The sequence below is a fragment of the Brevibacterium litoralis genome (assembly GCF_040212315.1).
GTDB lineage: Bacteria > Actinomycetota > Actinomycetes > Actinomycetales > Brevibacteriaceae > Brevibacterium > Brevibacterium litoralis.
The window spans coordinates 1-57,671 of record NZ_JBDIUY010000041.1 but is presented as its reverse complement, the minus strand read 5'-3'; the positions used below and the strand labels follow the sequence as shown (position 1 = coordinate 57,671).

Here is a 57,671-nt window from a genome sequence, read left to right as displayed (position 1 = left end):
CGCACGACCGGTACTGCACGGTCTCCCGCACCGTCGAGGCGCCCTCCCCGGTCGCCGTCACCCTCGCCGTCGAGCCGGATCCGGAGCAGTAACTCCCAACCACTCGCGCCAGGCGGGGGCCTCGCGGCGGGCCTGGGAGAGACCGGCGCGGTGGGCGGCGGCGAGTTTGGCCAGGGAGCGTTCGCCGTTGCCGATCGGCATACGGTCGGGGACGAACAGGTAGGCGTCGCCGGAGGCCTCAAGGGCGAAGAGTTCCTCGCGGGTCGCGTTGTACCGCTCCCAGCGGCTCAGCAGCGCCTCGGCGATGGCCGGGTGACGGCGGAAGTAGGCCTGGTAGAACTGCGGGAACCGCTCCGGGGTCTTCACGTAGTCGCGGTCCTGGGTGAGGACGACGAAGAACTTGGTGTACCCGGCCGCACGGGCCACGTCGAGGGCGATCCCACCCGAGGGACCGAGCGCCCCGTCGACATAGGTCCGGCCGTCGATCGTCACCGGGGGCATGAGGACGGGCATGGTCGAGGAGGCACGGACCCGCACCATGAGGTCCTCCATGACCGGGAAGTCCTCCCGCGTGAAGACCCGCTGGTCGCCCGACTCGGCGTCGAAGGCGAGGATGTTCGCCGCGGCCGGATTGCTCCGGAAGGTCTCCCAGTCGAAGGGCAGGGCCTGGTCCGGGAGGGACGTGCCCTGGTAGATGTACTCGGCGTTGAACAGCCCCTTGCCGCGCAGGAAGGTCCGCATGTTCCCGAACTGCGGGTCGGCGGCGAAGTCGACGAAGCTGCGGCGGGCGCGCCTGCGGTCCCGACTCAGGTAGTTGGCGGTGTTCGATGACCCCGCGCTCACACCTGCCACCCACGGGAACCGCAGCTCCTGGTCGAGGAGCGTGACGACGACAGCGGAGGTGAGCGCCGCACGCATTCCCCCGCCCTCGAAGACGAGCGCGACGTCTCCGGTGTTCGGGGTGAGGTCGGGCTTGCTCGATGTTTCCCGGGAACTCAATGCTTCCCTCCGAAGGGGAGGACGTGGACGATCCCGGCGAGCACGGAGCCCCAGACGAGTCCGATGGCCAGCGAGAAGGCGGTGTTGACGAGCCAGGCGAGGAGCCCGCCGATCGCGGCGACGTGGTGGAGGGGTTCCTCCAGCCCGTGGACGAAGCCGTACACGGCGTGGAAGCCGAGCTCGTCGAGTTCGATCATGACGATGTGGCCACCGACCCACAGCATGGCGAGGGTGCCGACGACGGAGATGACCGTGAGGACGTGGGGCATGCCGACGACGAGCGCCCGGCCCACCCGCTGTGCCCCGGCGGAGTCCTTGGTCGTCATGTGCAGGCCGATGTCGTCCATCCGGATGATGAGGGCGACGGCGCCGTAGACGAGAACGGTGATCGCGATGGCGACGACGACGAGGATGAGAGCTCGGGTGAGCAGGGGTTCGTCGAGCACCTCCTTCAGGGAGATCACCATGATCTCGCAGGAGAGGATGAAATCCGTGGTGACGGCACCGCGGATGACGGTCCTCTCCGCCTCGGGTCCCCGGTCGGTGGCCGGGACCTTCTTCTCCTCCGCGACTTCCGAGGGCCGGCCTGCGATCTTCCGGGCCTTCTCGATGACCTTCTCGGCACCCTCGAAGCACAGGTAGGAACCGGCGGCCAGCAACAGAACCGGGATGACCCACCACGGGGTGAACATGCTGATGAGGAGGGCCGCGACGATGATGATGAGCTTGTTGACGATCGAGCCCTTGGCGATCGCCCAGATGATCGGCAGCTCCCGGTTGGGCTTCGCTCCGGTGAGGAACTGCGGGGTCACCGCCGCGTCGTCGATGACGACACCGGCCGCCTTGGAACTCGCCTTCGCGGCACCGGCCGCGATGTCGTCGACGCTCGCGGCCGCCGTGCGGGCGATCGCCGCGACGTCGTCGAGCAGGGCCACCAGTCCTCCGGCCATCGGCAGGACCTCCGTTCATGTATCGACTCGAGTGGAACTCTCCCGGTGCGATGGCCCGGCTGCCGCGCCACCGCCCCCGATCCTACCGACATGCCCGAGCCCACCCGCCACACCTGCGCAGGTGGTCGGGAGTTCACCCGGCTCCACCTCCGGTTCACCTTTTCTGAGAGCCCTCTCACCGAGGGATCATCTCCGTCTCACCCCTCGTCCGTAACTTTCTGTCCGTCGGAACAGGACCTACGACAGCACGGCCGGGTGACCGGTCATCGGCCACGGTGGAACTGCCACCCGCTTCGAACCGCTGGGCCGTGCGGACAGGTTGACGAGGAGATGGACATGTACAGCACGGAATCCCACGAGGACCGGGCCCAGGGACTGCGCGTCGTCCTCTACTCCCACGACTCGGTGGGACTGGGGCACTCGCGGCGCAATCTCGCGATCGCCCGCGCCCTGTCGGAGAAGCTGTCCGCGCGGACGGGTCGTCGGGTCTCCGGCCTCCTCGTCACCGGTGAGCGCACCGCCACCTCCTTCCCGTGCCCGCCCGGTTTCGACTGGGTCGTCGTTCCGGGCATCACGAAATCCCGACAGCGCTACGTGCCCCGCACCCTCGACATCGGGACCCGTCGACTCATGGACATCCGTTCGGCGGTCCTCGAAGGAACACTCACGAGCTTCCGTCCCCACCTCGTCATCGTCGACCGCCATCCCTTCGGTGCGGACGGAGAGCTCGAACGGCCCCTGCAGGCCCTGCGTCGGGTCAAGCCGGACACGACGGTCGTCCTCGGCCTGCGCGAGGTTCTCGACGGTGCCGAGGTGGCCCGCCGCGAGTGGGAGGCGATCGGGGTCGAGAAGGTCCGCGAGCAGATCGACGAGATCTGGGTCTACGGGGACCGGCGGATCCACGACACCGTCGCCTCGGGCGAGGTCCCGGTCGAGCTGGCCGATCGCGTCCGGTTCACCGGTCTGCTCTCCCAGGGCCGCGAGGCCGACGTCCCGGGGCCGGACTTCGACCGGGACTTCGTCCTCACCATGTTCGGTGGAGGATCCGACGGCGAACGCCTGGGCCTGGCCGCCGCGGCCGCCCGGGTCCCGGACGGCCACCACCACTTCGTCGTCACCGGACCCCAGATGCCGCAGGCCGCCCGTGATCGGATCACCGCCGTCGCCGGTCCCGACACCACCGTCCTCGACGAGGTGCCGGACGGCCTGTCCTGCATCCGACGGGCCGCGGCCGTCGTGACGATGGGCGGGTACAACACGATCAACGAGGTCCTCTCGACGGACACTCCGGCCGTCGTCGTCCCGCGGGTCGTCCCCCGCGCCGAGCAGCTCATCCGGGCGACCGGCCTGGCCCAGGTCGGCGCCACCGACATGTTGCACCCGCGCGAGGCCGATTCCGCCGCTCTGGCGGACTGGATGGAGACCACCGTGTCCTCCCCGGTGGCAGCCCGGTCCCAGGTCCGTGCCCGGGCACACCTGGAGACGGACGGTCTCGACACCGTCGTCGGTCTCGCCGCCGCCCTCTCCGGGAGGACCGATCGACGGACCGTTCCGGCAGGGACCCGCAGTGTGCACACCGGCACCTCCCTGCTCGCTCCCGCCGTCTGAACCGGCACCCGTCCGCGTCCGCACCATCGCCCCGAGGAGATCCCATGTCGTTCGTCACCGACAGCACCCCCATGACCGCTCCCGCCGCCGAGGCCCGCTCCGCCGTCGCGACGGCCGGGGCACCGGGGACCACGTCGTCCACCCCGACGACCCGGCGGACGGCCTATGTCGTCAAGGTGTACCCGCGGTTCTCGGAGACCTTCGTCGTCACGGAGATCCTCGCCCGGGAGGCCCGGGGTGAGGACCTGGAGATCTTCGCCCTGCGGCCGACGACGGACACCCGCTTCCATCCCGAGCTCGCCCGGGTGAAGGCACCGGTCACCTTCATCGGTCGCAGCCCCAAGCTGTCCGAGGGGTGGGCCCTCCACCAGCGTGCGGTCGCCGAGATCCCCGGCTTCGCCGCCCGCTACGGGGCGATGGTCGACCAGGTCGTCGCCGACGACTGGTCCGACGTCCACCAGGCCCTCGAACTCGCCCTGGAGTGTCAGGCCCGCGGGATCACCCATCTGCACGCGCACTTCGCTAATGCCGCCGGCCGGGCCACCGAGCTCGCCGCCCGGTTCCTCGGCATCCCCTATTCGGTGACGTCCCACGCCAAGGACCTCTTCCACACCGACGTCGACCCCGAGCGTCTGCGGCGTCTGGTCGCGGGCTCCCACCACCTCGTGACGATCTCCGACTACAACCGGCGGTTCCTCACCGGGTCCTTCCCGGAGGCCGCGCACAAGGTCGTCCTGCAGTACAACGGCCTGGAGCTCTCCCGGTTCCCCTACCGCGAACCGGCCGCCCCGGGCACCGGGACCCTGCGCGTCGTCGCCGTCGGACGCCTGGTCGAGAAGAAGGGGTTCGGTGAACTGCTCACCGCCGCGGGTCGTCTGCGTGCCGCGGGCCCCGACCTGCAGGTCGAGATCGCCGGTGACGGTGACCTGCGGGCGGACCTACAGGCCCGGATCGACGCGGAGGGCCTGGCCGACACGGTCCGTCTGCTGGGTGCGCGCACCCAGGAGGAGATCCGTGCGCTGCTCGCCGCCTCGGACGTCTTCGTCGCCCCCTGCGTGGTCGGCGCCGACGGCAATGCCGACGGCCTGCCCACCGTCCTCCTCGAGGCGATGGCGACCGGCGTGCCCGTGATCGCCTCGGCCGTCACCGGGATCCCGGAGGTCGTCGAGGACGGCGTCACGGGCATCCTCCACGCTCCGGGCGACACCGCGGCACTCGAGGCCGGGCTGCGGTCCTTCGCCGAGGGGACGGTCGACGGGCGCGTGTTCGCCCGGAACGCCCGGGCGCTCATCGAGGAGCGTTTCGACTCCCACCGGCAGGCCGCGGCGCTCGCCGCCCTGGAGGACGGGCCCGCCCTGGAGCCCGGGACCGCACCGGAGCCCGCCGCCACCCACCCCGACACAGTGCCTTCTCCACCCACCCACCCCGACCTGCGGGGACGCTCCGTCGCCTATGTGAGCGTCGACCCCGGCATCCCCGCCTTCGGGACCAAGGGTGCGAGCGTCCACGTCCAGGAGGTCGTCCGGGAACTGCGTGCCCGGGGTGCCCGGGTGACCCTCTACGTCACCCGGACCGACGCCGAGGTGCCCGCCGACCTCGCGGACGTCCCCGTCGTCCACGTGCCGGTCGACAGGAAGGACGCGGACGGCAGGAGACTCGACGACGCGGCGCGGGAGGCCGCGCAGGTCGCCGCGTCCGCCGAGATCGCCGCCCGCATCGTCGCCGCCGGCCACACTCTCGTGTACGAGCGCTACTCCCTGTTCTCGACGGTGCTCGACCGCGTCGCCGCCGCCGGGATCCCCGGGGTGCTGGAGGTCAACGCACCGCTCATCGACGAACAGGCGACCCACCGCGTCCTCGTCGACGAGGCCGGTGCCTGCGCGGCACTGCGCGCGCAGGTCCAGGCGGCCGCACGGACCGTGACGGTCTCGCGGCCGGTGGCCGACTGGGTGACCGGGCAGGTGCCCGGTGCCGACCCGGTCGTGGCACCGAACGGGGTGAACACCGAGCGGATCCGACCCGGGGCGGACACGACGGACCCCACGGCCGCCCCGAGGGTGGTCTTCGTCGGGACGCTCAAGCCCTGGCACGGGGTCGACGTGCTCATCGAGGCCCTCGCACTCGCCCGGGAACCCTGGGACCTGCGGATCGTCGGCGACGGACCGATGTCGGAACAAATCCGCGCACGGGTCGCCGAGCTCGGGGACGCGGTGGCCGCCCGTGTCGAGTTCACCGGGTCCGTGGCGCCGGCCGAGGTGCCCGCTCTGCTCTCCGACTGCACCGTCGCCGTCGCGCCCTACCCGGCGGTGGCCGCGACCGACTCCTACTTCTCCCCGCTCAAGGTCTACGAGTACCTGGCCGCGGGTCTGCCCGTCGTCGCCTCGGCGATCGGACAGATCCCCGCGGTGTTCGAGGGGACCGAGCTCGAAGGGACGGAGCACGGGAGGCCTGCGGTCGAGATGACACAGGCGGGGCGCCTCGTCGGACCCTCCGATGCCGCGGCCCTCGCGGCGGCCCTCGACGACCTGGCGCGGGACCCCGGGACGCGGGTCGCCATGGCCCGGGAGGCCCGGCACCTGGCCGAGACCCGCCATTCCTGGGCGACGACGCTCGACCGGACGCTCGCCGGGGTGGTGCTGTGAAGAAGAACGACTCAGTGAAGCGGAACGGCTCGGGTTCCGGCCTGCGCGCGACCCTCGGGATCCTGCGTCCGCACATCGGGGGCGACTGGAAGGTCATGGCGCTCGGTGTTCTCGTGCTGCTCGCCGAGGTCGCCTTCCGGGTGCTCGAACCCTGGCCGACCAAGTTCGTCGTCGACGCCGTGACCGCCTCGCTCGGCGCGCACGTGCCGGGAGCGTTCGAACCGGGGATCGGGCTCCTGGTCGTCGCGGGTGCGGCCCTCCTCCTCCTCGTCGGGGGTCGGGCGCTGTCCAACTACGGGGCGACCGTGTGCTTCGCTCTCGCCGGGTCCCGGGTCGCCACCCGCCTGCGCTCGCGGGTGTTCCGCCACGTGCAGGACCTGCCGGACGCCCATCACGCCCGCAGCAAGAAGGGCGACACCGTCCAGCGCATGGTCGGGGACGTCAACAAGCTCCAGGAGGTCGCGACGACCGCGGGTCTGCCGCTGCTGGCGAACCTGCTCACGCTCGTCGTCATGGCCGTCGTCATGCTCGTCATCGACCCGTTGCTCGCTTGCGTCGTGTTCCTCGCCGCCGGCGCCTTCGTCCTGTCCTCGCGCGGGTCGACGCAGAAGATCACCGGTGCCTCGCGGAAGACGCGGAAGGGCGAGGGGCAGCTGGCGAACACCGTCCAGGAGGTCCTCGGGGCCATCCACGTCGTCCATTCCTACGGTCTGGAGGACGAGGTCTCGAAGTCCTTCGGGGGCGCGAACACGCGGACCCTCAAGGACGGGGTGCAGGCCAAGAAGCTCGCGGCGGCCCTCGAACGTCGGACCGACGTGATCGTCGGGGTCGCCACGGCCCTCGTCCTCATCGGCGGTGGGTGGCGGGTGCTCCAGGGCGTGATGACGCCCGGTGACCTCGTCCTCTTCCTCACCTATCTCAAGACGACGATGAAGCCCCTGCGCGACCTCGCCAAGTACACCGGGCGGATCGCCCGGGCGCTCGCGAGCGGGGAGCGGGTGGCCGAGCTCCTCGCGGTCCCCGTCTCCGTGGCCGATTCCGAGCGGTCCCGGCGCCTGCCGCGGGCCCGGGGTTCCCTCCGGTTCGAGAACGTGTGGGCCGGGTACACCGATGACGAAGGGACTCCGAGCACCGTGCCTCTGCGCGGTATGGACCTGCACGTCGAGGCCGGTCAGAAGGTCGCGCTCGTCGGACCCTCGGGAGCCGGCAAGTCCACGTGCGGGCTGCTCGTCAACCGCCTCATGGATCCCTTCGCGGGATCGGTCCGGCTCGACGGCCTCGACGTCCGGGACATCACGCTCGCCTCGCTGCGCCGGCACGTCTCCGTCGTCCCGCAGGACACCGTGCTCTTCAGCGGGACGATCCGCGACAACATCCGTTACGGACGCCTCGACGCGACGGACACGGAGATCGAGGACGCCGCGCGGCGGGCCCAGGCCCATGACTTCGTCCTGGCCCTGCCGGACGGCTACGACACCCGCGTGGGGGAGCGGGGCGGCACCCTGTCCGGCGGTCAGCGCCAGCGCATCGCGGTCGCCCGGGCGCTCCTGCGGGACTCCGCCGTCGTCCTCCTCGACGAGGCGACGACCGGGCTCGACCCGGAGTCCGCGGCCGCGGTCCTCGCCGCGATCGACACCCTCACCGCCGGGCGGACCACGCTGGCGATCACCCACGACGCGGCGACCGCGCTCGCCGCCGACCGGGTCGTGTGGATCGAGCACGGGGGAGTGGCCCTCGACGGCGATCCGCGCGCTCTCGCGACCGGGGACAACGTGTTCGCCCACTGGGTCCGCCGCCAGGGCGTCGAACCGCTCGTCACCGGCCCGTCCGCGCACCTGTCCACGCGCCCGTTCGTGCGCCAGGCAGCGACCCCCGGGCCTGACACGGGGGCCGATGCGGAGTACCGTCCTGCCCCACGGGACCACCGGACCACCCGGTCCGGGGACCAGGAGGTCGGGTGATGGAACCACTGCTGCAGAACCTGTTCGTGCCGGGCTGGGTCGAGGCGCACCTGGGCCCCTGCACGACCGTCGACCACCTGCGCTACAAGCCGGGCCAGTCCGTCCTCGGGCGGGTCCACCGGTCGTCGGTGGAGACCGGGGACACGACGTCCACCACGGGTCCTCCTGCTCCCGGGTGGTTCTCGGTCCGCACGGCCGCACACCGCGCGAAGGCGGAGAAGACCTGCGCCCGGGCACGGGCCGCGGGCATCGCGGTGCACCGGGCGGACCTGCCCGACGGCGGCCTGCTCACCACCGGGCCCATCGGCGCGGACCGCCGGCTGGGTGGTGCCCTCCGGCAGGCCGGTCTCGTCGCCGCCGACGGCACCGTCCGGGGCCGGGTGCTCAACTACAACCCCGGCAGACGCCTGGTCGTCGAGGCGGGTTCCCACCCGGACCCCGCGGTCCCTCCCGGCGAGGTGTGGCGGACCTGGGCCACACCTCCGGGCACGGTGGCTGCCGTGTGCGATCTCGCGCTCCGGGTCCCTGTCGTGCTCGCCTCGCGCCCGGTGGCGGCCGCGACGGTCGCCGTGCCCCGGGTCTTCGGTGGCGACCTCGCCGATCATCTGTGCGCCGGCACCGCTCCGACGGACTGGCCCGTTCGGGTGGCCGCGGCGGCGGCCGACCTCCACGCGGCACGCCCCACCGACCTCCTCGCAGCCTCGGTGCCCTCCTCCGACCGTGCGACCGTGCGGGAGGCACTGGTCGCCGTCGGCCGGACGCTCGGGGTCGTGTGCCCCGAGGCCCACCAGGAGTACGGCGACCTCGCCGCGGCCGTCCTCGACGCGCTCGGGCCCGACTTCGACGGTGACACCGTCCTCCTCCACGGGGATCTCTCCGCCGACCAGGTGCTCGGTTGGGGGCCGGGGACGGACCCCGACGCCGTCCGGCTCATCGACCTCGACCGCCTGCGGTGGGGGCCGGCCGGGTACGACCTCGGGTGCTTCCGGGCGGTCGAACTGCTGTCCGGGCGCGGCAACCACGGAGCGGACCGGTTTCTCGAGGCCTACGCCTCCACCACCGGGTCCTCGGTCGCGCGTCCCGGCGCATGGACGGCCTTCCACGTGCTCCTGCGGGTCCTCGACCCCTTCCGGGCCGCCGATCCCGACCACCCCCACGGCATCGCCGAAAGGCTCGCACTGGCCGCCCTGTGCCTCGACGAGGACCGTCACCGGTCGGTCGCCGCCAGGACCCGGGTCGGGGTCTGAGACCCACCACACGGATACGAGGACGGACGGATGGACGACATGGTGGGGCGCCGCGCGGCCTCGGGGATCACGATCACACGGGCCTGGCCGGGGAAGAAACGCGACCGGACGGTCGAGGGGCGGGACACCCGCGGACACCTGCGGGCGGGCGTCCTCGCGGCCCGGGACGGGGAACCGGTCACCGGTGACCTCGACGCACGGGCCGTCGCGTGGTTGCCACACGGGCGGGACCCGAAGCTGCCGACCCTGGCGCTCGGGCCGGGCGACGAGCTGCTCGTCCACCGGGCCGGACGGCGCGCGGTCGTGCGACGGGTGGACGGGGCCTTCGTCAAGCATCTGCGCAGCGGGAGGGCACAGGGGGTGGCGGGCACCTCGGCGGCGCTCGCCGACCTGTGCCGGGCCCACGGGATCGACGCCCCGGAGGTGCTGGAGTGCGGGAACGGTCACGTCGTGTTCTCCCCGCTGATGGGCTCCTCCGCGGGCCTCGAAACCCTGGACGCGGCCCTGGGCGTGTGGGCGGCGCACTGGCCCGGTCTCGTGACGGACTCGTCGTTCGTGGGCGGGAGCCTGCCGGTGCACGGGCCCGCCGAGGAGGCGGCGGTCGTCGACACCTGGATCGACCACCTGCTCACCTTCCGGCCGGCGTCCTGGGTCGACGGGTCGGTCGACCGGCTACGGGTGCTCGCGCTGCGGGCGCGGAAGGCACTCATGGGGCAGGGTCGGGAGACGGGCCAGGACCTCACCCCGACCCCGGGGAGCGACCACGCCGCGGCGCGGGGGCACGACCGCCTCGTCGTCGCCCACCGGGACCTGCACGACGGACAGGTGCTGTGGGATGCGGACACCGGAGCCCTGGGGCTCCTCGACTTCGACACGGCGGCCCTGGCCGAACCCGAACTCGACGTCGCGAACCTGCTCGTGCACCTGTGGTTGCGCGCGGACCAGGGACTGTGGTCGCAGTCCCGGGCGCGCCGGGCCCACAAGATCGTACGCGGGGTGTCCGACCGGCTGGGCCTCGACCCGGTGCGTCTGGACGCCTACCGACTGGCGACCGCGGTGCGCCTGGTGGGTGTCTACGGGTTCCGTCCAGCCTGGCAGGACCCGGCCGGACGGTGGGCCCGGGAGCTCGCCGACGCGACGCCGTGATCCCCGGGGACCAGTTTTTTCAGGCAGTCGGGGCGAGGTTCATGGACATCGCGCGACCGTCGCGGCCGTAGGGCACGGTGACGGCGACGCCGGAGGTGAGGAACACGTCGCGGGGCGGCGGTGCCCCGGGGCGGGGTGGGGCCTCGGGGACCGGACCGGAGGCGAACTCCAGCTCGCAGTGGCGGGAGAAGGTGTGGCGGACGGTCTCCCGGTCGGGGCGTTCCCGCCAGTCCTCGACGAGCCAGGAGGGCACGACCACACCGTTCAGGCGTCCTGCGCGGTCGTAGACGAAGTTGATGTCGATCCGGTCCAGACGGCTGCCGGAGATCCCGAACACGATCCCGGAGTTGAGGAACAGCCAGTCGGTGGGGTGGTCGGCGTCGTCGACGGGCGCTTCGCCGACGGTGAGCATGGCGTCGAGGAGGCGGACGTCGTCGGTGTTGCACCCGACGCACGCCCACAGCCGGGACAGGTGGCCTGCGATGTCGATGTGCGCGTCCATGGCCTCATTGTGCTCCTTCCACGCCGCCGATGTGTGAACTGCATCACGTCCGTGGGCGTGTCGACACCGAATCGATGTGGAACTGTGGATCCATGACGAAACTCACCGGCGAGGGATCGCCCCGCCGCGTGCACGTGGTGAACCCGGCCTCCCCGGGGAACCGCGGGGTGGACCTGCGCCGTGTGCACCCGGATCGTGTCGGTGCCGACGGGGAGCCCGTGCTCGTCACGACGCCCGCGGACCCGGGTGCGGGTCTCGTGGCCCGGGCTCTCGCCCTCGGGGCCGACACGATCCGGGTGCACGGGGGAGACGGGACGCTCGGGGCCGTGTTCGCCGGGCTGATCGCGGTGGAGGCCCAGCTGCGACCGGTCGTCGAGATCGTTCCGTCCGGGACGGCGAACCTCCTGGCCCGGGAGGTACTGAGGTCACGGGAGTCGGCGGGAGACGTCGCACTGCGGCTCGGGCGGGTGCGTCTGGAGACCGCTCGGGGTGACGTGGTCGAGACCGTCCTCCACTCCGTCCTCGGGATCGGCAACGACGCGGCGAGCCTCATGCGGGTACCGCCGGTGCTCAAGAGGATGGTCGGTCCGGCGGCCTACGTCCTGGCCGGACTGCCCCTGCTCGAGAGGCCCGGGGTCCCGCTGCAGGTGCGTGTCGAGGGTGGCCGGGACCGCGGGACGATCGTCTGGAGCCTGCTCGTCGGGAACGTCCCGGTGCGTGGGGTGGTCCCCGGGGTGCGGGTGTTCCGCCGGGCGGATCCGAATGCGCCCGGTCTCGCCGTCCTGTCGGTGCCCGCCCGGGCCTGGGGCCGGGTGTTCGGGTACGGGTCGGGCCGGGATGTGGACCTGGGGGAGTCTACGGCAGGGCGCCTCGTCGTCGGTACGGAGGGTCCGGTCCCCGTCCAGGTGGACGGGGAGGTGTACCCGGACGTCCTCGGTGTGGAGGTCACGGCGGACGCCGCGGTGGTCCGGGTGCGGCTCATCTCCGACCGTCGTAGGAGGGGTCGCCGTCCTCGCCGGCGGCGGCGTCGGCGAGTGTGATGCCGGCACCCTCGTAGAGGTTGAAGACGGCGTGGACGCCGGCCTGTCGGAAGTGGCGTTCCTGGTCGGCGGTGCGGACGACGGCGGCCAGGCGTCCGGTGTAGCGGGAGTCGCGCAGGCGTTCGAGGGCGTAGACGTTCGAGTCGTGCTGGGTCATGGCGAGGACGACGGTGTGCACGGTGTGGGCGGTCGTGATCCGGTGCCAGAACTCCAGTTCGGTCGCGTCGCCCTCGAGGACCCGGTAGCCGTCCTTCGCCAGGCGCCGGGTGACGGCCATGTCGTTGTCGATGCCCATGACCTCCATCCCGTAGGTGTCGCGGAACCGGTCGTAGGCGGCGTGGCCCATGCGGCCCATGCCGAGGACGAGCACCTCGGCGTCGCCGGTGTCCACCGGCCGGTCCTCGGGGGTGATCCGGGCGGGGTCCTGGTCGCGCATCCGCTCGGAGAGCCAGCGCGTGAGGCGCAGACCGCGGCCGTTGACGATCGCGGAGACGACCATCGACATCGCCACCGAGACCGCGACGACGACCAGCCACCGGTCGGCCAACAGCCCGGCGCCGACGCCCACGTCGACGACGATGATGGAGAACTCGGAGAAGTTGCCCAGAGCGAGGCCCGAAAGCACCGCGGTCCGGTTGCGCAGGCCGAAGGCGCGACCGAGCGCGACGAACACGGCGACGTTCACGGGCACGAGCACGACGACGAGGACGAGGGCCGCGAGCACGTCCGCCCCGGAGGGCAGCACCTCGATCCCGATGGAGAGGAAGAAGGCGACGAGGAACAGTTCCTTGAGCCCGAGCAGGGCCTTGCCCATCCGGCCGGACCCCTCCGCCCCGGCGAGCAGGAGACCGAGGACGAGGGCGCCCAGGTCACCCTTGAGACCGACGAGGTCGAACAGCCAGTAGCCCGGGCCGAGCGCGAGGGCGACCCCGAGGAGGACGAGGAGTTCTGCGGCGTCGACGTGGGCCAGGAGCTTGCGGATGAGCCAGGCGGCGGGGACGAGACCGACGAGGGCGAGTGCCCAGGGGCTCGGCGATTCGCCGTTCGAGGCGGAGATGAAGACGACGGCGGCGAGGTCCTGGACGACGAGGATGCCGATCGCCGTCTGCCCGTAGTAGGCACCGTCGTCGGACCGGCCCTCGAGGATCTTGACGACGAGGACCGTCGAGGAGAAGGAGAGTGCGAAGGCGACGAGGGCGAAGGAGGTGAGGCCGTCCCGGGCGGTGACGAGACCGATCCCCGCGAGCAGGGCGACGAACCCCGCACCGACGACGCTGAGGACGACCATGTGGGCCGTCGCCGTGCCCCAGGTCTGGGGGCGGACGAGGGTCCTCACGTTGAACTTCAGCCCGATCGCGAACAGCAGGAGGGTCACGCCGACGTCGGCGATCTCTTCGAGCCCGGGGAACCCCTCGACGCCGGCGAAGCCCAGGCAGAACCCCGCGAGCAGGTACCCCGCGAGCGGGGGCACCCGGACGAGGCGGGAGAGGAGGCCGGCGGCCGTGGCGGTGACGAGGACGAGGACCAGGGACGTCATGCCGCCACTCTATTGGGCGGCGTCCAGCCTTGAGCAGCGGCGGGGTGCCGGGGTTCGGGCGGCGTCCAGCGCAGTTCAGCGCAGTCGTCCGCCGGACTCCTGGAGGTAGCAGGTGGGGCAGAGTGACTCGTAGGTGACGGTGGTGCCGTCGATGGCGACCTGGTCGCCGTCGAAGACGAAGGTGCCGCCGGCCTTCCGGCCGTTGAACATCGCCTTCCGGCCACAGCGGCAGATGGTCTTGAGTTCTTCGAGGGAGTGGGCGATCTCCAGTAGGCGGGCCGAGCCGGGGAAGGCCCGGGTGCGGAAGTCCGTGCGGATGCCGTAGGCCATGACGGGGACGTCCTCGGTCACGGCGATCCGCATGAGCCCGTCGACCTGGTCCGGGGAGAGGAACTGGGCCTCGTCGACGAGCAGGCACGCGACGGGGCGGACCGGCAGGCCGGGGGAGTCGAGGAGGGAGTCGTGGGTGGTGCCGGTGCGGGCGTCGACGAAGAGCGCCTCGACGTCGTCCTGCGGGTCGACGAGCAGGTCGGCGGGCCGGGTGACACCGAGGCGGGAGACGATCCGGCCGTCGCCCTTCGTGTCGATCCGGGGTTTGGCCAGCAGCACCCGTTGCCCGCGCTCCTCGTAGTTGAAGGCCGCCTGGAGCAGTGCGGTCGACTTCCCGGAATTCATCGCTCCGTACCGGAAGTAGAGCTTGGCCACGGGTCGCGTCTCCTCGTCGGTGCGGGTGGTGCGCGGGCACGGGTCACTGACGTGCCCGGGCGGACGGAGGGGAAGTCTACTGTCCACGGGCAGGTGTGCGTGCGCGGTATCTCCTAGACTGTTGCCGGAATACCCCCCGAAACCGATCTGAGGTCGACACTCGCATGGCGAAGATCATCTACACCCGCACCGACGAGGCGCCGCTCCTGGCGACCTACTCGCTCAAGCCCGTCATCGAGGCTTTCGCGACCACCGCCGGTGTCGGGGTCGAGACCCGTGACATCTCCCTGGCAGGCCGCATCATCGCGCAGTTCCCGGAGCGTCTCACCGCCGAACAGCGGCAGGACGACGCCCTGGCCGAGCTCGGTGACCTGGCCAAGACGCCCGAGGCCAACATCATCAAGCTGCCCAACATCTCGGCCTCGGTGGCGCAGCTCAAGGCCGCCGTCGCCGAGCTGCAGGGTCAGGGGTACGACCTCCCCGACTACCCGTCCGACCCGCAGACGGACGAGGAGAAGGACATCGCGGCCCGCTACGACAAGGTCAAGGGTTCGGCCGTGAACCCCGTCCTGCGTGAGGGCAACTCGGACCGCCGTGCGCCCAAGGCCGTGAAGAACTACGCGAAGGCCCACCCGCACCGGATGGGCGAGTGGTCGGCCGACTCGAAGACCGATGTCGCGACGATGGGTGCCGACGACTTCTTCTCCAACGAGAAGTCCCACGTGTTCGCCGCCGCCGACACCGCCACCATCCGCCTGGTGACCGCCGAGGGCACGACCGTCCTCAAGGAGGTGCCCGTCCTCTCCGGTGAGGTCCTCGACGGCACGTTCATGAGCGCGCGGGCCCTCCAGGAGTTCCTCGCCGCCCAGGTGCAGGAGGCCAAGGACCGCGGGGTGCTGTTCTCCGTCCACCTCAAGGCCACGATGATGAAGGTGTCGGACCCGATCCTCTTCGGTCATGTCGTCCGCGCCTACTTCGCCGACGTCTTCGCGCAGTACGGTGACGACCTCGCAGCCGCGGGCCTGTCGCCCAACGACGGTCTCGGTTCGATCCTCAGCGGTCTCGACTCCCTGGACAACGGCGCGGAGATCAAGGCCGCCTTCGAGAAGGCCATGGAGGACGGCCCGGACCTCGCCATGGTGAACTCGGACAAGGGCATCACCAACCTCCACGTGCCCTCCGACGTCATCGTCGACGCCTCGATGCCCGCGATGATCCGCGGCGGCGGCAAGATGTGGGGCGCCGACGACGCCGAGCACGACACGCTCGCCGTCATCCCGGACTCCTCCTACGCCGGTGTCTTCCAGGCCGCGATCGACGACTCGAAGAAGAATGGCAAGCTCGACCCCTCGACCATGGGGACCGTGCCGAACGTCGGCCTCATGGCGCAGAAGGCCGAGGAGTACGGCTCGCACGACAAGACCTTCGAGATCCCGGCCGCCGGCACCGTCGAGGTCGTCGACGCGTCCGGTACGGTGCTGTTCTCCCACGAGGTCGAGGCCGGTGACATCTGGCGCGCCTGCCAGACCAAGGACGCGCCGATCCAGGACTGGGTCAAGCTCGCCGTCACCCGTGCCCGTCTCTCGCAGACCCCGGCCGTGTTCTGGCTCGACGCGCAGCGCGCACACGACGCCAACCTCATCGCCAAGGTCGAGCAGTACCTGCCCGAGCACGACACCGAGGGCCTCGACATCCACGTGATGGCCCCGGCCGAGGCCGCCGCCTTCTCGCTCGAGCGCGCCCGTGCGGGCCTCGACACGATCTCCGTGACAGGCAACGTGCTCCGTGACTACAACACGGACCTGTTCCCGATCCTCGAGCTCGGCACCTCCGCCAAGATGCTCTCCGTCGTGCCGCTCATGGCCGGCGGTGGCCTGTTCGAGACCGGTGCCGGTGGTTCCGCACCCAAGCACGTGCAGCAGCTCGTCGAGGAGAACCACCTGCGCTGGGACTCCCTCGGTGAGTTCTTCGCGATCGCGGAGTCCTTCCGCCACTTCCTCAACAAGGAGGGCAACGCCCGCGCCGGCGTCCTCGCCGACACCCTCGACGCCGCGACGGAGACCTTCCTCAACGAGGACCGGTCGCCCTCGCGCAAGGTGAACGAGCTCGACAACCGTGGTTCGCACTTCTACCTCACCCTGTTCTGGGCCGAGGAGCTGGCCGCGCAGACCGCCGACGCCGAGCTCGCCGCGGCCATCGCCCCCGTGGCGACGGCCCTGCGCGAGAAGGAGGACGTCATCGTCGCCGAGCTGCTGGAGGTCCAGGGCTCGCCCGTCGACCTCGGTGGCTACTACGCGCCGGACGAGGAGAAGGTCACGGCCGTCATGCGTCCCTCGCCGACCTTCAACGACATCATCGCGACCCTCGCGCAGTGATGTCCCCGAGGTGATGACGTCTCCTGCGAGAGCCGTCACCCCTCGGACCGACCCGGGCCCCGTCGAGCACCTGCTCGACGGGGCCCGTTCCGTATGCCGCCCGACCCCCGGCACCCCACCACCGGGCGTATGCCTCTTCCCACCGGCGGCCTCACATGGGAAGATGCTTTCCATGAGCAGTGCAGACGATCCCACGCGTCCCCTCCAGGCCTCCAGCTCGGACACGATCCCGGAGGCCTCGGCCAAGGAGTCCGCCGCCGTGCAGTCCGCCCACGACGCCGACCTGCCGCTTCGCCGGGTCGAATCCGGCCCGGTCCGCGACGGCGGAGGGGTCTCCGCCGGGGCCTGGGTGTCCCTCATCGTGGGTGCCCTCGTGCTCGTCGCACTCCTCGTCTTCATCGTGCAGAACAACACCCCGGCGGACTTCGCCTACTTCGGGTGGGCCTTCGAACTGCCGCTCGGCGTCGCCATGCTGCTGGCCGCGATCGCAGGTGTCCTCATCGCCGGGATCGCCGGCTCGGTGCGGATCTTCGTTCTCTCCCGCCGCCTGAAGAAGGCGAACAAGAGGCTCACGGAGATCGACCGGATGGCCGGCTGACTCAGGATCCCACGTCCCGGGCGATCCGGGTGAGGACCCGGCGGAGGTCGTCCGGTTCGGCGTTCGGGTGGGCGAGGACGAGGCCGTGACGCCGGGCGTCGCCGGACCAACCTGCCGCCAGGTCGCCGACCGCCACCCCGTGGGCGGCGAGGTCGGCGCGCAGACGGCGGGACACCTCGGCGGAGGTCTCGACGACGAGTGAGCGCCCGGCCCGGACGAGGCCCGGCAGGTGCGCGAACTCCGCGGCCACTCGCTCGGCCGCACGCATGCGGCGGCGCCCCCGGCCGATCCGGGTCCGCAGGCCCCCGGTGCCCAGGTACTCGGCGACGGCCCGCTGGGTGAGGAGCGGGACCACCGGACCGGCCGCCTCCCGCAGGCGACGCAGCGTGCTCCCCAGGCGCCCCGTCGCGACCACGTACCCCGTCGACACGACGGGGGTGAGCACCGTCGAGAAGGTCCCGATGTGCGCGACCTGCCGACGGGAGAGTTCGAACAGCGGGGGCGTGAGGCCCCCGGCGTAGCGCGCCTCGCTGTCGTAGTCGTCCTCGAGCACCGTCACACGGTGGTCCTCGGCCCACTGGGCCAGAGCCGCGCGGCGGGCGGCCGGCATCGACGTGGCGTGCGGGAACTGGTGGTTGGGTGTGAGCAGCAGGGCACCCGGTCGGGACCCCGCCCGCCACAGGGCGTCGAGGGCATCCGGGTCCATCCCCTCACCGTCGACGGGCACCGGCACCGTCGGCAGTCCCTCGAGCGTGCGGCGCAGACCGGGGAACCCCGGGTCCTCGACCGCGACGAGTGGGGACGCGCCGGTCTCCCGGAGGGCCCGGAGCACGAGGGCCAGTCCGTCACGGGACCCTGCCGTCACGAGCACGTCGTCCGGGTCGACGGTGGTGCCCCGCATGAGGCGCAGGTGCTCGGAGATCGCCTCCCGCAGGCGGGGCAGACCCCGGGCGTCCCCCTCGGGGTCCTGGGCGTCGAGGGCGTGGCGCCAGGCGGCGCGGAAGCGGGGGTCCCCGGCGATCGGTTCACCGCCGGCGCCCGGGCGCAGGTCGACCCGGACCCGGGGCCCCGTCCTCTCCGGTCGCGGCGTGGGGGAGACGGCTCCCGCCCGCCGCAGGACCGCCGGGAGGTCGGGATCGACGAAGGTGCCGCCGCGCGCGCGGGTGACGAGGTAGCCCTCGGTCCGCAGTTGCTCGTAGGCCGCCTCGACCGTGCCGCGGGACAGGCCCAGGTCACGGGCCCAGGAACGCGACCCGGGCATCCGGTCTCCGGGGGCCAGGAGGCCGGTCCGGACCGAATCGCGCACGGCGTGCGCCACCTGGGCCGGGAGGGGGACCGTGCTCGCGCGGTCGAGGGGCACGGGGAGGTCGTGGAGGTCCATGGTGTCCATCGAAGCACGCCGGTCGTCTCCGGGGCGGGAGCGACACCTGGCCCACGGAAGTCGGTGTCCTCTGGACCACCGCCATGGGCCAGAGTGGTCCTAGTGTCTCCTGCCATGACCACACAGCAGACCGACGCCGCAGTGGCGTCCACGTCCCCCTCCACGGCCACCACCCCTGCCACCGCGGGCTCCGTCGCGGACCGCACGACCCTCAACACCGGCCTGGCGCGGATGCTCAAGGGGGGCGTCATCATGGACGTCGTCACCCCGGAGCAGGCCCGGATCGCGGAGGAGGCGGGCGCGGTGGCCGTCATGGCGCTCGAACGCGTCCCGGCCGACATCCGTGCCCAGGGCGGGGTCGCCCGGATGAGCGACCCGGACATGATCGCGGAGATCATCGAGGCCGTGTCGATCCCGGTGATGGCGAAGGCCCGGATCGGCCACCCGGTGGAGGCCCGGATCCTCCAGACCATCGGCGTCGACTACGTCGACGAGTCCGAGGTGCTCACCCCGGCCGACCACGTGCACCACATCGACAAACACGCCTTCGAGGTGCCCTTCGTCTGCGGTGCGACGAACCTGGGGGAGGCCCTGCGGCGCATCTCCGAGGGTGCGTCCATGATCCGGTCGAAGGGCGAGGCGGGGACCGGCGACGTCTCGGAGGCCGTCCGCCACATCCGCACGATCACCGAGGAGATCCGCGCCCTGTCCGCCCGTCGGGCGGACGAACTCCACGTCGCGGCCAAGGAGCTGCGGGCCCCCTACGACCTCGTCGCCCGCGTCGCCCGGGAGGGGCGACTGCCCGTCGTCACCTTCGTCGCCGGGGGCATCGCGACCCCGGCCGACGCGGCCCTGGCCATGCAGCTGGGTGCCGAGGGTGTGTTCGTGGGGTCCGGGATCTTCCTCAGCGGTGACCCGGCCGCCCGCGCCACCGCGATCGTCGAGGCGACCACCCATCACGACGACCCGGAGGTCGTCGCCCGGGTCTCCCGCGGACTCGGGGAGGCGATGGTCGGGATCTCCGTGAACGACCTGCCGGCCCCGCACCGCCTGGCGGAGCGCGGCTGGTGACCGGGCCTCGGGCAGTCGGCGCTCCCGCAGGGAGAAGCGGTGGGGTGCCGGGGTCCGGGCGCCGTCGGGTCGGCGTCCTCGCGCTCCAGGGGGCGGTGGCCGAGCACCGGAGGGCGCTCGAGGCGCTCGGTGCCCGGACCGTGGCGGTCCGGACCCCGGCCGATCTCGCCGGACTCGACGGTCTCGTCCTGCCCGGCGGTGAGTCGACCGCGCTCGTCCGGCTCGCCGCCTCCACCGGCCTGGCCGGCGCGATCGCGGGCGCCCACGCCGCGGGTCTGGGGCTGTTCGGTACCTGCGCCGGGATCGTCCTGCTCGCCTCGCGGGTGACGGACGGTGACGCACTCGCGTCGTTCCCGCGGATCCCCGTCCTCGACGTCGAGGTCACCCGGAACGCCTACGGGTCCCAGCGGGCCTCCTTCGTGGCGGACCTCGATCCGACGGAGCACCTCGGGGGCGGGGTGCGGGGTGCCGCATTCATCCGCGCCCCGCGGATCACCCACGTGGGGCCCGGGGTGCAGGTGCTCGCCCGGCACGCCGGGGACCCGGTGCTCGTCGCGAGCGGGGCGCCCGGCGTCACGGGCAGGGCCACAGCGGCCGGCCCGGTCCTCCCAGGCCCCGTCCTCGCCGGGACCTTCCACACGGAGCTCGGGGACGACAGGACGCTCCACCGGCTGTTCCTGGACATGCTCGGTGCCGGGGAGGACGCCGGGGCGCAGCACTGGGGGAGTGCCGGGGAGCCGAGAGGACGGACGGGGAGGAATCCCGGAACACTTGCGCATGTGCGCGAATGAGGAATTGTCCCACCTGGGAGAACGTGGAAGAAATGGGGTATGACCCCCGTCGTCCTCGCCTTCCTCCTCACCCTCATCGCCGGTCTGGCGACGGGTCTCGGCGGGCTCATCGCCGTGGCGGTGAAAGGGCCCGCCACCCATCTGCTCGCCGGTGCGCTCGGGCTCTCGGCGGGTGTCATGGTCTACGTGAGCTTCGTCGAGATGTTGCCCGTCGGCGCCGAGATGCTGCAGGAGGGCGGCCGCGGGGAACGCGCGGCCATGGCCCTGGCCGTCACCGGGTTCTTCGGCGGCATGGTCGTCACCGCCCTCATCGACCGTCTCGTCCCCGTGGCGGTCCCACGGACCCCGCAGAACTCGGTGGCCGGGTCCCGTGCACCCTCCGATGCGGCACTCCTGCGCATGGGCATCGTGACGGCCGGTGCCCTGGCGCTCCACAACTTCCCGGAGGGGTTCGCGGTCTTCCTCACGGGCCTCCAGGACGTGGCGATCGCGATCCCGGTCGTCGTCGCCATCGCCGTCCACAACGTCCCCGAGGGCATCGCGGTGGCCGTACCGATCACCCAGGCCACCGGGTCCCGTCGGCGTGGGCTGGCGGTGTCCTTCCTCGCCGGTCTCGCCGAACCCGCCGGTGCGCTCATCGGCTACCTGGTCCTGCGGCCCTTCATCACCCCGGACGTCCTGGGGATCAATCTCGCGGCCGTCGGCGGGATCATGGTGTTCATCAGCTTCCACCAGCTGCTGCCGGCCGCCCACCGCTACGGCCACCACCGGTGGACACTCGGCGGGCTCCTGCTCGGCATGGCACTCATGGCCGGCAGCCTGCTCGTGCTGTGACTGCGATGTTCCCCGACGCAGACGGTCCGTCGATGCCAGGACCGCGGTTACCTCCGTGCTGTGAGGTCTCGACTCCCACGAGCCGTTCACGTCCCGTTCGTCGGGACCGTCCTGTCGGTGGCGCGCGGGTGCCACTAGAGTCGGGCGCATGGCAAAGCTCGCATACACGGTCATCAACGACGCGGATCCGACCGCGCCCCTCCTCGTCCTCGGCAACTCCCTCGGCACGGTCCAGGGTCTGTGGGCCGGTGTCGCCTACCGGCTCGCCGACGACTTCCGGGTCGTCACCTACGACCTGCCCGGCCACGGCGCCTCGCCCCTGCAGACCGACGTGACGATCGAGTCGATCGCCCGGGACGTCCTCGAGATCGTCGACGAGCTCGGCGCGGAGACCTTCCACTACGCCGGTGTCTCGATCTCCGGTGCCACCGCCCTCACGCTCGCCTCGATCGCGCCCGAACGCCTGCGCGGCGTCGTCGCGGTCGCCTGCGGGGACTACTTCGGTGGGGCGGAGCGCTGGAACCAGCGGATCGCCGAGGTCGAGAAGGACGGTACCCGCGGCCTCATCCCGGACACCGTCGACCGGTGGTTCGCCGCCGGATTCATCGACGAGGACAACGCGGCGGGCCCCATCGTCCTCGAGATGCTCGGGGGCGTCGACGACGCCGGGTACATCGAGTGCTGCAAGGGTCTGGCGTCCTACGACCTGCGCCAGGCACTGCCGAACCTCACGACCCCGCTGCTCCTCATGGCCGGTGCCCAGGACCCCGGGAACACCCCGGAGTCCATGCAGGCGATGCACGAGGCGGTCGAGGGTTCCGAGTTCGTCGTCGTGCCCGACGCCGCGCACATCCCGATGGCCGAGCACCCGGAGATCGTCGCCGACCACGTGGCGAACTTCCTCGCCCGGGTCGACGAGGCCGACTGAACAGCACGCCGCCGCCGTTCCCGCAGGTCCACGCCCCATCCGAACGTCCGTTCGGACGGGGCGTGCGTCTTTCGAAACATTTCTGTGACGCATACCCCCTGAGGGCTCTTCCACCGCCGGTGGGAGGGCCCTCGCGGTCGTTTTCGGGGTCCTGCCGGGTACCCGCTCGTGATGAAGCACATCTTCGAGGGCAACTGGCTCTACCTGGCCCACGAGAGCCAGATCCCCAACCCCGGTGACTACCTGACGACCTACATCGGCCGTCAGCCCGTCGTCATCACGCGGGACAAGAACGGTGAGCTCCACTGCCTCATCAACGCCTGCGCCCACCGCGGCGCCATGCTGTGCCGGCGCAAGACCGACAACCGCATGACCCTCACCTGCCCGTTCCACGGCTGGACCTTCCGCAACGACGGCAAGCTGCTCAAGGTCAAGGGCCCGGACGACGCCGGGTACCCGGAGCAGAGCTTCAACAAGGAGGGTTCGCACGACCTCACGAAGGTCGCCCGCTTCGACTCCTACCGCGGCTTCCTGTTCGGCACCCAGGTGCTCGTCTACGGACTCGTCGCCAACTACTACCCGACCCGCGCCCGTGGCGCCGGCGTCGCCTGGTGTGCCGGTTCAGGGCGCCTCGGCGGCATCCTGGCCCCGGTCATCGTCGGTCTCATCATCTCCGCCGGACTCGGTGGTTCCACCGCGTTCTTCATCTTCGCCGGTGTCGCGGTCCTCGCGGCCGGGGTCACCAGCCTCGTGCCGAAGTCGCCGACCCACGAGTTCGACGAGGTCGAGGTCGTGGACGCCGCACCGGAGACCGTCTGACCTGTTCCGCGACCGACGGATATCGTGAGGAGATGACATTCACCATGGAATGCATCGGACGGGAGACGGACCTGGCGGTCCTGACGGACTGCGTGGACTCCGCGCGGTCGCAGGCACTGGCCGTGGCCGTCGTGGGAGAGCCGGGCATCGGCGTCTCCACGCTCGTCCGGTCCTTCCTCGCCGCTCATCCCGGGACCGGGCTGTTGGCCCACGGTCTCGAATGGGAGCGGGACACCGCCGGAGGTGTCCTCTCCCAGGTCGACGCCGGTGACCCCGCGGGGTCACCGGCGGCCGCCGCCCGGCAGGTCGTCGCCGCGCTCACCGCGGGGCAGGAGGAGGGCCCGGGGGTCCTCGTCATCGACGACGCCCACCACATCGACGACCTGTCGCTGCGCACGCTCGTGACGGCCGTGCGCCACCATGCCGAGGCGCCGCTCCTCGTGGTCCTTTGCGCCCCCGAGGTCGACGAACGCCTGCGGGCGGCCGTCGACCGGACCCACCACCTCCGAGGCCTCGACGCCGAGGCCGTCTCCCGCCTGTGTCGCGCCCACGGGCGCGGTATCGACTCCGGGACCGACGACCCCCTGTGCGCCCTCGACGGGGCCGTGCGTGCCGGACTCGTCGACATGGCCCACGGCCACCACCCGCGGCCGGCCGGCGCGATGGTCCGTCCGGCCGTCCTCCAGGCCATGGGGATGCAGGAGGTCGCCGCACGCCACCGGGCCGCGGCCGCCGTCGTCACCGACGAGGTCCGCAGGCTCGGCCACCGGGTCCGGGCCGCGCTCCTCCCGGACGACGCGTTGGCCCGCGAGGTCGACACGCTCGCCCGGGTCGCCGCCGAGGCGGGCTCCTGGGACTCCGCTTCCCGCCTGTTCCGCGACGCGGCCCGCCTGGCGACCGACGGTGAGGACCGGGCCGACCGCCTCGTCCGCTCCTTCGACGTCCTCATCGCCGCCGGCCAGGTCCATGCCGCCGAGGCGATGATCCCCGACATCGAGACGCTCCACGAGACCGCCGAGAGGGACACCGCACTCGCCTACCTGGCGATCGTCCGCGGCCGGGCGACCGAGGCCCGGGCCCGTCTGCGGCGGGCGCACCACCTGGTGGAGGCCGCCGGGGGCTCCGGGAGCACCCCTGCCAGGATCGCGCAGCGTGAGGTCCTCGACGCCCTGGCCCGCTGCCGCGGTGACGAACTCGTCGCCCGCGCGGACGCCGCGATCGACCTCGCCGGTGCGGACTCCTCGACCGGGATCGAGGCCTCGGCCATCCGGGGGCTCGATTCGGCGGCCTCCGGCGACTGGGACGGCGCGGTGGCGAACTACCGACGGTTGGCCCGCACCGTCGAACACGGGCCGCAGTCCCAGCGCATCACGATGGGCCGGGGCTGGTTGGCCCTGGCCGGGGAACGTCCAGACGAGGCGCGTAGCCTCCTGGAGACCGCCGTCGCGATGGCCCGGCTGGGCGGGTCCGACCGGATCACGCTGTGGGCCCTCGGGTGGCTCGCCTGCGTCCAGTACCTCACCGGGGACTGGGACGCGGCGCTGCGCACCGTCGAGACCGGCCGGCACATCGTCGACCGCTCCGGTGTCCTCCTGTCCCGGCCGCTCCTGGAGTGGACGGCCGTGCAGGTGCACGCCTACCGCGGCGACCGGACGGCGGCCGTGGCGGCCCTCCGCGCGGCCGATCCCGGCATGTCCGGCTACGAGATCATGGAGATCCCGGCCGCCCTGGCGCGTGCCCACCTCGCCGACCTCGACGCCCACCCGGCGGAGGTCCTCCGGTCTCTCGACCCGCTCACCCGCTCGCGGGCCCAGGCCGTCGACGAGCCCGGCTTCTGGCCCTGGGCCGACGTCAACGCCGCGGCCCTCGTCGAGGAGGGGCGCCACGCGGAGGCGCGCACGTTTTTCGACGCCCACGAGGCGCGTGCCGCCGACCGGGACCGCCGCTCGGTCCTCGCCCGCCTCGCCGGCGTCCGGGGACGACTCCGCGCCCGGACCGGCGACGTGGACGGGGCGAAGGAGAGTTTCGAACGTGCCCTCGAACTCGTCGCGGGGCTTCCCCTGCCGGTCGACGAGGCCCGCCTCACCTTCCGGTACGGCCAGACCCTGTGGCGGGCCGGCAAGCGCCGGGAGGCCGTGGACCTCCTCACGCGCGCCCGGGAGATGTGGTCGGGGATCGGCGGCACCGCGGTCGTCGACATGTGCGACCGGGACGTCGCGGCCCGGCTCTATCTGTCCCCGAAGACCATCCAGTTCCACCTCACCCGCATCGACGCGAAACTCGGGGTGCGGACCCGCGGCGAGCTCGCGGCACTGCGGGCCGCCTCGGTCGAGGGCCGTGACCCCGCCGACGGACGGTCCCCGGGGGAGGGCGTCGGATGAACACGGGAGGACCGAACTCCACGGGCACCGCTGCCGAGGTGCCGGAGACCGAGCCGCTGAAGCGGGCCCTCGACCGGACGGCGCTCACCGACGGACTCGTCGGCATCGTGTTCTCGGCGACCGGCCCCGTCGCGGTGATCCTCGCGGTGGGGGCCTCCGCCGGGCTCGACGCCCGCCAACTGGCCAGCTGGGTCTCCGCCGTCTTCGTGTTCAACGGGATCCTCACGATCGCGATCTCCTGGGTGCTGCGCCAGCCGCTCGTCTTCTTCTGGACGATCCCCGGCGCGGTCGTCGTCGGGGGAGCGATGGCCACGGGCACCTCGTGGCCGCAGGTCGTCGGCGGGTTCCTCATGTCCGCGGCCCTCCTCCTCGTCCTCGGGGCGACGGGGAGGATCGACCGGCTCATGAAGGCCGTCCCCATGCCCGTCGTCATGGCGATGGTCGCCGGCGTCTTCCTGTCCTTCGGGACCGGCGTCGTCGAGGCGCTCGTCTCCGACCCGCTCGTCGCCGGCCCCATGATCGGTGTGTTCGTCCTCGTCTCCGCGATCGCCTGGCTGCGGACCCGCGTCCCGCCCGTCCTCGTCGCCCTCGTGCTCGGCGCGCTCGTCGTGTTCTTCGCCCGGGACGGCGTGCTCGACGCGGAGATCGTGTCCGGCCGCTGGTTCGTCGACCCGGTGTGGACCGTCCCGGTCTTCGACCTGCAGACCTTCGTGTCGCTCACGATCCCGCTCGTCGTCACGGTCGTCGTCGTCCAGAACGGGCAGGGCATGGCGGTCCTCACCGGCCACGGCCACCGTCCGCACATGAACCTCGTGACCCTCGCCTGTGGCGTGTTCACCGCGTTCTCCGCGCCCTTCGGCGGGGCACCCACCTGTCTGGCGGGGCCGACGAACGCGATCGTCACGACGCACGGCAGGCCCTCGCGGCACTACGCGGCGGCCGTCGTCGTCGGGGTCACGGCGATCCTGTTCGGGCTCCTGGCACCGGGCATGGTCCGGATCATCGTGACGATGCCGGAGGCCTACGTCGCGACGATCGGCGGCCTGGCCATGCTCGCCTCGCTCCAGGGTGCCTTCGTCCAGGCCTTCGTGGGGAAGTACACGACCGGCGCGCTCGTGTGCTTCCTCGTGACGATCACCGATCTGACGTTCCTCTCCATCGGCGCCGCGTTCTGGGGGATCGTCATCGGTGTCCTCGTGAGCGTCCTGCTCGACCCGGAGTCCGTCCGCGCGGGCTTCCGTCCCACCCGTACCACCGTCCTCCAGGAGGAGACCTCATGACCGAGACCACCCACCCCGCACCCGTCGGCGACAACACCGCCGCGGAGCCCATGTACCCCGACGCGATCATGCGGTACGGGACGACCGACCGCCAGGTCGCCGATGTCTTCGAACCGCCCGATCCCGTCGACTCCCTCTTCCTGCTCCTCCACGGCGGCCTGTGGCGCGAGGCCGACCGGATGCGCACATGGGCCGTCGGTCGGGCCGGCCTGCCGGCGGGCACCCGGTGGGCCACCGGGAACCCGCAGGTCACCGGTGTCGTCGCCCTGGCCCCGGCCGCGGACCTGGCGACCATGCGCGCCGAGGGTCTCGACGACGGTGCGATCGACGACTTCTTCGGTGGGGGCGAGGCCCCGGGCGAGGACGTCCTCGCGGTGGCCGATCCGGTCCGGCTGCGTCCCACCGTGCCCGTCCGGGTGCTCCACGGGTCCGCGGACACCGTCATCCCGCCGGCGATCTCCGAGAACTACGAGAACGCACACGCGGGTGCACCCGTGACCCGTTCCGTCGTCGAGGGTGTCGACCACACCGCCTGGGGCGCCCCGACCTCGGAGGCCTGGGGCACCTGGTCGACGCCCTCGCCGTAATAACCAAGTGAGGTCATGACGGGGTGAGGGCGGCCGACTGCCGTCCTCACCCCGGTCGTTGATAGCCTGTTCCGGCAAACGGCCCTGCCGCACCGACGCGGTGGGTCCCACATCGGAAAGGAACCCCCGCCGTGTCCGATTCACAGCGAAACGACCGCGTGGCCGGTGAACACGCCGCGCACGCCGAGCCCCTCCCGGAGACCGGGACCGAGATCGACGCCCGGTCACCGGGCGAGCGGGCCCCGGCCGTCTCCACGAAGTCGACCACCCTCCGATGGGCGGGCTTCGCCGGCGGACTCGTCCTGGCCCTCGCCCTCTATCTCCTCCTGCCCGGAGAGGTCCCGCACGCCGCCCGGGTGACCGCCGCGATCGCCGGCCTCATGGCGGTGTGGTGGATGACGGAGGCCCTGCCGATCCCGGCCACGGCCCTCGTCCCGCTCGTCGCCTTCCCGGTCCTCACGCCCCTCGTCCCGGACCCGGAGACCGGTGAGGAGGTCGCGGTCACCGTGTCGAGCATCGGCGCCAGTTACGGGTCCTCGACGATCTTCCTGTTCATGGGTGGCTTCCTCATCGCCCTGGCCATGCAGCGGTGGAACCTCCACCGCCGCATCGCGCTCGTGATCCTCTCCTTCATGGGGGAGAGGACCGAGATGATGATCCTCGGATTCATGATCGCCACCGGTTTCCTCTCCATGTGGGTGTCGAACACCGCGACCGCGGTCCTCATGCTCCCCATCGGCCTGTCCGTCCTCCTCCTCGTCAACGAGGCGATGGAGAAGGCCGGTGCCGCACGCATGAGCGAGGACGCGAGCGAGGAGGAGAAGAACGAACACGTGCTCAAGTCGCGCTTCGGCACCGCTCTCATGCTCGGTATCGCGTACGCCGCGTCGATCGGCTCGGTCGGCACGATCATCGGCACCCCGCCCAACACCTTCCTCGTCGGCTATCTGGCGGAGGAGCACGGCATCTCCATCGGCTTCGGCCAGTGGATGGCCGTCGGTGTGCCGCTCGCGATCGTCATGATGGCGATCGCCTGGTTCCTCCTCGTCAAGGTGCTGTTCAAGCCGGAGGTCGCGCACATCCCCGGTGGTCGCGAGCTCATCCGCAAGGAGCTGCGGGAACTCGGCGCGATGTCGACCGGCGAGATGCTCGTGCTCGGACTCTTCGTCCTCGCCGCGGCCTCCTGGATCCTCATCCCGACGATCTTCGAGGACCCCTTCATCGACGATGCCGGGATCGGCCTGCTCATCGGTCTGCTCATGTTCCTCGTGCCCGGCGGCGCGGCCCGTGGTGTGCGCCTGCTCGACTGGGAGACCGCGGTGAAGATGCCCTGGGGCGTCCTCCTGCTCTTCGGCGGCGGTATCGCCCTGTCCTCGATGTTCGGCGACTCCGGGCTCACGCTGTGGATCGGTGACGTCTCCGAGGGCCTGGGCGTCCTGCCCGTCGTCCTCCTCGTCGCGGTGTTCGTCGCGCTCATCATCTTCCTCACGGAGATCACGTCGAACACCGCGACCGCCGCGACCTTCGTCCCCGTCATCGGCGGTGTGGCGCTCGGTATCGGAGCGGACCCGCTGCTCCTCACGGTCCCGGTGGCCCTCGCCGCGACCTTCGCCTTCATGCTGCCGGTCGCGACCCCGCCGAACTCGGTCGCCTACGGAACCGGCTACGTGTCCATCGCACAGATGGTCCGCGGAGGTGTGTGGCTCAACCTCATCGGCATCGTGCTCGTCACCGCCGTGACCCTCACCCTCGCCGTCTGGTTCCTCGGCATCCAGCTCTGAGGGCCCATGTCCGACGCGGTATGTGGTGTGGCCCCGCTATTCACTCGAATAGCGGGGCCACACCACATACCGCGTCCGGCTTCCCGTCGGGCTCAGGGTTCGCGCAGCAGGGGCTGGGTCATGCAGTGGGCGCCGCCGCGTCCGCGGCCCAGTTCCGCCCCGACGATCTCGAGGACCTCGATGCCGGCCTCGCGGAGGAGGGCATTGGTGTGGGTGTTGCGGTCGTAGGCGACGACGACGCCGGGTTCGAGGGCGAGCACGTTGTTCGCGTCGTCCCATTGCTGCCGTTCCGAGGCGTAACGGTCGCCACCGGTCGCGATGAGGCGGAGCTCCGGCAGACCGAGCGCGCGGCCGACGACCGCGGGGAACGGATCCGACTCGGCGTGGACCTCGAGCCCTGCGGCGGTCGGCGCGGGGAGGATCGTGGAGGTCTCGATCCGGTCGACGATCCCCGGGAAGACCGTCGCCACGTCGCGGTCGACCATGGTGAAGACGGTGTCGAGGTGCATCGCGGCGCGGAGCTTGGGGATCTTGGCGACGATCACGCGGTCGGCGGCACCGCCGACGAACAGCGCGTGGGCGAGTTGGGTGACGGCCTGGCGGCTCGACCGCTCGGACATGCCGACGACGACCACGCCGCCGCCGAGCGGCATCACGTCGCCGCCCTCGAGAGTGGCGAGCCCGTGGTCCCGCTCGGGGTCGCCCCACCAGGTGTCGACCGCTCCCGCGAAGAGGGGGTGGAACTCGTAGACGGCCTTCATGACGAGGGTCTCCGCGTGACGGGCCGGCCAGTACAGCGGATTGAGCGTCACACCACCGTGGATCCAGCTGGTCGTGTCGCGCGTGTAGAGCGTGTTGGGCAGCGGCGGCAGCAGGTAGTCCCGCATACCCGTCTCCTCCCGGACGAGCCGGAGGGCGGACGGGGTGAAGTCCGGTGGTAGATCGGTGGTCGACAGTCCGCCGAGGACGAAGCGGGCGAGTTCATGGGCGGGGAGTGCGTCGAGGAAGGCCCGGACGTCCTCCACGAGTCCGAGTCCCACGTCGTCGGGGGTGATCGTGCGGTCGAGGAGCCAGGCGCGTGCCGCGGGGAGGGCGAGGGTCTCCGTGAGGAGCGTGGTGAGTTCGCTCACCTCGATGCCCCGGTCCTCCATGAGCGAGACGAAGGCGGCGTGGTCACGGCGCGCGTTCTCCACCCACATGACGTCGTCGAACAGCAGTGCCTCCGCGTTGGACGGGGTGAGCCGTTCGTGGGCGAGACCGGGTGAGCACACCAACACCCGCCGGAGTCGGCCCACCTCGGAGTACGCCCCGAACGACGGGGGACCGGGGTCCCCGGATAGGCTGTCCACGATCGTCTCCTCGTCGTCGTCTCGGTCGTCGTGCTCGTCGGACGGCGTCCACCGGCCAAGATAGCAGGACGGCACGACAAACGGACGTCGAGGCGACTGGACGGCAGGGCAACCGCACGGACTACGGCCCGAGCTGACCTGTGCAGGTGGCTCGCATTGAATACGGGGGATTCTCGGAGGGAGAACCACACCATGATCGAGGCCTATCCCGTTCTCACCCTTGCACCGGCGGTCGTCGCCATCCTGCTGGTGGTTCTCACGCGGAAGGTACTCCTCAGTCTGGGGAGCGGAATCCTTCTCGCCGGGTTGTTGATCCACGGATTCCACCCCGTCGACGCGATCGTCGAGATCTGGGGTTCCTTCGCCGCCGTCTTCTGGGACACGGGTACCGTCAACACGTGGTACGTCTACATCCTCGCGTTCGTGGCGCTGCTCGGCGTCATCGCCGCGTTCATCATGATGTCCGGCGGGACCCGGGCGTTCGCGGACTGGGCGGTCACACGGATCCGGGGGCGGCGCGGGGCACAGATGCTCGCGGGCGTCCTCGGCATCGTCATCTTCATCGACGACTACTTCAACGCACTCGCGGTCGGTCAGGTGAGCCGTCCGGTGACGGACCGCCACCGCGTGAGTCGCGCCAAACTGGCCTACCTCATCGACTCGACCTCGGCCCCGGTCGCGGTCCTGGCGCCCTTCTCCAGTTGGGGCGCCTACGTGATGGGACTCCTGGTGCCGATCGTCGCGGCCTCGGCCCTGACGATGAGCAGTGTCGAGGCGTTCCTCGGGGCCGCCCTGTCCAACTACTACGCGATCGCCGCCGTCCTGCTGGTCTGGCTCACCATGGTCCTGCGCCTCGATCTCGGCCCCATGCGGAAGGAGGAGCGGCGTGCCCTGGAGGAGGGCCGGACCTTCGACCCGGACGCGGAGATCCCCGGGGAGATCGCGGACGACCTGCCGGTCAACCGGCCAGGCGCCATGCGCGCGCTCATCGTCCCCTTCCTCCTCCTGGTCGCCGGCGTCTTCGCCGGGATCCTGTGGTCCGGGTGGTCCGCCGTCCGGGCGGCGAACGCGGAGGACCCCACGGCCTACCCCACCTGGGGTCTCATCGACGTCCTCGCGGAGACGGACGCGAGCAAGGCCCTCATGGTCGGCGGCGTCCTGGGACTCGCGGCCACGCTCTACTACTACCTGCGGTACACCACCCGGAATCCCCGGTTCTCTCTCGCCACCTTCGGCCGTGGCTGGTACGAGGGTGTGAAGTCGATGATGCCCGCGCTGTGCATCCTCGTCCTCGCGTGGATGCTCGGTGGGCTCATCGAGACCCTGGGTACCGGTGAATACCTGGGACAGGTCGTCGAGAGCACCGCTGTGGGGCCCGCCTGGCTGGTCCCGCTGGTCTTCCTCATCGCCGCGGCGATGGCCTTCGCCACCGGCACGTCCTGGGGTTCCTTCGGACTGCTGTTGCCCCTCGTCGGCGGGATCATGAACGCCGTGGGCGAACCCGACCTGCTGCTCCCGGCCCTCGGCGCGGTCCTCGCCGGTGCCGTCGCCGGTGACCACGCCTCGCCCATCTCGGACACGACGATCCTGTCCTCCACCGGGGCCGGCAGCAGCGTGATCGGCCATGTACTCACCCAGCTGCCCTATGCGGGCCTGGCGGGTGGCTCGGCCCTCGTCGGGTACCTCGTGGCGGCCCTCTTGGGCTCCGCGGTCCTCGGACTGCTCGCCACCGTGGTGGTCCTCATCGGTGCCGCGCTCCTCCTCCGCGCGGTCCTGCCGCCTCTGGTCGCACCGGCGACGGAGCCGGAACAGTCCGCGGCCTGAGGCCTCGGCGATCTCCCGGATCAGGTGCTGGGCGGTTCGCGGAGAACTGCAGCCGGAACGCAGGCCTCCCGGCATCTGATCGGCTCCACCATGCGCAGCACGACGAGGCGCCCTGCACTTCCCATCGGAAGTACAGGCCGTCCTCGTCGGCGTGCCACAGCTCGACCTTGGCGTCGGGCAGCGGGGTGCCGTCGACGGACGTGATGGTGCCCTGGAAGAGCAGCGGGGTGCCCTTCTCGTCCTCGCACATGTCGATGGTGGCGGGCGAGGCCTTCTCCGGCGAACCCGCGACGTAGTAGGGGCCCTCGATGGTGCCCTTGGAACCCTGGCGGTGGTCGGTGTTGACCTCCTCGACGGTGTGCTCGAGCCACACGTCGAGGAAGAGCGGCCACTCGCCGTCCTCGCCGACCTTGATGAGCCAGGCCTTGAAGGCGTTGTACTCGTCGTAGGTGAGGCGCTCCTCGCGGGCGATGTCGTTGATCGCCTGCACGGCGCGGGTGGCGATCTTGTTGACGCGCGCGTTGTCGACCTCGCCGGCGAAGGTCTTGCCGGAGGCGCGGAAGCTGTCGGTCGCGGCGTTGCCGGAGGCTGCTGCGGTCGGCTCGGGGGGGGGGGGTGTCATGGGAACTCCTTCGTTTCCGTGGGACGGGCCGCCGTGGACTTCGGATGTGACGGTCCGTGAGTGGTCGTGTTCACGGTCTTGTCGGGTGCGGGCCGAGAAGGGAAATATCGAGGCACGGGGTGCTGATAGTTGCCGAGGATCAATCAGGTGAGCGGAAGCCGCTCCCTCACCTGATCGAGTTCGGGTGCTTGGCCAGGGGCGTGACGGTGATGTCCATGTAGGGGAACATCGGGAAGCCGCTGAGCACCTGGTGGAGGGTGTCGTTGTCGGGCACGTCGAACAGGGCGTGGTTGGCGTACTGGCCGACGATCCGCCAGATGCCCAGGATCGTCTCCTCGCGCTGGAGGTTCCCGGAGTACTCCTTCTCGCGGGCCTGGAAGTCGGCGACCTGTTCGGGGGTGAGGTGGTCGGGGAACTCCACCTGCATGCGGGTCATGAAGAGCATGTCGTGTCCTCTCTCGTGGAACGGGTGAGCGGTACTGGTTCAGTGGCGGGGTGCCGGGGCGGCGTCGGACACGGTTCAGGAATCCGAGCGGTACTTCGCGAGCTTGTCCTCGTCGATGTCGGCGCCGACGCCCGGGACGTCACGGACGGCGATCCGGCCGTCGCGGATGGCGATGGGCTCGGCCAGCACGTCGTCGGCCATGTCGAGGAAGTTCGACAGTTCGCCGGCGCGGCGGCTCGACGCCTCGTGGGCGGCACCGAAGGTGACGGTGGCGAGCGAACCGACCTGGGTGTCGATCTGATTACCCATCGTCACGTCGACGCCCAGGCCCGTGCACAGGCCCAGGATCTCGGTGGCCTCGGTGAACCCGGAGCGGGCGGTCTTGATGCAGATGGCGTTGCAGCCACCGCTGAGGAGTTCGCGGGAGGCGTCGCCGGCGGTCGGGACGGACTCGTCGCCGACGACCGGGATGGGGGAGTTCTCCACCAGGCGACGGCGGCTCATGGCCTCCTTCGCGTCGCAGGGCTCCTCGAGGAGGGTGAGGCCCAGACCCTCGGTGCGGCGGAGCACCTCGGCGGCCTCGTTGGCGGTCCACCCGCGGTTGGCGTCGAGGTAGATCTCGACGTCCTCGCCCAGGCCCTCGCGCAGGACCTGGCAGGCCTCGACGTCGAGGGACAGGGGGCGGCGGCCGACCTTGAGCTTGAAGGTCGTGATGCCGTACTGCTCGCCGCAGGCCAGGGCCTCGTCGAGAAGTTCCTGTGCCGGCTTGAAACCGAGCATGTGGCTCACCCGCATGCTGTCGGTGTAGCCGCCCAGCAGGCGGTGGACGGAGGTGCCGGTGAGCTTGCCGATGGCGTCCCACAGGGCGATGTCGAGAGCGCCCTTGGCCACCTGGTTGTGGACCGTGCGGTGCATGATCGCGCGGATCTTCTCGCGGTCCGTCACCTCGAGGCCGACGACCTGCGGGGCGAACAGTCCGGTGATCACCTCGACGATCGAGCGCTGGGTCTCCCCGTAGGTGTAGGGGCGCGGCGGGGCGTCGGCGACCCCCACGACCCCCTCGGAGGTGTGGACCCGCACGAGCACGTGATCGGCGGCGTGCACCTCGCCCGAGGCGAAGTGCAGCGGGTGGGTGTACGGGATGGCGTAGGGGATCGCCTCGATGCGGGTGATCGTCATGGTCATCTCGATTCGTCGGAGGGGTCGGAGGTTTCGATGGGCTCGGTGGCGTGGACGGACCCGGCAGGGTCGAGGGACGTGGCGGTGTCGACGGACCCGGCCGAGGGCAGGAGGGTGAGGAAGGAGTCGAGCAGCGGCTCCGGTTCCCCGGTGGACCGCCAGGCAGCGGCGAGGTCGACGGTCGGGGCGTCGGTGACCGGGCGGAGGACGACCCCGCGCAGGGTGAAACCGTCGTGGGTGACCGGGACGAGGGCGATGCCGACCCCGGCGGAGACGAGTGCGAGCAGGGTGGCGGTCTCGCCGGCCTCCTGGACGATCCGCGGGGAGAACTCGGCGCGGCGGGCCGCCTCGGCACTGATCGCGTGGACGGCGGAGTCCGGCGGGTAGGAGACGATGTCGACCCCGGCGAAGTCGGCCATGCGCAGGGTCTCGCAGGAGGCCAGGGGGTGGTCGGCGGGCAGAGCGGCGACGAGCGGGTCGCGGGAGACGCGGCGGACCTTCAGCTTGCCCCGCCCGGTGTCGCCGTGCATCGGCAGGCCGCCCGAGGGTGGGCGGAGGAGGGCGACGTCCAGGTGTCCCTCGTCGAGCATGCGCAAGGCGGTGGGGGTGAGCAGTTCCCCGGTGACGTGCAGGCGGACACCGGGCAGTTCCTGCCGGGTGGTCGAGAGCAGGTGGGAAACGAGGCGGTAGGTGGCCGACCCGACGACTCCCAGCCGCAGCACGCCCCGGGCACCCCGGCCGACCAGCCGGGTGTCGTCCTCCAGACGTTCGATCTCCCCGAGGATCGACCGGGCACGGTCGAGGAAGAGCTGTCCCGCCGGAGTGAGGTCGACCTTGCGCGTGGTGCGCACGAGCAACTGCGTGTCGAGGTGTTCCTCGAGCTGCTTGATCTGCTGGGAGAGCGGGGGTTGGGCGACGTGCAGGCGGGCCGCGGCACGACTGAAGTGCCGTTCCTCCGCCACTGCGACGAAATATCGCAGGTGTCTCAGCTCCATCGCTCTCATACTCCTTCTCGGGCCCACGCCAGGCCGGTGAGCGGGAGGGAGGAAATACCCATGCCGGGTGGATTCATAGTGACAGCATATGAATAGCGCATCAGGCGGAGGTTCGTCGGGTGGTGTCGGCGGGCCCGTCCGAGTGCGTCCGCCGGGTCTGTTCGGCGGTCGGGGGAGGGGAATAGGGTGGCCGTGTCCCCGCTGTGTGACGCGACCGCCCACACCCGGATCCCCGACCGAAAGGCCCACCCCGCCGTGACTCCCAAGCTGTTCGAGCCGATCACCCTCCGTGGTCTCACCGTCCGCAACCGTGCGTGGCTGGCCGCCATGTGCCAGTACTCCTGCGAGGCACAGGACGGGGTGCCCACGGACTGGCACCTCGTGCACCTCGGGGCCCGGGCCCAGGGAGGGTTCGGTCTCGTGCTCACCGAGGCGGCCGCGGTGCTCCCGGAGGGCCGGATCTCGCCGCAGGACGCCGGACTGTGGAACGACGAGCAGGCCCGGGCCTGGAAGCGCGTGGTCGACTTCGCCCATTCCCAGGGTGCGGCGATCGGCCCGCAGCTCGCTCACGCCGGGCGCAAGGCGAGCACCCACCGGCCCTTCGCGGGCGAGCCGAGTGGTGTGGCCGGACCCGCGGACGGCGGCTGGCAGCCCGTCGGCCCGAGCGCGGAACCCTTCCCGGGGCTCGCGACCCCGCAGGAGATGACCCACGACGACATCGCCGCGGTCGTCCGGGCCTTCGGCGAGGCCGCCGGCCGGGCGGCGGAGGTCGGCTTCGACACCGTCGAGATCCACGCCGCCCACGGTTATCTCATCCACGAGTTCCTCTCCCCGTTGTCCAATCTCCGCACCGACGAGTACGGCGGGGACCTCGACGGACGTTCCCGTCTGCTCTTCGAGGTGTACGAGGCGGTCCGCGCGCAGTTCCCCGAGGACCGCCCGGTGCTCGTGCGGATCTCCGCCTCGGAGTGGGTCGAGGGAGGATTCGACGTCGCCGAGGCGACCGAGGTGGCCGTCCGCCTGCAGGAGGCCGGCGTCGACCTCGTCGACGTCTCCTCCGGCGGCAACGTGCCGGCCGAGATCCCCGTCGGCCCCGCCTACCAGGTGCCGCTGGCCGCCGAGATCGCCGGGGCCGGGGTGACGACCGGCGCCGTCGGTCTCATCACCGAGCCCGCCCAGGCCGAGAGTGTCCTCGTGACCGGCGACGCCGACGTCGTCCTGCTCGCCCGTGCAGCCCTGCGCGAACCGTCCTGGCCGCAGCGGGCCGCCCACGAGCTCGGACTCGGATGGCGCGAGGTGCCCTACCCGCCGCAGTACACCCGCGGGAAGTGGTGAATGGCTCCCGGTGAGCCCCGTCCTGTCCCGGCCGACCCCAATCCCACCAGTCAGGAGGAGTACCCATGAAGACCCTCGAACTCGCGGACGTCGTGATCCGCGCGATCTCCGTGTCCGACATGGAGAACAACGTCTACCTGCTCACCGCCCGCGGCACGGGGGAGCAGCTGATCATCGACGCCGCGGCGGACGCCCCGGCCATCCGGGACCTCGTCGGGGTCGGGGTGGGTGACGGCCCGCTCGAGGCGCCCGCGGTCGCCGCAGTCCTCACCACACACCAGCACTGGGACCACGTCCGGGCGCTGGGGGAGATCGCACAGGAGTACGGTGCCCGGACCGTCGCGGGTGCGGACGACGCGGAGGCGATCGCCGACCAGGAGGGCGGGACCGCGATCACCGAGACCGTCGCGCACGGGGACACGCTCACCCATGCGGGGATCACCCTGGAGTGCATCGGTCTGCGTGGGCACACCCCCGGATCGATCGCCTATCTGCTGCGCGACAGCGGGGGAGAGGAGATCCTGTTCAGCGGCGACAGCCTGTTCCCCGGCGGACCGGGCAAGACGTGGAACCCGGAGGACTTCGTCTCCCTCATGGACGACCTGGAGTCCCGGGTCTTCCCGGTCCTCGACGACGCCACCCGGGTGTTCCCCGGCCACGGCGCCCCGACGACGATCGGCACCGAGCGCCCGCACCTGTCCGAGTGGCGCGCCCGCGGTTGGTGAGCCACAGATCGGCCGGTCGTTCCGGTATCCGACATGTGAATTCCGCACGGAGCATCCGCACCGACATTCCGCGCCGGACGAGAAATGCTTTGACTTCTCGTCCGGCGCGGTGCACCATTGAAAGGTCCCGATGAATATCGACATCCCGAGAGGAGGGTGTGCCGTGCGAACCGATCACATTCTGTCGCCCATGCAGTACCGATCGAAACTGAAGTACCGGTCGAACCTGCAGCCATCGCAGCTGCAGGATCAGCAACTGCTCCCGACGCAGTCGCTTCTGCGTCGCTCGGCCCGTCCTCGTGTCCGGGGTGTCCCGGTGCCGGGACTCCACACTCGCCACCCGGCGATCTAGGAGTCCTGCCGCACCGTTCACGCCCCGCGTCCCACGCGAGGGCCGGCCGCCACCACCCGTCCCGGGTGGGGCGGTTTTTTCGTGTACGCCACCGTTTCCGCACACCTGTGACGATGATTTTTCGGACTTTTACCGAGAGATCGACACAGGTGACCGAAACGTACCGAAAAACAGAATTCCCGGATCCGGAGGACATGGGTGCAGGAATTCGGGACCAGTGATCCGGGAGTTCTCGGATCAGCAGATGAATGACATACCTGACGAGATGCAGGAGGAGAACCATGATCATGCCGGCAGCCGCTCCCGAAGGACGAGAACCATGACGGTCGAGACCCTCACGGGCACCCTGCTCAACTGGGCGTCCGTGCTCGACGAGGCGACGCGGGAGCAGGCGATCACGACCTCCCGGCTGTCCTTCGTGTACCCGCACGTGGCCCTCATGCCGGACGCACACCTCGGCACGGGGGCGACCGTCGGCTCGGTGATCCCCACCGACCGGGCCCTCGTGCCGGCGGCTGTCGGGGTCGACCTGGGCTGCGGGATGATCGCGGTCCGGACGCAGTGGACCGCGGAGGATCTGCGGAGGGCAGGGCGCCTCGGCGAGCTGCGGGAGAGCATCGAACGGCGGGTGCCGCTGTCCCCGGGGAAGTACAACCGGAAGATCCAGCGGACCGCGGAACCGCGCCTGGAGCGCCTGCGCGAACGCTGGGACCGGGAGGTCCGTGCGCGGTTCGGCGGTGACCCCGAGGGGTACGCGCGGCACTGGGAGTTCCAGCTCGGGTCCCTCGGTGGTGGCAACCACTTCATCGAGGTCGTCGCCGACGAGGAGGACCGGGTGTGGGCCTTCCTCCACTCCGGGTCCCGCGGGATCGGCAACAAGATCGCCCAGCGGCACATCCGCGTGGCCCGGGGCGTGGCCGAGAGGTACTGGATCGACCTGCCGCACCGGGACCTCGCCTACCTCGTGGAGGGCACCGAGGAGTTCGAGCGGTACGTCGCCGAGCTCGGGTGGGCGCAGGAGTTCGCCCTGCTCAACCGCGAGGAGATGATGGACCGGACGCTCATGGCGTTGGCCCGCCATCTCGACGAGGACCTGATCGAGGAGACCCGCGTGAACTGCCACCACAACTTCACGCAGAAGGAACGGCACTTCGGACGGGACCTGTGGGTGTCCCGGAAGGGCGCGATCGAGGCGCGTGAGGGGCAGCTCGGCCTGATCCCCGGATCCATGGGGACCGCTTCCTACGTCGTCGCGGGGCGGGGAGACCCTCGGGCTCTGAGCTCCGCACCCCACGGGGCCGGCCGGGTGCTCTCCCGGACGGCGGCACGGAAGGCGTACACCGTCGAGGACCTGCGGGCCTCCATGGGCGGGATCGAGTTCCGGGACTCCGCGGCCTTCGTCGACGAGATCCCGGCGGCCTACAAGGACATCGACACCGTCATGGCCGACGCCGAGGACCTGGTCCGGGTCGTCCACCGCTTCCGGCAGATCGTGAATGTCAAGGGGCAGTGAGGTCGAGGGCGCGTGAGTGCGACTCACCGTCGCGGGCCGGGTCGGGGCCCCGAATCCGGTCGGAGCTCCGGCTCCGGTCGGTATCGGGGTCCGGTCAGAGCTGGGTGAGGACCATTCCCGCCAGTGCCCAGACGCCCGCGATCACGAGGATCACGATCTCCCGGACGTTCCATCGGTGGGTGATCTCAGGGGTGATGGTTTCCCGGTGCCCGGTACCGTCGGTAGAAGGTTCATCGGATCCTGTGGAGTCACGCGAGGCCCGGAACGCCTCGACGAGCTCCTCGACGACCTCCGGGTGGCCCTGCTCGACCCGGCCGCGGGTCGTCGTGTCCCGCCGGACGCGGCGACCCTTCGTCGGCAGTGCCCAGAGGGCCATGCGGGTGCGGCCCTCGGACCGGGCGGACTCGACGAGTTCGAGGGTGACGCCCAGGCGCAGTTCGACCGCCTCGACGGTGCTCCACGGCACCTGAGAGGTGCGCACGGGGTTCACCACGGTGGCCCCGCCGGGGTGCAGTCGTACACAGGGATTCCCGTAGAGGACCCAGGTGACGGCGGCGACGAGAGCGAGCAGGCCGGTCCAGGCGAAGGCCGCGAGCGGCGTCCCCTCGAGGACCAGGCTGCCGATGCCGAGCGCGCAGGCGAGGAACACCGCGCCGGTGATCCACCAGGCGCTCCAGGCGCGCAGGGTACGAGTGGGGCGGGGCGCCGGGTCCGGGTCCGGCGTGGGGTCCGCGGGGGAGTCGCTCATGGCCGTCCAGTCTGCCACGGGCGACACGCGGCCTGCGGATGTGGCACAAGTCACCCTCGCATGATGTGATGGATGCGGCACCAGTGCCCGTCCGCGAGTTCTCGCGGAAGGCGTGAATGTTCATGTGGCCTGCTTCATGCCGTCATATCGAATCGGTAACAAAGTTGTGTCACAGTCCACTGAGCGAGACACCGGACACATCTGAAAACGTAAGGTGTCCGCTGTTCTCCACACGATATCGGGGTGAACTCCGGGCGACACTCCGGTGACGCCCGCACCACGGTGTCGGGTGCGAGCTCAAGCACTTCCCGGATCCGCACCCACCCCACGGGACGGGCCGGAACCACGAACAGGAGCAACTGTGAAGAAGACCTATCTGGCCGCGGGCGCGGGTATCGCCGCCGCCGCGCTGGTCCTGTCCGCCTGCACCCCTCCCGGGTCCGGCGACGAGACGTCCGGTGAAGCCACCGGAGGCGAGTCGAGCGGCGCGAGCACCCTCTACGTCGGGTGGAACGAGCCGTTCCGCTCGATGAACACCCAGACCTCGAACGGCAACGCCGTGGCGAACTCGAACATCACCTACATGATGAACGAGAACTTCGGCTACTACGACGACAACCTCGAGGTGCAGCAGGGTGCCCTCGGTGAGGTCGAGCTCGTCTCCGAGGATCCGCTGCAGGTGAAGTACACCTTCGCCGACACCGCGACCTGGTCCGACGGCACCCCCGTCGACGCCGCCGACCTCGTCTTCCAGTGGGCCTCGATCTCGCAGAACTTCAACACCGTCGAGTCGAACACCGACGACAGCGGTGAACTGCAGGAGAACGACGAGTCGACCGTCTACTTCGATTCCTCGGGTCTCGGCGCCTCGCTCATCAAGGACTTCCCGGAGATCTCCGAGGACCGCTCCGAGGTCACCTTCACCTACTCCGAGCCCTTCGCCGACTGGCGGACCGCTCTGGGCTTCGGTGCCGACGGCGTGGGCGTGCCCGCGCACATCGTCGCCAAGAAGGCCCTCGGCGAGGAGGACGGGGAGGCCGCGAAGCAGGCCGTCCTCGACGCCATCGAGAACGAGGACACCGAGGCGCTCTCGCAGCTCTCGAACGTCTACAACACCGGCTTCGACTTCACGTCGTTCCCGGACGACCCGGACGTCCTCGTCCACAACGGTCCCTACGCGATGACCTCCTTCAACGAGGGACAGGACCTGACCCTCCAGCTGGACGAGAACTACACCGGCCCGACGCAGCCGAGCATCGAGACCGTCACCTTCCGGTACAACGAGGACCCGATGGCCATGGTCCAGGCCGTGGAGAACGGCGAGGTGGACATCACCCAGCCGCAGGCCACCGCCGACGTCCGCACCGCCGCCGAGGCGATCGAGGGCGTGACCGTCTCCACCGGTGACGGCGCCACCTACGAGCACGTCGACCTCACCTTCGACAACAACGGCCCGTTCGACCCCGAGTCCTACGGCGGCGACGAGGAGGCGGCGAACAAGGTCCGCCAGGCCTTCCTCATGACGATCCCGCGCGACCAGATCGTCGAGACGATCATCCAGTCGATCAACCCGGACGCCGGCCTGCGCGACTCGCTCTACGCGACGACGACCGCCCCCAACTACGACGCGATCGTCGAGGGCGTCGGCGGCTACCAGGAGTTCGACGTCGAGGGCGCCAAGGAGCTCCTCGACGAGGTCAAGGCCGACCACGAGATCAAGCCGGTCCGCTTCCTCTACGGTGCCTCGAACGAGCGCCGTGCGCAGACCTCGGCCCTCATCTCCGAGAACGCCACGGAGGCCGGTTTCGAGTTCGTCGACTCCGGTGACGACAACTGGGGTTCGATCCTCGGTAACGGCACCTACGACGCCACCCTCTTCGGCTGGCAGTCGACGACCACCGGTGTGACGAACGCCGATGCGAACTTCCGCAGCGGTGCGCAGAACAACTTCGGTGGGTACTCCAACGAGGAGGTCGACGGTCTGCTCGACGAGCTCATGCTCGAGACCGATCCCGACGCCCAGACCGAGCTGGTCACCGAGATCGAGACCATCCTCAAGGCCGACGGCTTCGGTACCCCGATCTACCAGCACCCCGAGGTCCTCATCTCGAACGACCGTCTCGAGGGCGAGTCCTCGATCACGGTGTCGCCGACGATGTTCTGGAACTACTGGGAGTGGACGCTGGCCTGATCGGTGACGGGCCGGCTCGACCGGCCCCACCGTGACCCGTGCACCACTTCCCTGACACGCCAACGGCGGGGTGTCCCTCCGGGCACCCCGCCGCGGCATGTCCTCATCCCTTCACGAGAAGTCTGGATACCCGATGATCAGATTCCTCCTCCGACGGCTGTTGTCGTCGGCCCTCGTCCTCCTCGTCGTGTCGTTCGCGGTCTACATGCTGTTGGACTTCGCGATGGACTACTTCGAAGACCTCCGGACCTCGACCTCCCCGAACGTCGAGGCCCTCTACGAGGCCCGTATCCGGCTGCTCGATCTAGAAACCCCGGTCCTCCTGCGCTACTTCGGGTGGTTGGGGGGTGCCGCCGGCTGTGTGATCGGACAGTGCGACCTCGGTACCGCCTGGGTGAGCGGCGAGGCCGTCACCTCGATGATCCCCGGCCGGATCGCCAACACGGTCAAGCTCGTCACCGCGGCGACCTTCATCGCCATCCTCCTCGGCATGGCCGTCGGTCTCGTGTCCGCCATCCGGCAGTACAGCGGGTTCGACTACCTCATCACCTTCTTCTCGTTCCTCATGTACTCGCTACCCATCTTCTGGGTCGCGGTGCTGCTCAAGCAGTACGGTGCGATCGAGTTCAACAACTTCCTCCGAGATCCGAGCGTCGGCTGGCCGGCGATCTTCGCCGTGACGATCCTCAGCGCGATCTTCTGGACGCTCGCCTTCGGCGGCGGATGGCGCAAGAAGGGCATCACCTTCGGGACCGCCTTCGTCGTCACCTTCGCGGTGATCTACTGGATCCTCGCGACCGGCTGGATCCAGAACCCGCAGATCGGCATCCTCGGTGTCGCCGTCGTGAGCCTCGCGGCCGCGGTGGTCATCACGTACCTGTCGACGGGTCTGGGCAACCGGCGGGCGCTGTACTCGGCGCTCGCGACGGCCGTGCTCGGCATCGTCATGTGGTACGTCATGCAGTGGGTGTTCTGGTACCTGCAGAACATCATGAACTGGGGCTTCGTCCTCCTGTTCCTCGCCGTGGCGATCGCGCTGGGCATGGGCGTGGGCCTGGCCTTCGGCGGACCCGACAAATGGGCGAACGCCCGGACGGCCGGCTTCGTCGCCGTCGTCTCCTCCTTCATGGTCTTCATCGACCGCGTGTTCCAGGAGTGGACCGCCTACGGGAACTACCCCGGCATCAACGGCCGTCCGATCGCCACGATCGGTGCCTCTCTGCCGAACATCCAGGGCAACTTCTGGTTCCTCCAGCTCGACACATTCACGCACCTGTTGCTGCCGTCGATCGCGCTCATCCTCATCTCCTTCGCGTCCTACACCCGCTACACGCGTGGCTCGATGCTCGAGGTGATGAACCACGACTACATCCGGACGGCACGGGCCAAGGGCCTCAGCGAGCGGACCGTTATCATGCGGCACGCCCTCCGCAACGCGCTCATGCCGCTGGCCTCGATCATCCCCGTCGACATCATCACGATGATCGGTGGCGCGGTGATCACGGAGACGATCTTCGGCTGGAACGGCATGGGCAAGATGTTCATCGACGCGATGAACCGCAACGAACTCGACCCCGTCATGGCGTACATCCTCATCACCGGCATCCTCGCCATCGTGGCGAACCTCGTCGCCGACTTCCTGTACGCCGTGCTCGATCCGCGAATCCGGGTGGCTGACTGATGACCGAGAACACCAAGAACCAGGAGACCGACGGGTCCATCGAGAACAAGGAGGTCGAGGGCCTCTCCCAGGGCACGATCGTCTGGCGGAAGTTCATCCGTCACGCCGGTGCCATGGGTGGCCTCGCCGTCCTCGCCCTCATCGCGCTCCTCGCGGTGACGAGCCAGGGCATCGGACCGATGCCCGGCTGGTGGATCCACGACTTCCGGGCCTCGAACCCGGTCCAGAACGGCGGGGCGCCCACGTGGACGCTCGCCGATCCGACGAACCTGGGCATCCACCCCTTCGGACAGGACGACATCGGGCGTGACAACTTCGCCCGCGTCATGAAGGGCGTGCAGATCTCCCTCATGACGATGTTCATCATCGGCGGTGTCGCCCTCGTCGTCGGCGCCATCGTCGGCGCGATCGCCGGCTACTTCCGCGGCTGGCTCGACACCGTGCTCATGCGCGTGACCGACGGCTTCATCATCCTGCCGACCATCGTCGTCGGCGCGATCCTCGGCAAGCTCGTGGGCGGTGTCGGTGGCGCCGCCCTCGGCCTGGCGCTCGGCCTCATCCTGTGGACGGGTCTCGCCCGTCTGGTCCGCGGTGAGTTCCTGGCCCTGCGCGAACGTGAGTTCGTCGACGCGGCCCGCGTGGCGGGTGCCAGCGACTTCCGGATCATGTTCAACCACATGATGCCCAACGCCATCGGCGTCATCATCGTGAACACGACGCTGCTCATGAGCCAGGCGATCGTCCTCGAGACGGCCCTGTCCTTCCTGGGCTTCGGCATCACCCCGCCGGACGTCTCGCTCGGGTCGCTCATCAACGAGTACCAGAGCGCCTTCTCGACCCGTCCCTGGCTGTTCTGGTGGCCGGGCCTGTGCATCATCGTCATCGCCCTGTGTGTGAACTTCATCGGTGACGGTCTGCGTGACGCCTTCGACCCGCGTCAGAAGAAGATCCCCTCGGCCCGCCAGATGGAGCGCGCCGCGAAGAAGAAGGAGGCCGCCAAGTGAGCCCTGAGAACACGACCGGCACCACCGGCGGATCCGGGCAGGATTCCGCGGCCTCCCTCCTCGAGGTGAAGGACCTGGGCGTCGACTTCTGGGTCGGCGGCGAGTGGTTCACCGCCGCCGAGAAGCTGAACTACACCGTGAAGGCGGGCCAGACGCTCGCCATCGTCGGTGAGTCCGGCTCCGGCAAGTCGCAGTCGTCCATGTCCCTGCTCGGACTGTTGCCGCGCAACGGCCGGGCCTCGGGTTCGGCACGGATCAACGGCAAGGAACTCATCGGGGCCTCCGAGGCGGACCTGCAGCGCATCCGCGGTGGCGACATCTCGGTGATCTTCCAGGAGCCGATGACGGCGCTCAATCCCGTCTACACCGTCGGGTACCAGATCGTCGAGACCCTGCGGGTCCACGAGGACATCGGTCCGGCCGAGGCGAAGGAACGGGCGCTCGATCTCATGCGGCTCGTCGAGATCCCGGAGCCGGAGGCCCGCTTCGACTCCTTCCCGCACCAGCTCTCCGGTGGTCAGCGCCAGCGCATCATGATCGCCCAGGCGGTCGCGTGCAATCCGACCCTGCTCGTCGCCGACGAGCCGACCACGGCCCTCGACGTCACCGTTCAGGCGGAGATCCTCAAGCTCATGCGCAGCCTGCAGGAGAAGTCCGGGACAGGCGTCATCCTCATCACGCACGACATGGGTGTGGTCGCCGACATGGCCGACTTCATCATCGTCATGCGCAAGGGTCAGGTCGTCGAGACCGGGACGGCCGAGGAGATCTTCGGTGCCCCGCAGCACGAGTACACGAAGACGCTGTTGGACTCGGTGCCCCACCTCGGTGAGGGCGTCGAGGGCGGAGCGCTCTCGGGGATCGACCTCGAGGAGGTCGCTTCGTCCTTGGCCGCGAGTGATCGGGAGAAGGCCGGGTCCGCCGCGATCTCCCTGGAGTCGACGGAGACGATCTACCACCCCGGTGCCGACCCGGAATCGACCGAGAACCCGGCGCTCCGTCTGGCCGGCGCCTCGATCGAGTACCCGGCCCAGGGGCGGAAGAAGGCCTTCCGCGCCGCCCACTCGATCGATCTGACGATCGGTGAGGGCGAGGTCGTCGGCCTCGTCGGTGAGTCCGGCTCCGGCAAGACGACGATCGGGCGGGCGGCCATCGGCCTGCTGCCCGTCGTCGAAGGCGCCATGGAGGTCGTCGGCAGGGACCTCGCGAAGCTCACGAAGAAGGAACTGCGGGAGCACCGCAAGCAGGTGGGGATCGTCTTCCAGGACCCGGGCTCCTCGCTCAATCCCCGGTTCCCGGTGGGCGAGTCGATCGGCGAGCCGCTGTTCCTCCACGAGGGCCTCAAGGGTGCCGCACTGTCCCAGCGCGTCGAGTCGCTGCTCGACGACGTGGAACTGCCGCGGTCCATGCGCAACCGTTACCCGCACGAGCTCTCGGGCGGTCAGCGTCAGCGCATCGGCATCGCCCGGGCACTCGCCCTCCAGCCCAAGCTGCTGGTCGCGGACGAGCCGACCTCGGCTCTCGACGTGTCCGTCCAGGCGCGTGTGCTCGAGCTCTTCCAGGAACTCCAGCGCGAACGCGGCTTCGCCTGCCTGTTCATCTCCCACGACCTCGCGGTCGTCGAGATGCTCTCCAGCCGGATCGCCGTCATGCGTCACGGGCACCTCGTCGAGGTGGGTCCGTCCTCGGACGTCGTCGCCGGGCCCCGTCACCCCTACACACAGCGTCTGCTCGCGGCCGTGCCGGTTCCGGACCCCGCCGAACAGCGCCGTCGCCGCGAGGCCCGCGACACGCTCATGTCCGCGACCTCGGAGGACACCCACGTGTGAGTCACGCCTGCACCTCGTGTCCGGTATCCGTGTGACCTGCACGGACACCCGTGTTCCGGGACCGATACGTCGCCCGCTCTCCTCCGGAGGGCGGGCGACGTAGTTTCGTCTGCAAGACCCGCCGGACCGTCCCCCAGGAGCCACCCGTGCCGCCGACCCCACACGCCGTCCCGACCCCGTCCGCTGTCCCGACCCCACACGCAGTACCGATGCCACACGCTGTACCAATACCTCTGCCGCCGCACCTGCGGATCGTCACCGTCCGCGGCCTCGCCGCCGTCCTCACGACGACGGTCCTCGCGACGCTGTCCCTCGTGGCCGTCGTCGTCACTTTCGCCGGCCACGTGCTCGCCGCCGACGCCGGGGGGCCGGTGACGACCGCGGTGCTCGCGTCCGCCTCGGTCCTCGGGTGGGTCGTGGCCCTCGGGGTGGGGATCGCGCTCGGCACGCCGGTCCTGCTCGCCCGCCTCCGCGTCGCCGGGACCGGCCGGTCCGCTCCCACCCCCGCGGACGAGGCACCCCGCACCTCCCGTGCCTCCGTGCAGGGCGCCTCGGGAGCGGGGGACGGTGCGCGCCGCCCACCCCTGCGTCTCGTGTCGGGCCCGACGGGAGTGCCGGCGCCGTGCACGGTGCCAGGGTCGCCCCCGCGGTTGCCCGACGAGAACCTGCGTCCGGTGCGCTCCGACGACCGGTTCGCACCGACCGGGCGGAAGGTGTCGCTGGGCGCCGGGTGACCGCGCACACGCCGAATGGGGTTGCCCCCGGTTCCCTCCTATACTGGATCTCCGGAGTACCGGTGCGCCTCGAGGAGGGGTGGAGCCGGACGGAACCCCTTCTTCCACGCGACAGGAACCCGATGACAGACAACATCCAGCGCCGTGCCGATCGCCGCAACGTGGCGATCGTCGCCCACGTCGACCACGGCAAGACCACCCTCGTCGACGCCATGCTCAAGCAGACGGGCGTGTTCGGCGACCACGGGGAGGCCCAGGACCGGGTCATGGACTCCGGTGACCTGGAGCGCGAGAAGGGCATCACGATCCTCGCGAAGAACACCTCGGTGCTCTACGACGGACCCTCGACGACCGACGGCCCCATCGTCATCAACGTGATCGACACCCCGGGCCACGCCGACTTCGGTGGCGAGGTCGAGCGCGGCCTGTCGATGGTCGACGGTGTCGTCCTGCTCGTCGACGCCTCCGAGGGCCCGCTGCCGCAGACCCGCTTCGTGCTGCGCAAGGCACTGGCCGCCGGTCTGCCCATCATCCTCGTGATCAACAAGACGGACCGTCCCGACGCCCGGATCGACGGCGTCATCGAGGACACCGAGGACCTCTTCATGGGCCTCGCCTCCGACCTGTCCGAGGAGATCCCGGAACTCGACGTCGACGCAGTGCTCGACATCCCCACGGTGTTCGCCGCCGCCAAGGTCGGCAAGGCCTCGCTCACGCAGCCCGCCGACGGCGAGGTGCCCGACAGCGAGGGACTCGAGCCCCTGTTCAAGACGATCCTCGAGACGATCCCGGCGCCGGAGATCACCGAGGACGGCGTCCTCCAGGCCCACGTGACGAACCTCGACGCCTCGCCGTTCCTCGGTCGTCTGGCGCTCCTGCGCATCTTCGGCGGCACGCTGAAGAAGGGTCAGCAGGTCGGCTGGATCCACGAGGGCGGCGACGTGAAGCCGGTGAAGATCACCGAGCTGTTGGAGACCCAGGGTCTCGAGCGCGTGCCCGCCGAGACCGCGTCCGCCGGTGACATCGTGGCGATCGCCGGGATCCCGGACGTCATGATCGGTGACACGATCACCGACGTGGAGGACCCGCGGCCGCTGCCGGTCATCACCGTCGACGACCCCGCGATCTCGATGACGCTCGGTATCAACACCTCGCCGCTCGCCGGCCGGGAGAAGAACACGAAGGTCACCGCCCGCATGGTGAAGGACCGTCTCGACCAGGAGCTCGTGGGCAACGTGTCCATCAAGGTCCTGCCGACCGAGCGTCCCGACGCCTGGGAGGTCCAGGCCCGCGGCGAGCTCGCCCTGTCGGTCCTCGTCGAGCAGATGCGTCGTGAGGGCTTCGAGCTCACCGTCGGCAAGCCGCAGGTCGTCACCAAGGACATCGACGGCAAACTCCACGAGCCGCTCGACCACATGACGATCGACGTGCCGGAGGAGCACCTGGGAGCGGTCACGCAGCTCATGGCCTCCCGCAAGGGCGTCATGGAGACGATGTCCAACCACGGCACCGGTTGGGTGCGCATGGAGTTCAAGGTCCCCTCGCGCGGCCTCATCGGCTTCCGCACCCGGTTCCTCACCGAGACCCGCGGCACCGGTATCGCCAACTCCATCTCCGCCGGACACACCCCGTGGGCCGGTGAGATCGAGCTGCGCACCAACGGATCGATGGTCTCCGACCGCGCCGGCGTCGTCACCCCCTACGCGATGATCAACCTGCAGGAGCGCGGCTCCTTCTTCGTGGAGCCCACCTCGGAGGTCTACGAGGGCCAGGTCGTCGGTGAGAACTCGCGCGCCGACGACATGGACATCAACATCACGAAGGAGAAGAAGCTCACGAACATGCGTTCGGCCTCGGCGGACTCCTTCGAGAACCTCACCCCGCCGCGCAAGCTCACCCTCGAAGAGAGCCTGGAGTTCGCGAACGAGGACGAGTGCGTCGAGGTGACCCCGGGTCACGTGCGCATCCGCAAGGTGATCCTCGACTCGAAGGAACGTCTCAAGGCCGCGAACGCCAAGCGTCGCCAGAACGGCTGAGTCGCCCACACCCCATGTCCGCCTCCTCCCGATCCCCCCGCCCCGACGGGCAGACACCGCACGTCCTGTTCGTCCACGCCCACCCGGACGACGAGACGATCACGACCGGTGGCACGATGGCCGCGCTCGTCTCCGCGGGTGCACGGGTGACCCTGCTCACCTGCACCCGCGGCGAGGGCGGTGAGGTGATCGGCGAGGCACTCGCCCACCTCGAAGGGGACCGGGAGGCCCTGGCGGCCCATCGCGAGGGCGAACTTGCCCGCGCGATGGAGATTCTCGGCGTCACCGATCACCGGTTCCTCGGGGACGGAACGGCCGGGGGAGCGACCGGTGGGCTGCACGCCCGCCGCTTCGAGGACTCGGGCATGGAATGGGGCCCCGACGGGCACGCCCGGGCCGCCTCGGACATGCCGGCGGCCGCCCTGTGCGCCGTCGACGCCGAGGTGCCCGCCGGCTACGTCCGGCAGGTCCTCGAGGAACTCCACCCCGACCTCGTCATCACCTATGCCGAGGGCGGTGGCTACGGTCACCCGGACCACGTCCGGGTCCACGAGGCGACGACGCTCGCGGCCCTCCAGTACCGGGCCGCCCACGGGTCCTTCCGTCCCGGTCTGCTCTACGTCGACACCCCGGTCGAGGTCGCGCGAGCGGCCTTCGACCCGGGGCAGCCCGGCTTCGACCTCACGGGCTTCGACCCGGTCGACAAGCTCCCGACGGTCGCGGCCACCGCGCCGCTCGCCGTCGCCCAGGACGTCGACGCCCAGTTGGGTGCCAAGTCGCTGGCGATGGCCGCCCACGCCACCCAGATCACCGTCTCCGGCCACTTCTTCGCCCTGTCCAACGGGGTCGGCCAGCGGATCCTCGACACCGAGTACTTCACGGATGCCGGGTACCCCGGTCCCGACGCCGCGTCCTACGCGCCGGCCGGGTCCGTCCTCGCGGCGATCCCGCCCGCGGTGGACGCCCCCGGTGCGGGGACCGGCGCCTCCGAGGCGCCCGTCGTGGGGAGTGCCCTCGCCGCGACGGACACCGGAGGCGGTGCCATCGGACGTGAGGGCGCCTCGGGAGCGGGGCGCCCTGTCGTCACGGATGCGCCCGGGGAGACCGGGACGGCACCCCGGGACGGCGCCCGGCAGGAGACCGCGCGGACCCGGCTGGGGATCAGCGGGGGGATCCACGTGGGTCTCGTCGTCCTCCTCGTCGGCGTGCTCGGTTCGCTCCAGCACATGAATGCCTCCGTGTGGATGCGCGGGGACACCGGGTCCGTCGTGCCCTGGGGCCTGGGCCTGGCCGTGGCGATGACCGCGGCCGCGCTGTGGCACCTGGCGACCATGTACCGGTCCGCCCGGGCGGTCGTGATCGCAGGTGCGCTCGTCTCCGGGATCGCCTTCCTCCTCGGCCAACCCTGGCTGCTGCCCGGCGCCGACTACCTCGTGACCGGTACGTGGCGGAGCATGGTGTGGATGTTCTCACCCGTCGTCCTCGGGTTCGTGTTCACCCTGGTGCTGCCCTCGCTACGACCGGGAGCGCGGGAGTAGGCGCACGTGGCCGCAGGCGACGACAGCTCGCGGAAGAAGACCGGGTCCTCACGGGCGCGGTCGGGGACCTCCGGGTCGAAGACGAGCGCTCCGAAGAAGAGTGGATCCAGGCGGACCGCGCCGAAGAAGAGCACGGTTCCGCAGAGGACCGCTCCGAAGAAGAACGCGGGGGAGAAGAGCTCCTCCCGGCGGAAAGTCCTGTGGTGGACCGGCGGCGGGGTCGTCGTGCTCGCCGGTGCCTATGTCGGCGCAGCCGCCCTGCTCGGGGGTACCGCACCCGCCGACGCGACGATCGACGGGATCGACATCGGCGGGCAGGACCCGCAGGCGGTCCGCCAGACGGTCGAGACGCTCCTGGTCGACGACCGGGCGGCGGCTCCGGTCGACCTCGTGGCGGACCCGGGCTCGGACGACCCCGACCTCCCGGAGACGCCGCCCACCGTCACCCTCGATCCGGCGGAGGTGGGCCTGGGCATCGACGTCGAGGCGACCGTCGACCGGACCGTCGGGTTCTCCCTGTGGCCGGCGGATCTCTGGCACCGGCTCACCGGTGACCATGCCTATTCCGCCGTGCTCGAGGTCGACGACGCGGCGCTCGATCCCGCCCTCGACCAGGCCGTCGCGGATCTCGCCGTCGCGCCCGTGGACGCCGGGCTCACGATCGAGGATGGGACCGCACAGGTGGGGCCCGCGACGACCGGCCTGGAGCTCGACCCCGCCACCCTCCGCGGGTCCCTGCTCGACGAGTGGCCGCTCGCGGACCCCGACCAGGCCGCCCACGTCCCGGCCGACACCGCCGTCCCGACCGTCACGACCGCCGAGGCGCGGGCGGTCGAGGAGGATCTGGCCACCCCGGCACTGGCGGAGGCGATCCCGGTGACGACGGCCGAGGGCGAGGACGGGGCCGGTGCGGACGTGGCCGGTGCACAGGCCGCGCTGGACCCGGCCGTGCTCGCCGACCACCTCACCTTCGAGGTCGACGAATCCGGTGACCTCGTGCCCGTCGTCGACGCACTCGAACTCAAGATCGCGCTCGTCGAGGAGTACCCGGACCTCGTCCGTGAGCCGGAGGACGCCGGATTCTCCTTCTCCGGGGACCGCCGCAGCGCCGAGGTCGTCCCGGCGACACCCGGGGCGACCATCGACTCCCGGGAGCTGGCCGCCGGGGTGGTCGACGTGATGGGCCGCTCCGGGGAGGACCGCGCGCTCACGCTCGAACTCGACGCCTGGGAACCGGAGCTCACGACCGAGGAGGCCGAGGCGATCGACCGCGACGAGATCGTCTCCGAGTTCTCCACGCCCTACACCCCGACGGCCGGGCGGGACACCAACCTGCGGGTCGGCAGCGAGAACGTGTCCGGCACCGTCGTCATGCCCGGCGAGACCTTCAGCCTCAACGAGACGCTCGGACAGCGCACGGCGGCCAACGGGTACGCGCGGGCCGGGGTGATCCTCAACGGGGAGTACGCCCAGGACTACGGCGGGGGAGTGTCACAGGTGTCGACCACCCTGTTCAACGCCGCCTACTTCGCCGGTCTGCAACTCGACGAGCACCGGGCCCACTCCCGGTGGATCAACCGGTACCCGGAGGGCCGCGAGACGACCCTCGACTGGCACACCATCGACCTGAAGTTCACGAACGACTCGGAGAACCCGATCGTCCTCGACATGTGGCTGTCGGGCAATCAGGTGCACGCCCGGACCTGGGGCGTGAAGACGGTGGACGTGATGTCCTCGACCTCCGACCGGTTCCGCTACATCGCTCCGGGCTCGGAGACACAGAGCGGTCCGGACTGCACCCCGCAGTCGCCGGAGAACGGGTGGTCGATCACGGTGTACCGGACGATCCGGGACCACGGGAACGGCAGCGTGCTCGCCGAGGACCAATTCACGACCACGTACCTGCCGGTGAAAGAGGTCCGCTGCGAAGACTGAGCTCGATGCCGCCCCGGCCTGACGGTGCGGGAGCGCCGTCAGGCCTTCACGACGGCGTGCCAGTAGCGGTGATGTTCGGAGAAGCCGAGGGAGGTCATGAGGCCGAGGGACGCCTCGTTGGTGGCCTCGACCTGGACGAGGGCCGAGCGGACCCCGCGGACGGAGGCGCCGGCGGCCGCGGCGCGGACGAGGGCGCGGCCGGCGCCTCGGCGGCGCACACCCGGGGCGACGACGAGATCCGAGATGACGGCCCACTTCTGGGAGACCGCCAGGCGGACGACGCCCACGAGTGTCTTCGACCCGTCGGGATGGCGGGCGACGGCGGAGAAGAACCGGTGGGACTCCGGGCCGGTCACGAGGGTGCGGAACCCCTCGTGCCCGGCGGATCCCTCCGGGTGGCCCCATGCCTCGAAGTGGAGGGCGTGCGGTTCTTCGTGCTCGACGATCTCCAGGCCGGGAAGGGCGGCCTCGGAAGGCCGGTCGGCACCGGCGGAGACCTCGCGGGTCGCCGCGGTGAGGACGAGGGTCGGCCTCGAGGGGACGAGCCCGGCGTCCCGGAAGTGACCGGCGACGGCGGCGCAGGCCGGGGCGAGGTCCTGGGTCCCGGCGGCGGAGTGGACGAGGAAGGCCGGCTTCTGCCCACGCTCGGTGAACCAGGCGGTGACGAGGTCGAGGGCCTGCTGCGGGGGCATACCCGGGTCGCCGAGAGGCAGGGCGGAGTTGGCCCGGTGCGTGACACCGCCGTTCGCCCGCAACAACCAGCCCGACTGCACGAGGTCCCGGTCGTCCTCCCGGGCCTCGGCCCGCAGGTTGTCCGCGTTGAGCCAGGTGGTGTCGGCCGGCAGCCAGGTGTTCGCGGCGATCCGCTGGAGGTCCTCGGCGCTCACGATCCGGTGGAGGGGACCGGCCTTCGTGGGGGCCGGAGGGAGCTCGTGGACGAGCTGGACCGTCGACAGGTCGATCGTCACCGGGCCCCGCTTGGTCGTCACGGTGACCGTGTCCGCGCCCGCCTCGACGACGGTGCCCAGCGCGTCGGTCGGGGTCCCGCCCTCGGTGTAGCGGACGACCACCCGGGTGCCGACCACGGGGACCCGGGGAGTGTCGACCGGGGCCCCCTCCTGCGTGGCGGGGGACGACGCGGGATCCTGTGACGGCATGTGACCTCTTCGATGACGACTGCGTACGCGTGGATTCTAGTCGGGGGTAGGCTGGTGACGTACCGAGCGGACGGTTCCGTTCCCATTCCCCGCCGTCACCTGAGGAGACTCCGTGACCTACGTCATCGCCCAGCCCTGTGTGGACCTGAAGGACAAGGCCTGCATCGACGAGTGCCCGGTGGATTGCATCTACGAGGGTGAACGCTCCCTCTACATCCATCCGGACGAGTGTGTGGACTGCGGTGCCTGCGAACCGGTCTGCCCCGTCGAGGCGATCTACTACGAGGACGACCTGCCCGAGGAGTGGAACGACTACTACAAGGCGAACGTCGAGTTCTTCGACGACCTCGGTTCGCCCGGTGGTGCCGCCAAGATGGGCAACACCGGCACCGATCACCCCTTCATCAAGGGTCTGCCGCCGCAGAACAACTGATCCACGCTCCCGAGGCGCCCTGATCCGATCCCCGACGCAGATCGGTTCCTGGTGCCCGGTGCTCGCACACGAGGCGCCCTGCACTTCCGATGAGAAGTGCAGGGCGCCTCGGCGTCGTCCCGGCGTAGTGTGGGGCACGTGAACGACTACGGACTAGATCTCCCCGACTACCCCTGGGACGCCCTCGCCCCCTCCCGTGCGCGGGCGGCCGAGCACCCCGGTGGTGTGGGGGACCTGTCGATCGGCACGTCGGTCGACCCGACGCCGCAGGTCGTGCAGGCGGCCCTCGCCGCCGGCGCCGACTCCCACGGCTACCCGACGACCACCGGGACACCGGAACTGCGCCAGGCGATCGCCGACTGGTACGCCACGTGGCGTGGCGTCACCGTGGACCCGGCCACGCAGGTGCTGCCGACCGTCGGGTCGAAGGAGCTCGTCGCCTGGCTGCCCACGCTCCTGGGCCTGCGGCAGCGGGGTCTGCGGATCGCCGCACCGGCCGCGGCCTACCCGACCTACGAGATGGGCGCGACGCTCGCGGGAGTGGACGCCGTGCGTCTGGACGCCGCGGACATGGCCGCCGGTGCCTCCCTGGAGGGGATCGGGCTCGTGTGGCTCAACTCGCCGGGCAACCCGACCGGTGCGGTCCTGTCCCGGGAGGAGCTCGCCGCCGTGGTGGCCCGGACCCGTGAGGCCGGTGTCGTGCTGGCCTCGGACGAGTGCTACGCATTGCTCAACTGGGACGGCGAGGAGGCCGTGCCCTCGATCCTCGACCCCGCGGTGGCCGGTGACTCCCATGACGGGCTGCTCTCCGTCTACTCGCTGTCCAAGCAGTCGAATCTCGCCGGGTACCGAGCCTCGTGGGTGGCGGGCGATTCCGATCTGGTGGGAAATCTCACCACCTCGCGCAAGCACGCCGGCATGATCGTGCCCGGTCCCGTCCAGACCGCGATGATCGCAGCACTGACCGACACCGCGCACGTCGTGGCGCAGAAGGAGATCTACCGGCGCCGGCGGGAGACCCTCGCTAAGGCCGTGGAGTCGTTCGGACTGCGGATCGACCACTCGGTCGCCGGACTCTACCTGTGGGCCACCCGCGACGAGGACTGCTGGGAGACGATCGGTGCCCTGGCGGACCACGGGATCATCGCCGGACCCGGCATCTTCTACGGCGAGGCCGGCGCCCGTCACGTGCGGATCGCCCTGACCGCGAGCGACGAGCGGATCGACGAGGCGGCTAGGCGTCTCACGGCCTGAGATCCCGGAACAGGCCCCGCGACCCCTGTCACCAGCGAGGACGCCGGCGTCCCTCACCGGTGGCAGGGGCCCGGTGTGCCCCGGGTCACCTGCCGGACAGGTGCGTCCGATAGGGTTCTGTGCCGTTCGGCCGATTTCGGATCGCTCCGGGGCTACCGGTAAAGTCCGAGGCGACTGTCAATCAGCACTCAGGTTTTTTGTGCCCGAGGAACGAAGCAGAGGAGTAAACATGGCAGAGGATGCAGTTCTGCGCGTCGACGGCACCGAGGTCCCCCTCGGCGCGGTCCCGGCCACGGAAGGCACGGAAGGTCTGCAGATCAAGACCCTCCTCAAGGACACCGGGAAGGTCACGTTCGACCCGGGCTTCGGCAACACGGCATCCACGACCTCGGACATCACCTTCATCGACGGCGACGAGGGCATCCTCCGGTACCGCGGTTACGGGATCGAGGAGCTCACGGAGAAGTCCACGTTCACGGAGGTCGCCTACCTGGTGATCCACGGTGAACTGCCCACGCAGGACCAGCTGTCGGCCTTCGAGGAGAAGCTGAGCCGGCACACCATCGTGAAGACCGACATGCGTCGGTTCTTCGACGCGTTCCCCTACGACGCGCACCCCATGCCGATGATCGCCGCGTCGATCAACGCGATGTCGACGTTCTACCAGGACTCGCTCGACCCCTCGGAAGACGACCAGGTCGAGATGTCCACCATCCGTCTACTCGCCAAGATGCCGATGATCGCCGCCCTGGCGCACCGGAAGATGACGGGCATGCCGGTCGTCTACCCGGACAACAAGATCGGTCTCGTCGAGAACTTCATGCGTCTGAACTTCGGCTTCCCGGCCGAGGAGTACGAGCTCGATCCGCTGCTCGTCAAGGCCATGGACCAGCTGCTCATCCTCCACGCCGACCACGAGCAGAACTGCTCGACGTCCACCGTGCGCCTGGTGGGCTCCTCGCAGGCGAACCTGTACCAGTCGGTCGCCGCCGGCGTGAACGCCCTGTCCGGTCCGCTGCACGGTGGTGCGAACTCCGCCGTCCTCGACATGCTCGACAACCTCATCGAGTCGGGCATGACGCCGCAGCAGTTCATGGACAAGGTGAAGAACAAGGAGGACGGTGTCCGCCTCATGGGCTTCGGACACCGTGTCTACAAGAACTACGACCCGCGCGCGTCGATCATCAAGCAGACCGCGCACGACATCCTCGACAAGCTCGGTGCCGCCGACGAGCGCCTGGAGCTCGCCCGCGAGCTCGAGGAGATCGCCCTGGCCGACGACTACTTCGTCGAGCGCAAGCTATACCCGAACGTCGACTTCTACACGGGCCTCATCTACAAGGCGATGGGCTTCCCGACCGAGATGTTCACGGTGCTCTTCGCCGTCGGTCGCCTGCCCGGCTGGATCGCGCAGTGGCGCGAGATGGTCAAGGACCCGCAGACGAAGATCGGCCGCCCGCGCCAGATCTACACCGGCTCGGGCCTGCGGTCCTACGTGCCGATGTCGGAGCGCTGAGCCGCAGAAGTTCAGACGCGCCATGTGGTGTGGCCGCATTATTTCCTCGAATAGTGCGGCCACACCACATAGCACGTCCAGGTCCTCCGACGACGAGGCGCCCTGCACTTCCG

At 70.5% G+C, this 57,671-nt stretch carries 46 protein-coding genes (1 of these 46 running past the window's edge); 33 read left to right on the top strand and 13 right to left on the bottom strand.

Annotated features, from left to right (window positions below; translation table 11 throughout):
* A protein-coding gene (locus AAD496_RS13925) for an OsmC family protein (RefSeq protein ID WP_349829445.1) crosses the window boundary here: on the top strand, positions 1–92 show its final stretch. It extends 355 nt beyond the left edge of the window; only the last 92 of its 447 coding nucleotides appear in the window; its start codon lies beyond the left edge, outside the window; its stop codon occupies positions 90–92.
* Here AAD496_RS13925 and AAD496_RS13920 read toward each other — a convergent pair.
* Together AAD496_RS13920 and AAD496_RS13915 are read right to left on the bottom strand one after the other, a co-directional pair.
* The gene (locus AAD496_RS13920) at positions 58–999 is read right to left on the bottom strand and encodes a patatin-like phospholipase family protein (protein WP_349829443.1); all 942 of its coding nucleotides are present in this window, start codon (positions 997–999) and stop codon (positions 58–60) included. The two genes, AAD496_RS13925 and AAD496_RS13920, sit on opposite strands and share 35 nt — an antisense overlap.
* Entirely contained in the window at positions 996–1,949 is a 954-nt protein-coding gene (locus AAD496_RS13915) for a DUF808 domain-containing protein (RefSeq protein WP_349829442.1), read from the bottom strand. Before AAD496_RS13915 ends, AAD496_RS13920 begins: the two co-directional genes overlap by 4 nt.
* Positions 1,950–2,285: 336 nt before the next feature.
* Here AAD496_RS13915 and AAD496_RS13910 point away from each other — a divergent pair, with 336 nt between their 5' ends.
* The 5 genes from AAD496_RS13910 to AAD496_RS13890 are packed head-to-tail and all read left to right on the top strand — an operon-like array spanning position 2,286 to position 10,553.
* Positions 2,286–3,557 carry a glycosyltransferase family protein gene (locus AAD496_RS13910; RefSeq protein WP_349829441.1) on the top strand — a complete coding sequence of 424 codons (1,272 nt, stop codon included), beginning with the start codon at positions 2,286–2,288 and terminating at the stop codon, positions 3,555–3,557.
* A gap of 44 nt (positions 3,558–3,601) precedes the next feature.
* Positions 3,602–6,199: a glycosyltransferase gene (locus AAD496_RS13905; RefSeq protein ID WP_349829440.1), complete on the top strand. Its 2,598-nt coding sequence runs from the start codon at positions 3,602–3,604 to the stop codon at positions 6,197–6,199.
* Entirely contained in the window at positions 6,196–8,160 is a 1,965-nt protein-coding gene (locus AAD496_RS13900; protein ID WP_349829439.1) for an ABC transporter ATP-binding protein, read from the top strand. The genes AAD496_RS13905 and AAD496_RS13900 overlap by 4 nt, the downstream gene beginning before the upstream one ends.
* A complete protein-coding gene (locus AAD496_RS13895) occupies positions 8,160–9,407 on the top strand; it encodes a phosphotransferase (RefSeq protein ID WP_349829438.1) in 1,248 nt (415 codons plus the stop codon). The genes AAD496_RS13900 and AAD496_RS13895 overlap by 1 nt, the downstream gene beginning before the upstream one ends.
* Positions 9,408–9,437: 30 nt before the next feature.
* A complete protein-coding gene (locus AAD496_RS13890) occupies positions 9,438–10,553 on the top strand; it encodes a phosphotransferase (RefSeq protein ID WP_349829437.1) in 1,116 nt (371 codons plus the stop codon).
* A 19-nt stretch (positions 10,554–10,572) separates the two neighbouring features.
* On the opposite strand, the gene AAD496_RS13885 is transcribed toward AAD496_RS13890, so the two are convergent.
* Positions 10,573–11,055 carry a hypothetical protein gene (locus tag AAD496_RS13885; RefSeq protein WP_349829435.1) on the bottom strand — a complete coding sequence of 161 codons (483 nt, stop codon included), beginning with the start codon at positions 11,053–11,055 and terminating at the stop codon, positions 10,573–10,575.
* 92 nt (positions 11,056–11,147) lie between these two features.
* Here AAD496_RS13885 and AAD496_RS13880 point away from each other — a divergent pair, with 92 nt between their 5' ends.
* Positions 11,148–12,095 carry a diacylglycerol/lipid kinase family protein gene (locus AAD496_RS13880; protein ID WP_349829433.1) on the top strand — a complete coding sequence of 316 codons (948 nt, stop codon included), beginning with the start codon at positions 11,148–11,150 and terminating at the stop codon, positions 12,093–12,095.
* On the opposite strand, the gene AAD496_RS13875 is transcribed toward AAD496_RS13880, so the two are convergent.
* Positions 12,034–13,632: a cation:proton antiporter domain-containing protein gene (locus AAD496_RS13875; protein ID WP_349829432.1), complete on the bottom strand. Its 1,599-nt coding sequence runs from the start codon at positions 13,630–13,632 to the stop codon at positions 12,034–12,036. The two genes, AAD496_RS13880 and AAD496_RS13875, sit on opposite strands and share 62 nt — an antisense overlap.
* Before the next feature lie 75 nt (positions 13,633–13,707).
* Complete coding sequence (locus AAD496_RS13870) at positions 13,708–14,337, bottom strand: thymidine kinase (protein ID WP_349829431.1); 630 nt, start codon at positions 14,335–14,337, stop codon at positions 13,708–13,710.
* 164 nt (positions 14,338–14,501) lie between these two features.
* Between AAD496_RS13870 and AAD496_RS13865 the strand changes: the two genes are divergently transcribed.
* Together AAD496_RS13865 and AAD496_RS13860 are read left to right on the top strand one after the other, a co-directional pair.
* Positions 14,502–16,712, top strand: a complete 2,211-nt coding sequence (locus tag AAD496_RS13865; RefSeq protein WP_349829430.1) for an NADP-dependent isocitrate dehydrogenase — start codon at positions 14,502–14,504, stop codon at positions 16,710–16,712.
* 172 nt (positions 16,713–16,884) lie between these two features.
* Positions 16,885–17,310, top strand: a complete 426-nt coding sequence (locus AAD496_RS13860; RefSeq protein WP_349829429.1) for a LapA family protein — start codon at positions 16,885–16,887, stop codon at positions 17,308–17,310.
* Position 17,311: 1 nt separating this feature from the next.
* On the opposite strand, the gene pdxR is transcribed toward AAD496_RS13860, so the two are convergent.
* Positions 17,312–18,700 (bottom strand): MocR-like pyridoxine biosynthesis transcription factor PdxR, encoded by a 1,389-nt coding sequence (pdxR, locus tag AAD496_RS13855; protein ID WP_349829428.1) that lies wholly within the window; start codon positions 18,698–18,700, stop codon positions 17,312–17,314.
* A gap of 105 nt (positions 18,701–18,805) precedes the next feature.
* On the opposite strand from pdxR, the gene pdxS reads away from it, so the two are divergent.
* The 9 genes from pdxS (at position 18,806) to AAD496_RS13810 (ending at position 29,163) form a co-directional block, all read left to right on the top strand.
* On the top strand, positions 18,806–19,762 hold the full coding sequence (pdxS, locus tag AAD496_RS13850) for a pyridoxal 5'-phosphate synthase lyase subunit PdxS (RefSeq protein WP_349829426.1): 957 nt from the start codon (positions 18,806–18,808) through the stop codon (positions 19,760–19,762).
* A 44-nt stretch (positions 19,763–19,806) separates the two neighbouring features.
* Complete coding sequence (gene pdxT / locus AAD496_RS13845; RefSeq protein WP_349829424.1) at positions 19,807–20,553, top strand: pyridoxal 5'-phosphate synthase glutaminase subunit PdxT; 747 nt, start codon at positions 19,807–19,809, stop codon at positions 20,551–20,553.
* Positions 20,554–20,592: 39 nt separating this feature from the next.
* Positions 20,593–21,387 (top strand): zinc transporter ZupT, encoded by a 795-nt coding sequence (gene zupT / locus AAD496_RS13840; RefSeq protein ID WP_349829423.1) that lies wholly within the window; start codon positions 20,593–20,595, stop codon positions 21,385–21,387.
* Positions 21,388–21,535: 148 nt separating this feature from the next.
* Positions 21,536–22,315, top strand: a complete 780-nt coding sequence (locus AAD496_RS13835) for an alpha/beta fold hydrolase (RefSeq protein WP_349829422.1) — start codon at positions 21,536–21,538, stop codon at positions 22,313–22,315.
* Between the two features lie 171 nt (positions 22,316–22,486).
* Positions 22,487–23,134: a Rieske 2Fe-2S domain-containing protein gene (locus AAD496_RS14895; protein WP_433913774.1), complete on the top strand. Its 648-nt coding sequence runs from the start codon at positions 22,487–22,489 to the stop codon at positions 23,132–23,134.
* A 32-nt stretch (positions 23,135–23,166) separates the two neighbouring features.
* Complete coding sequence (locus AAD496_RS13825) at positions 23,167–25,515, top strand: AAA family ATPase (protein WP_349829421.1); 2,349 nt, start codon at positions 23,167–23,169, stop codon at positions 25,513–25,515.
* On the top strand, positions 25,512–26,795 hold the full coding sequence (locus tag AAD496_RS13820; protein ID WP_349829420.1) for a benzoate/H(+) symporter BenE family transporter: 1,284 nt from the start codon (positions 25,512–25,514) through the stop codon (positions 26,793–26,795). Before AAD496_RS13825 ends, AAD496_RS13820 begins: the two co-directional genes overlap by 4 nt.
* Positions 26,792–27,382: a hypothetical protein gene (locus AAD496_RS13815; protein ID WP_349829419.1), complete on the top strand. Its 591-nt coding sequence runs from the start codon at positions 26,792–26,794 to the stop codon at positions 27,380–27,382. Before AAD496_RS13820 ends, AAD496_RS13815 begins: the two co-directional genes overlap by 4 nt.
* Before the next feature lie 131 nt (positions 27,383–27,513).
* On the top strand, positions 27,514–29,163 hold the full coding sequence (locus tag AAD496_RS13810; RefSeq protein WP_433913773.1) for an SLC13 family permease: 1,650 nt from the start codon (positions 27,514–27,516) through the stop codon (positions 29,161–29,163).
* Positions 29,164–29,255: 92 nt separating this feature from the next.
* Here the strand turns inward: AAD496_RS13810 and AAD496_RS13805 are convergent, their stop codons facing one another.
* Complete coding sequence (locus AAD496_RS13805; RefSeq protein ID WP_349829417.1) at positions 29,256–30,512, bottom strand: arginine deiminase; 1,257 nt, start codon at positions 30,510–30,512, stop codon at positions 29,256–29,258.
* A 192-nt stretch (positions 30,513–30,704) separates the two neighbouring features.
* On the opposite strand from AAD496_RS13805, the gene AAD496_RS13800 reads away from it, so the two are divergent.
* Positions 30,705–32,336: a Na+/H+ antiporter NhaC family protein gene (locus AAD496_RS13800; RefSeq protein WP_349829416.1), complete on the top strand. Its 1,632-nt coding sequence runs from the start codon at positions 30,705–30,707 to the stop codon at positions 32,334–32,336.
* Here AAD496_RS13800 and AAD496_RS13795 read toward each other — a convergent pair.
* The 4 genes from AAD496_RS13795 to AAD496_RS13780 form a co-directional block, all read right to left on the bottom strand.
* Entirely contained in the window at positions 32,254–32,958 is a 705-nt protein-coding gene (locus AAD496_RS13795) for a dioxygenase (RefSeq protein WP_349829415.1), read from the bottom strand. The two genes, AAD496_RS13800 and AAD496_RS13795, sit on opposite strands and share 83 nt — an antisense overlap.
* A gap of 166 nt (positions 32,959–33,124) precedes the next feature.
* Positions 33,125–33,403, bottom strand: coding sequence for a muconolactone Delta-isomerase family protein (locus AAD496_RS13790; protein WP_349829414.1), 279 nt, complete (start codon positions 33,401–33,403; stop codon positions 33,125–33,127).
* A gap of 75 nt (positions 33,404–33,478) precedes the next feature.
* The gene (locus tag AAD496_RS13785; RefSeq protein ID WP_349829412.1) at positions 33,479–34,582 is read right to left on the bottom strand and encodes an enolase C-terminal domain-like protein; all 1,104 of its coding nucleotides are present in this window, start codon (positions 34,580–34,582) and stop codon (positions 33,479–33,481) included.
* Positions 34,583–34,584: 2 nt separating this feature from the next.
* Positions 34,585–35,577, bottom strand: coding sequence for a LysR substrate-binding domain-containing protein (locus AAD496_RS13780; RefSeq protein ID WP_349829411.1), 993 nt, complete (start codon positions 35,575–35,577; stop codon positions 34,585–34,587).
* 255 nt (positions 35,578–35,832) lie between these two features.
* Between AAD496_RS13780 and AAD496_RS13775 the strand changes: the two genes are divergently transcribed.
* From AAD496_RS13775 to AAD496_RS13765, 3 genes are all read left to right on the top strand, one after another.
* Complete coding sequence (locus AAD496_RS13775; RefSeq protein WP_349829410.1) at positions 35,833–36,912, top strand: NADH:flavin oxidoreductase/NADH oxidase; 1,080 nt, start codon at positions 35,833–35,835, stop codon at positions 36,910–36,912.
* Between the two features lie 65 nt (positions 36,913–36,977).
* The gene (locus AAD496_RS13770) at positions 36,978–37,637 is read left to right on the top strand and encodes an MBL fold metallo-hydrolase (protein WP_349829409.1); all 660 of its coding nucleotides are present in this window, start codon (positions 36,978–36,980) and stop codon (positions 37,635–37,637) included.
* A 671-nt stretch (positions 37,638–38,308) separates the two neighbouring features.
* Positions 38,309–39,502, top strand: coding sequence for an RtcB family protein (locus AAD496_RS13765; protein ID WP_349829407.1), 1,194 nt, complete (start codon positions 38,309–38,311; stop codon positions 39,500–39,502).
* 94 nt (positions 39,503–39,596) lie between these two features.
* Here the strand turns inward: AAD496_RS13765 and AAD496_RS13760 are convergent, their stop codons facing one another.
* On the bottom strand, positions 39,597–40,250 hold the full coding sequence (locus AAD496_RS13760; protein ID WP_349829405.1) for a hypothetical protein: 654 nt from the start codon (positions 40,248–40,250) through the stop codon (positions 39,597–39,599).
* A gap of 361 nt (positions 40,251–40,611) precedes the next feature.
* On the opposite strand from AAD496_RS13760, the gene AAD496_RS13755 reads away from it, so the two are divergent.
* The 8 genes from AAD496_RS13755 to AAD496_RS13720 all read left to right on the top strand — a co-directional run bounded on the left by AAD496_RS13755 (position 40,612) and on the right by AAD496_RS13720 (position 53,198).
* Entirely contained in the window at positions 40,612–42,441 is a 1,830-nt protein-coding gene (locus AAD496_RS13755) for an ABC transporter family substrate-binding protein (protein WP_349829403.1), read from the top strand.
* Between the two features lie 133 nt (positions 42,442–42,574).
* Entirely contained in the window at positions 42,575–44,122 is a 1,548-nt protein-coding gene (locus tag AAD496_RS13750) for an ABC transporter permease (RefSeq protein ID WP_349829401.1), read from the top strand.
* On the top strand, positions 44,122–45,126 hold the full coding sequence (locus AAD496_RS13745; RefSeq protein WP_349829400.1) for an ABC transporter permease: 1,005 nt from the start codon (positions 44,122–44,124) through the stop codon (positions 45,124–45,126). The genes AAD496_RS13750 and AAD496_RS13745 overlap by 1 nt, the downstream gene beginning before the upstream one ends.
* Positions 45,123–46,955, top strand: a complete 1,833-nt coding sequence (locus tag AAD496_RS13740) for an ABC transporter ATP-binding protein (RefSeq protein WP_349829398.1) — start codon at positions 45,123–45,125, stop codon at positions 46,953–46,955. Before AAD496_RS13745 ends, AAD496_RS13740 begins: the two co-directional genes overlap by 4 nt.
* A 209-nt stretch (positions 46,956–47,164) precedes the next feature.
* Positions 47,165–47,689, top strand: a complete 525-nt coding sequence (locus tag AAD496_RS13735) for a hypothetical protein (protein ID WP_349829397.1) — start codon at positions 47,165–47,167, stop codon at positions 47,687–47,689.
* Positions 47,690–47,811: 122 nt separating this feature from the next.
* Entirely contained in the window at positions 47,812–49,725 is a 1,914-nt protein-coding gene (gene typA, locus AAD496_RS13730) for a translational GTPase TypA (RefSeq protein WP_349829396.1), read from the top strand.
* A 14-nt stretch (positions 49,726–49,739) separates the two neighbouring features.
* Positions 49,740–51,263 (top strand): PIG-L family deacetylase, encoded by a 1,524-nt coding sequence (locus AAD496_RS13725; RefSeq protein WP_349829394.1) that lies wholly within the window; start codon positions 49,740–49,742, stop codon positions 51,261–51,263.
* A gap of 6 nt (positions 51,264–51,269) precedes the next feature.
* Positions 51,270–53,198, top strand: coding sequence for a VanW family protein (locus AAD496_RS13720; RefSeq protein WP_349829393.1), 1,929 nt, complete (start codon positions 51,270–51,272; stop codon positions 53,196–53,198).
* A 38-nt stretch (positions 53,199–53,236) separates the two neighbouring features.
* On the opposite strand, the gene AAD496_RS13715 is transcribed toward AAD496_RS13720, so the two are convergent.
* Positions 53,237–54,355, bottom strand: coding sequence for a GNAT family N-acetyltransferase (locus AAD496_RS13715; protein WP_349829392.1), 1,119 nt, complete (start codon positions 54,353–54,355; stop codon positions 53,237–53,239).
* Between the two features lie 112 nt (positions 54,356–54,467).
* On the opposite strand from AAD496_RS13715, the gene fdxA reads away from it, so the two are divergent.
* The 3 genes from fdxA to AAD496_RS13700 all read left to right on the top strand — a co-directional run bounded on the left by fdxA (position 54,468) and on the right by AAD496_RS13700 (position 57,558).
* Positions 54,468–54,788, top strand: coding sequence for a ferredoxin (fdxA, locus tag AAD496_RS13710; RefSeq protein ID WP_349829390.1), 321 nt, complete (start codon positions 54,468–54,470; stop codon positions 54,786–54,788).
* A 138-nt stretch (positions 54,789–54,926) separates the two neighbouring features.
* Positions 54,927–56,042, top strand: a complete 1,116-nt coding sequence (dapC, locus tag AAD496_RS13705) for a succinyldiaminopimelate transaminase (protein WP_349829389.1) — start codon at positions 54,927–54,929, stop codon at positions 56,040–56,042.
* 229 nt (positions 56,043–56,271) lie between these two features.
* Positions 56,272–57,558: a citrate synthase gene (locus AAD496_RS13700; protein ID WP_349829388.1), complete on the top strand. Its 1,287-nt coding sequence runs from the start codon at positions 56,272–56,274 to the stop codon at positions 57,556–57,558.
* Positions 57,559–57,671 lie beyond the last annotated feature (113 nt).

What these genes read in the sequence shown, in the direction of transcription:
- AAD496_RS13815 (WP_349829419.1), top strand. Translation starts at nt 26,792, where the DNA reads ATGACCGAGACCACCCACCCCGCACCCGTCGGCGACAACACCGCCGCG.
- AAD496_RS13700 (WP_349829388.1), top strand. Translation starts at nt 56,272, where the DNA reads ATGGCAGAGGATGCAGTTCTGCGCGTCGACGGCACCGAGGTCCCCCTC.
- AAD496_RS13905 (WP_349829440.1), top strand. Translation starts at nt 3,602, where the DNA reads ATGTCGTTCGTCACCGACAGCACCCCCATGACCGCTCCCGCCGCCGAG.
- AAD496_RS14895 (WP_433913774.1), top strand. Translation starts at nt 22,487, where the DNA reads ATGAAGCACATCTTCGAGGGCAACTGGCTCTACCTGGCCCACGAGAGC.
- AAD496_RS13770 (WP_349829409.1), top strand. Translation starts at nt 36,978, where the DNA reads ATGAAGACCCTCGAACTCGCGGACGTCGTGATCCGCGCGATCTCCGTG.
- AAD496_RS13910 (WP_349829441.1), top strand. Translation starts at nt 2,286, where the DNA reads ATGTACAGCACGGAATCCCACGAGGACCGGGCCCAGGGACTGCGCGTC.
- AAD496_RS13885 (WP_349829435.1), bottom strand. Translation starts at nt 11,055, where the DNA reads ATGGACGCGCACATCGACATCGCAGGCCACCTGTCCCGGCTGTGGGCG.
- AAD496_RS13750 (WP_349829401.1), top strand. Translation starts at nt 42,575, where the DNA reads ATGATCAGATTCCTCCTCCGACGGCTGTTGTCGTCGGCCCTCGTCCTC.
- pdxR (WP_349829428.1), bottom strand. Translation starts at nt 18,700, where the DNA reads ATGGACACCATGGACCTCCACGACCTCCCCGTGCCCCTCGACCGCGCG.
- AAD496_RS13835 (WP_349829422.1), top strand. Translation starts at nt 21,536, where the DNA reads ATGGCAAAGCTCGCATACACGGTCATCAACGACGCGGATCCGACCGCG.
- AAD496_RS13915 (WP_349829442.1), bottom strand. Translation starts at nt 1,949, where the DNA reads ATGGCCGGAGGACTGGTGGCCCTGCTCGACGACGTCGCGGCGATCGCC.
- AAD496_RS13875 (WP_349829432.1), bottom strand. Translation starts at nt 13,632, where the DNA reads ATGACGTCCCTGGTCCTCGTCCTCGTCACCGCCACGGCCGCCGGCCTC.
- AAD496_RS13890 (WP_349829437.1), top strand. Translation starts at nt 9,438, where the DNA reads ATGGACGACATGGTGGGGCGCCGCGCGGCCTCGGGGATCACGATCACA.
- AAD496_RS13795 (WP_349829415.1), bottom strand. Translation starts at nt 32,958, where the DNA reads ATGACACCCCCCCCCCCCGAGCCGACCGCAGCAGCCTCCGGCAACGCC.
- AAD496_RS13735 (WP_349829397.1), top strand. Translation starts at nt 47,165, where the DNA reads ATGCCACACGCTGTACCAATACCTCTGCCGCCGCACCTGCGGATCGTC.
- AAD496_RS13785 (WP_349829412.1), bottom strand. Translation starts at nt 34,582, where the DNA reads ATGACGATCACCCGCATCGAGGCGATCCCCTACGCCATCCCGTACACC.
- pdxS (WP_349829426.1), top strand. Translation starts at nt 18,806, where the DNA reads ATGACCACACAGCAGACCGACGCCGCAGTGGCGTCCACGTCCCCCTCC.
- AAD496_RS13825 (WP_349829421.1), top strand. Translation starts at nt 23,167, where the DNA reads ATGACATTCACCATGGAATGCATCGGACGGGAGACGGACCTGGCGGTC.
- AAD496_RS13860 (WP_349829429.1), top strand. Translation starts at nt 16,885, where the DNA reads ATGAGCAGTGCAGACGATCCCACGCGTCCCCTCCAGGCCTCCAGCTCG.
- AAD496_RS13745 (WP_349829400.1), top strand. Translation starts at nt 44,122, where the DNA reads ATGACCGAGAACACCAAGAACCAGGAGACCGACGGGTCCATCGAGAAC.
- AAD496_RS13780 (WP_349829411.1), bottom strand. Translation starts at nt 35,577, where the DNA reads ATGGAGCTGAGACACCTGCGATATTTCGTCGCAGTGGCGGAGGAACGG.
- AAD496_RS13820 (WP_349829420.1), top strand. Translation starts at nt 25,512, where the DNA reads ATGAACACGGGAGGACCGAACTCCACGGGCACCGCTGCCGAGGTGCCG.
- AAD496_RS13765 (WP_349829407.1), top strand. Translation starts at nt 38,309, where the DNA reads ATGACGGTCGAGACCCTCACGGGCACCCTGCTCAACTGGGCGTCCGTG.
- zupT (WP_349829423.1), top strand. Translation starts at nt 20,593, where the DNA reads ATGACCCCCGTCGTCCTCGCCTTCCTCCTCACCCTCATCGCCGGTCTG.
- AAD496_RS13865 (WP_349829430.1), top strand. Translation starts at nt 14,502, where the DNA reads ATGGCGAAGATCATCTACACCCGCACCGACGAGGCGCCGCTCCTGGCG.
- typA (WP_349829396.1), top strand. Translation starts at nt 47,812, where the DNA reads ATGACAGACAACATCCAGCGCCGTGCCGATCGCCGCAACGTGGCGATC.
- AAD496_RS13895 (WP_349829438.1), top strand. Translation starts at nt 8,160, where the DNA reads ATGGAACCACTGCTGCAGAACCTGTTCGTGCCGGGCTGGGTCGAGGCG.
- AAD496_RS13760 (WP_349829405.1), bottom strand. Translation starts at nt 40,250, where the DNA reads ATGAGCGACTCCCCCGCGGACCCCACGCCGGACCCGGACCCGGCGCCC.
- AAD496_RS13880 (WP_349829433.1), top strand. Translation starts at nt 11,148, where the DNA reads ATGACGAAACTCACCGGCGAGGGATCGCCCCGCCGCGTGCACGTGGTG.
- AAD496_RS13800 (WP_349829416.1), top strand. Translation starts at nt 30,705, where the DNA reads ATGATCGAGGCCTATCCCGTTCTCACCCTTGCACCGGCGGTCGTCGCC.
- AAD496_RS13715 (WP_349829392.1), bottom strand. Translation starts at nt 54,355, where the DNA reads ATGCCGTCACAGGATCCCGCGTCGTCCCCCGCCACGCAGGAGGGGGCC.
- AAD496_RS13790 (WP_349829414.1), bottom strand. Translation starts at nt 33,403, where the DNA reads ATGCTCTTCATGACCCGCATGCAGGTGGAGTTCCCCGACCACCTCACC.
- AAD496_RS13725 (WP_349829394.1), top strand. Translation starts at nt 49,740, where the DNA reads ATGTCCGCCTCCTCCCGATCCCCCCGCCCCGACGGGCAGACACCGCAC.